Consider the following 54,389-nt stretch of genomic DNA (forward strand, 5'->3'; position numbering starts at 1 on the left):
AAGATCGGCGATGTGCTGGGCATGATCTCGGACATCGCAGGCCAGACCAACCTGCTGGCCCTGAACGCCACCATCGAGGCCGCGCGTGCCGGTGAAGCCGGCAAGGGCTTCGCGGTCGTGGCCACGGAAGTGAAGGCCCTGGCGGAACAGACGTCCCGTGCCACGCAGGAAATCTCGGGCCAGATCGCCGAGATCCAGGCCGCGACCAATGCCTCGGTGGATGCGATCGGGAATGTCGGGGAAACCATTGCCACGCTGAACAGCATCGCCGCGACGATTGCCGCTGCCGTGGAGGAGCAGAACGCAGCCACCTCGGAAATCGCCCGCAACGTGCAGCAGGCCTCGGCTGGCACGGTGGAAGTCTCCTCCAACATCACTGGCGTCAGCCGTGCCGCGGAGGAAACGGGCGCGGCCGCCTCGCAGGTTCTGGGCTCGGCCAGCGGCCTTGCCCGCGACGCAGAGACGCTGAAGACGGAAGTGGCCCGCTTCATCGCACAGGTACGGGCTGCGTAACCCTCAGCAGATCACGTCAAACAGCAAAGGCCGGGCAGCAATGCCCGGCCTTCGTTTTTTCAGCCTTCCGCTTCCTCGCGCAGCATTTCCAGCTCCAGCCACTGCTCCTCGGCCGCATCCCTTTCGCCAGTGAGGCGGGTGATTTCGGCAGAGAGTTTGGCGAAGCGGTCAGGGCTTTTTGCATAGAGGTTCGGATCGGCCATCTCGGCCTGCAGCTTTTCGAGCTTTTTCGTCAGGTTCTCGACTGTCTCCGGCAGGGTCTTGAGGAGATGGAGCTGGGTGAAGGAGAGCTTCACCTTTGAGGATGATCTGGCTTCGGTGGTGGCCGGAGCGGGAGCTTTCTCTGCCTTGGCCGCTTTCTCCGCCTTGCGGGCGGTCACACCATCGCCGCGCTGTGCAACCATGTCGGAATAGCCGCCAGCATATTCCTGCCACTTGCCATTGCCTTCCGAGACGATGACGGACGTGGCAACGCGGTCGAGGAAGTCACGGTCGTGCGAGACGAGGAGTACGGTGCCCTCGTAGTCGCTGAGCAGTTCCTGCAGGAGATCCAGCGTCTCAAGGTCCAGATCGTTGGTTGGCTCGTCGAGCACCATCAGGTTGGACGGGCTGGCAAGCGCACGGGCGAGCATGGCGCGGGCGCGCTCGCCGCCGGACAGAACGCCGACCGGGGTCCGGGCCTGTTCGGGGGCGAAGAGGAAGTCCTTCATGTAGGACATGACGTGCTTCGTCTCGGTGCCCAAAATGACCGTGTCGCCGCGCCCGCCGGTGAGGACGGTGGCGAGGGTGTCGAGCGGATTGAGGTTCTCGCGCTTCTGATCAAGGGTGACCATCTGCAGGTTGGTGCCAAGGCGCACGGTGCCGCTGTCCGGCTCTAGCTCCCCGGTCAGCATCTTGAGAAGCGTGGTCTTGCCGGCGCCATTCGCGCCGATGAGGCCAATGCGGTCTCCACGCTGGATGCGGCTGGAGAAATTCGAGACGATGGAGCGCTCGCCATATCCCTTGGAGATGGCCTTGGCTTCGATGACCAGCTTGCCGGAGGTCTCTCCTTCGGTGGCTGCAAGCTTGGCGGTGCCCTGCGGGCCGCGGTGGCTGCGTGCCTTGTCGCGCAGATCTGCCAGCTCACGCACGCGGCGCATATTGCGCTTGCGCCGGGCGGTGACGCCGTAACGCATCCAGTGCTCTTCGCGTTTGATCTGCTGGGCAAGCTTCTGCTGATCGCGTTCTTCCTGATCGAAGACCTCGTCGCGCCAGGCTTCGAAATGCTCAAAGCCCCGCTCCATCCGGCGCGATGTGCCCCGGTCGATCCAGACAGTGGCGCGGGAGAGGTTCTCGAGGAAACGACGGTCGTGCGAGATGAGCACGATGGCGGACTTGAGGCTCTTCAGCTCGGTTTCCAGCCATTCGATGGCCGGAAGGTCAAGATGGTTGGTCGGCTCGTCGAGGAGAAGAATGTCCGGCTCCGGCGCCAGCGTGCGGGCGAGCGCGGCGCGGCGTGCTTCACCGCCGGACAGGCTCTTCGGATCTTCCTTGCCGGTGAGGCCAAGGACTTCCAGCAGATAGGGCGCGCGGTACGGATCATCGCCGGGCGCAAGGCCTGCGGTCACGTAGTCGAGCACCGTTTCATAGGCAGACAGATCCGGCTCCTGCGGCAGGTAGCGGATGGTGCGGCCGGGCTGGACGAAAATCTCGCCCTTGTCAGCCTCGATCATGCCGGCGGCAATCTTCAGCAGGGTCGATTTGCCCGAGCCATTGCGCCCGACAAGGCAAAGCCGGTCGCCTTCCGAAACGCTGAGTTCGGCTCCGGTCAGAAGCGGTGTAGCGCCAAAGGTGAGATGAATGTCACGCAGGATGAGAAGCGGAGGGGCCATGTGGTCCTGTCAAACGTCGTGTGCATGAAACGCCGCCGGTTGAGGGCAGCGTGAAAATCTGGCGCAGAGGAACGCCATCTTGGCCCGGCATGCAAGAGGGAAACGGTGAAGGGGGCGATTCTCTGTCTTAAACCCAAGGTGTACCGTGAAAGGGTGCTTAAACGGCAGAAAACTGCCGGAAATGGACTGCTTTGAATGTAGGCGTGGTGATTGTTTGAGCGGAGTGCATAAATTTTCAGAGGGGGGAAAATTTTTCGGATGACTGGCGCTGCCGAAAAGAATCCGTTTTTTTCCCCTCCTGCAACCCTGGTTCTCCTGTGGCAGGGTTGAACAGGGTGGGGCTGCATGGGAACGTGCCACCGCACCGGCACCAGGTGCTCTTCAAGTGTTGAAGAGGGGAGACTAAAATGTTCAAGTCCGCAAGGATGACTGCGCTCGCCGCCGCGCTTCTGGCTGCAACATCCTTCTCTGCCATGGCGGAGATGGTCTATCACCGTGGCAATTCTGCCGATCCTGAGACGCTGGACCAGCATAAGACCTCGACGGTCTATGAAGGCAACATCATGCGTGACCTTTATGAGGGTCTTGTTGCCTACAGCGCAGCCGGAAAGATCATTCCGGGCGTTGCAGAGAGCTGGACCCAGTCTGAAGACGGCAAGACCTTCACCTTCAAGCTGCGCGACAACGCAAAGTGGTCGAACGGTGACCCGGTGACGGCCGGCGATTTCGTGTTCTCACTCCGCCGCATCATGAACCCGGAAACGGGCGCGAAATACGCGACCATCCTCTATCCGATCCTGAATGCCGAGGCGATCAACAAGGGCGAGAAGAAGGCTGAGGAGCTTGGCGTCAAGGCAATCGACGACCACACGCTCGAAATCACCCTTGGCCAGCCGACGCCATATTTCGTCGATCTGCTGGCCCACCAGACCGGCCTGCCGGTGCATCCGGCCAGCGTCGAAAAGTTCGGCACCGACTTCGTGAAGGCGGGCAACATGGTGTCGAATGGCGCCTACATGCTGGCCGAGTTCACGCCGAATGCCCAGATCAAGATGGTGAAGAACCCGAACTTCCACGATGCCGCCAATGTGGCCATCGACACGGTGTTCTACTACCCGACGGAAGACCGTGGTGCGGCACTGCGCCGGTTCCAGGCGGGTGAACTGCATTCCAACGACGACGTGCCGACCGAGCAGATGGCCTTCATCAAGAAGGAACTGGCTGACCAGTTCAAACCGGCTCCCTATCTCGGTACCTACTATTATGCCCTCAACATGAATGATGAGGCGCTGGCCAAGCCAGAAGTTCGTCAGGCTCTTTCCATGGCACTCGACCGCGAGTTCCTGGCTGACGAAATCTGGGGCGGCACGATGATTGCCGGCTACTCGCTGGTTCCTCCCGGCATCAACAACTACGGTGAGCCGGCCTATGCGGACTACAAGGATCTGCCGCAGATCGACCGCGAAGAGAAAGCCATCGAGCTGATGAAGCAGGCGGGCTATGGCCCGGACAAGCCGCTGAAGCTGACGATCAACTACAACACCTCCGAGAACCACAAGAACACGGCAGTTGCCATTGCCGACATGTGGAAGCCGCTCGGTGTGGATGTGTCGCTGGTGAATACCGATACCAAGACCCACTACGCGATGCTGCGCGACAAGCAGGACTTTGATGTCGCCCGCGCAGGCTGGATCGGCGACTATTCCGACCCGCAGAACTTCCTGTTCCTGGTGGAGTCTGACAATGCCGGCTTCAACTACGCGAACTACAACAACCCGGACTATGACAAGCTGATGGACGAGGCCGCCGCCACGACGGACCTCGAGAAGCGCGCAGCCATCCTAAAGGAGGCAGAGACCATCTTCATGCGCGATCTGCCTTTCATCCCGATGATGTATTACGCCTCCAAGAACCTCGTTTCGCCGAAGCTCAAGGGCTTCGAGACGAACCTCATGGACGTGCATCCGACCCGCTGGATGAGCATTTCCGAGTAAGACAGGACACGGCTGGCTGCAGCTTCCGCAAGGAGGCTGCAGCTGGCCGCTTTGCGTCATGACGGGCGCCACCCTGCGGCTTCAGGCTGCCAGGCGGCGTTTCCCGCTGGCGAAGGAAAGGTCTGGGCATGTTGCGCTACGTGCTTGAACGGCTGTTGGGAGCCATCCCGACACTCTTCTTTATTGTCACCATCTCCTTCTTCCTGATCCGCATTGCGCCGGGCGGGCCCTTCGATCTGGAGCGGCCGCTGGAGGCAAAGGTGATGGAGAACCTCAACCGGATCTACCATCTGGATGAACCGCTCTGGAACCAGTACCTGATCTATCTGAAGAGCATTGCGGTTCTGGATTTCGGTCCGAGCTTCTATTTCCGTGATTTCTCCATCAACGAGCTGTTTGCCGCCAGCCTGCCGATCTCGATGCAGCTGGGACTGAGCGCACTTGCGCTGGCGCTGATCGTGGGTGGTGTGCTGGGTGTTGTGGCTGCTCTGCGGCAGAACCACGGCCTCGACTATTCCGTGATGGCTGCGGCAACCCTTGGCGTGACCATACCGAATTTCGTGGTGGCACCGGTGCTGCAGCTGCTTCTGGGCGTGCATTTCGGCTGGCTGCCAGTCGGCGGCTGGACGGCGGGCTCCTATGTGGATGCCATCCTGCCTGTCGTCACTCTTGCCCTGCCACAGATTGCGGTGGTGGCCCGCCTGACGCGTGGCTCGATGATCGAGGCGCTGCGCTCTAATCATGTGCGCACGGCGCGGGCCTATGGCCTGTCGGCCTATACGGTCATCGTTGTGCATGCGCTCCGCGGGGCGCTGCTGCCGGTGGTTTCCTATCTCGGGCCCGCGGCGGCTGCGCTGTTGACCGGTTCGGTGGTGGTGGAGACGATCTTCGGCATTCCCGGCATTGGCCGCTACTTCGTGCAAGGGGCGCTCAACCGCGACTACACGCTCGTCATGGGCACGGTGGTCGTAGTTGCCTGCTTCGTCATCCTTTTCAATCTCGTCGTGGATCTGCTCTATGCGCTGCTTGATCCGCGCGTGCGTTTCGACTGAGGACCAGCCATGAGCCTGACTTCCTCTGCTAACGGACCGCAGCCGGTCAAAGGCCGTTCCCTCTGGGATGACGCGCGTGACCGGCTGAAGGCCAACCGGGCGGCGGTTGCGAGCATGATCGTGCTGGCAATCGTCACCGTCGTCTCCGTCATCGGCCCCTATCTGTCGCCGCATGGCTTCGATCAGGTTTACCGTGATTTCGTGAAAGTGCCGGCGAGCCTCCAGTCCTATCCGTTGCCGGAGCAGGTCGAGCCGGGGCTGATGAGCGTGCTGCGCCGTGCCCGTCTCCAGGCTGAGAACTATCAGCGCGACGGGGATACAGTCAGCGTTCGCCTGACGTCCTCGCGGGAGATTGATCCGCGCTCGGTGCAATATGTGGACCGCAGCGACTTCTTCCAGAATGCCCGTCTTGAGGACATGGCAGCCGACGGCAAGTCGGTGACGCTGAAGGCAGACGTGCGCAAGCTGCATTTCTACTTCGGCACGGACGCCAATGGCCGTGACCTGATGACCCGCACGATGATCGCTGGCCGCGTGTCGCTGACCATCGGTCTGCTGGCAACGGTAGTGGCCATCTCCATCGGCGTCATTTATGGCGCGGCGTCCGGCTATCTCGGGGGCCGGGTGGATCAGGTGATGATGCGCATCGTCGATGTGCTTTATTCACTGCCGTTCATCTTCTTCGTCATCATGCTGGTGGTGTTCTTCGGCCGGAACTTCGTGCTGATGTTCATCGCCGTGGGCGCGGTGGAGTGGCTGGACATGGCCCGCATCGTGCGCGGGCAGACGCTGACCATCAAGCGGCAGGAATATGTGCAGGCAGCCGAAGCCATGGGTGTTGGTAATGCGGGCATCCTGCGCCGCCATGTCATCCCCAACACGCTGGGGCAGGTGGTGGTCTACATGACGCTGCTGGTGCCGAAGGTGATCCTGCTGGAGAGTTTCCTCTCCTTCCTTGGCCTTGGTGTTCAGGAACCCATGACGAGCTGGGGTGTGCTGATCTCGGAAGGCGCGCGCAACCTGCAAGGCGGCGTGTGGCTGCTGGTGTTCCCCTCGATCTTCCTGACCTCGACGCTGTTCGCGCTGAATTTCATCGGCGATGGCCTGCGCGATGCGCTTGATCCGAAGGACCGCTGACATGACGGCACCTCAGAACCAGAATGAAGCCGTGCTGAAGATCGAAGGCCTGACGGTCAACTTCCGCACGAACGCCGGGATGGTCGAGGCCGTGCGCGGCGTCGATATCCACGTCAACCGCGGCGAGACAGTCGCTGTCGTGGGTGAAAGCGGCTCGGGCAAGAGCCAGACCATGATGGCGGCCATGGGGCTGCTGGCTTCCAACGGCATCACCGGCGGGCGCGTGCTCTACCGGGACCGGAACATCCTCGGCCTGAAGACGGGCGAGCTGAACCAGGTGCGCGGCAAGAAGATCACCATGATCTTCCAGGAGCCGATGACCTCGCTTGATCCGCTCTACACCATCTCCCGGCAGCTGTGCGAGCCGATGGTGGAGAATGGCGGCCTGAGCTGGGCCAAGGCGAAGGCACGGGCGCTGGAGCTTCTGAAGCTCGTCAACATCCCCGAGCCGGAGCGCAAGCTGAAGTCCTATCCCTATGAGCTGTCCGGCGGCCAGCGTCAGCGCGTGATGATCGCCATGGCGCTGGCCAACGATCCGGACGTGCTGATTGCCGACGAGCCGACGACGGCTCTGGATGTGACGACGCAGGCGCAGATCCTCGATCTTCTGGCGGACCTGCAGAAGCGGCTGGGCATGGCGGTGGTCTTCATCACCCATGACCTTGGCATCGTGCGCCGGATTGCGGACCGCGTTTATGTGATGCGCAAGGGCGAGGTGGTGGAAGAGGGGGCAACGGCGAAGATCTTTGACACGCCCGCCCACGACTACACACGCATGCTGCTGGACGCAGAACCGGAAGGCACCAAAGCACCGGTGGATGCTTCGGCGCCGGTGGTGATCGAGGGGCAGAAGGTGTCTGTGGAGTTCGTCCTCGGCGGCGGGCTTCTGACGAAGCCTTTCATCCTGAAGGCGGTGAACGACATTTCGCTGACCGTGCGCAAGGGGCAGACGCTTGGCATCGTGGGCGAAAGCGGCTCTGGCAAATCGACGCTGGGCCGGGCGCTGCTGGGGCTGATGCCTGCACAAGGGCGCGTTTTCTTCAACGGCACGCGCATCTCGGACAAGAGCAAGGCGGAGCTGCGCCCGCTGCGCAAGCATATGCAGCTCGTGTTCCAGGACCCGTTCGGCTCGCTCAGCCCGCGCATGACCGTGGGCCAGATCATCACCGAAGGGCTGCTGGTGCATGAGCCGGGCCTCAGCGCTGCCGAGCGTGACCGCCGCGCCTGCCAGGCGCTGGAGGAGGTGTCGCTCGATCCCGTGATGCGCAACCGCTATCCGCACGAGTTCTCCGGCGGCCAGCGCCAGCGTATTGCGATTGCCCGTGCCATGGTGCTGAAACCGGACCTCATGGTACTGGACGAGCCGACATCGGCGCTGGACCGCACGATCCAGAAGCAGATCGTGACGCTGCTGCGCGACCTGCAGAGCGCCCATGGGCTGACCTATCTTTTCATCAGCCATGATCTCGCCGTGGTGCGGGCCATGTCTGACACGGTGATGGTGATGCAGCACGGCAAGATCGTCGAGGCGGGGCCTGCGGCGGATGTGTTCGAGGCGCCGCGCGAGGAGTACACGCGCCGTTTGATCGAAGCAGCCATGCTGCCCACGGCGCATGCGGCTGTATGATTGTTAAAGACAAGACCGCTCCCGGTGATTGCCGGGAGCGGTCCGAGGTCGTTGACAAAGCAAGAGCTCTCCTCTTTCGTCATGGTCGGGCTTGTCCCGACCATCTGCAAGCCATTGATTTGGTTAGATCCTCGGCACAAGGCCGAGGATGACGATGGATAGGCCGAAGGTTTGTCAGCAGTCTGAGACCACTCCCGGTGATTGCCGGGAGCGGTCCTGCAGGGTGAAGAGCTGTTGGGGGTTAACCCTTCACGGCTTCGGCAACCATGACGGACAGCGGCGTCGTGGGACGGCCTGTCAGGCTGGAGAGGGTCTTGCTGTTGTCTTCCAGATCGCCCTTGGCGGTGCAGGTGTCGCAGTCAGCCAGGATTGCGGCAAAGCCTTCCGGCAAGCCCACCTGAACGAGAACATCCTTGTAGGCCGCTTCCGGGAGATTGGTATAGGTCACCGGCTTGCCCGAGGCGCGGGACAGTTCAGCTGCATAGTCTGCTTTGCTGAAGGATGTGTCGCCGGCGAGTTCGTAGACGGTGCCGGAAGAGGCGCCCTTGCGCAGGACCTCTGCTGCGGCGGCGGCATAATCGGCGCGGGCTGCAGCGGAGATGCGGCCTTCTCCCGAGGCGCCAACGACGCCATGGGCGATTTCTGCCTGCACAGCCGAGAGGTAGTTTTCAATGTACCAGCCATTGCGCAGCAGGACGTAGTTGAGGCCAGAGGCCGCGAGCATGTCTTCGGTGGCCTTGTGCTCACCGGCAAGGATCATGCTGGACTGCTGCGCGCGCAGTACGCTGGTGTAAAGGACAAGGCCCACTCCGGCAGCCTTAGCGGCATCGATGACGGCCTTGTGCTGCGGGATGCGCTGACCGACTTCGCTGCCGGAAATGAGCAGGAGGCGGTCAACACCGGAGAGCGCGGGGGTGAGGGTTTCCGGCTTTGCATAGTCGAAGGCCACCACTTTCACGCCGCGGGCGGCCAGATCAGCAACCTTTTCCGGTGACCGGACAAGCAGGCGCAGGGTGGCTGCGGGTTCTGTGGCAAGCAGGTTTTCCACGACGAGGCGGCCAAGCTGGCCGGAGGCCCCGGTGATTGCGAGTTTCATATGCGGCTCCATCTGCTGCTTTGCTCCGGCGGGCCGCCGGAGCAGTGCGATGAGGCAGATATGCGCTATGTACTTTCTTTTGGAAAGTACATACAATTTGGTTAGTTAGAGGAGAGGTAACTCAACTGGATGTGCCTTTCGGGAGAAAAGATATGGAAAACAGCACCTTGGATAGGGATGAAAAAATCTCTGGCGACGCTGGAAATGTGGAGGGAAGCCCGGATCTGGTTTCAGGCCAGCCACTTTCGGAGCTGATGCGCCGGGGCGCGCTGTTTAGCGTAGCCTGTCCTTCGCGGGAAATTCTCAATCACCTGACGAGCCGCTGGGGCGTGCTGATCCTGCTGGCGCTGCTGGAGGGTACACACCGGTTCAGCGAGCTGCGCCGCAAGGTGGGTGGAGTGAGCGAGAAGATGCTGGCTCAGACGCTGCAGCAGCTGGAGGGAGATTGCATGATCGACCGGGTGTCGCTGCCTGTGGTGCCGCCGCATGTGGAGTACAGCCTGACGCCGCTGGGGCGCGAGGCAGCTGAACGGGTAAAGACCCTTGCGGACTGGCTCGAGGTGAACACGCCAGACATCATGGCGGCCAAGGCGGAGCGAACGAGCCGCTGAATCAGGTTGCTTCAGTGAAGAGGCAGGGGCCGGCACTTTTCGGGTCTTTTCCCGCCTCGATGCCTCTGTGCACTAAGCTTAGCGGCTTCAAGCTGCTTCACGTTCGTTGCGTGGGTTTGGAGCAGCGGTTCTTCCGGTAGCCGCCGTCATCAGGAGGGAAACATATGTCCGTAGCAACTGCCAGCTCTCAGCCCGGCGAGATCGAGACTGCACGCAAGGAGGTTGAGGCTGCTCTTGTGCAAAAGGCCCTGGAGGACGCGGACTTCCGGGGGCGCCTCGTTCGTGACCCGCAAAGCGCGCTGAAAGAGCTGCTAGGGTTCAACCCCATTCCGAACTACACCATCCGGGTTATTGAAGAGCAGCCTGGTGAAGTCGTGCTTGTGCTGCCGCGTCCGCTGGAAATTGACGAGTTGCCCGATGAACTGCTCGATCTGGCGGCGGGCGGAACGACTACTGCATTGATAGCAACTCTCTATTCAGGAACCATATTGTTGGGTGCCAGGGTCGCGAGTGTTGCAAAGAAGTGTGAGCGCTGAGGGCTGAAAGTCAGCTGCCGCGCGGTGCCCGCCAGCCCGCAGCAATGGCTTCGGCTTCCGAACAGAACCAGCGCTCGCCTGTGCTTTCGGTGATGCTGGTGCGGGCGTAGGAGGCGGACCAGGGCATGTGATAGATGCGCCCGTTCTTCGAGATGTTCCCCTTGATCGGGCATTCCTTTTGCGCGTCTGCTGAGGCCTGTACGTGCCGCTCAGCGCTGGCATTCTGCCACTTGGCGGCCCTGAAATCCCAGGGGGCTTCGGCTGTGCCTGCAAATATGCCCGCCTTGCCAGCGCGCGCGCGGGTCTCTTCGGCAACGTAGCTAGAGGAATAGCGGACGAATGCGAAGGCGTGTCCGCTTTCCACCATGGCGGCGTTCACGTTGAGCGCGCCGGAATAGCAGGTACCCAAACGTCGGCCGTAGTCATCAAGCGTGGCGCCCCTGCAAACCACCGGCCCGTTTGCAAGGAACGTCCTGAGGGCATCTGCCGCTTCCTTGCCACAACGGTACTCTTTGCCCGTTGGCGTCAGGCAGCGTTGTGCCAGCTCCGGCGCATCAATCCCCTCCAGGCGGATCTTTTCACCGTTGAGCACAATCGTGTCGCCATCGGTGACCTTCAGTGCCTGAAGCGTGAGAGGGGCTGCGCCACCGGCGATGCACGCGGCTATAACCGGCGCGCAAAGCAGAAGGGAGCTCCGGAGGAAATGCCGGATTGCGTTTGTTTTCAAAGCGGTAATCCCGGAATCAGGCGAGGTCTATGTGGCTGTGAGCGAAGTTTGGGGAGCAGGGGTTAACGGGCTGTTAAGAACTTGCTTCCCGTTTTAAGGACGCACGGATTTCGCCCTTGTGAGTGCGGGGAAGCGCGCAACGCTGCGCGCCTGAAATGGTTCCAGCTAATAAACCAAGAAATATATTTTTTTATTTGCCTGCACGCATTGCTCACGAGCGAGAAGACGCCTATTTTGCATCCCGGCGCGAGCTGCTTCCCCGCAGCTCCGAAAGGGCCGGGCCAGCATGATTGAATGCAGCCGGGCCGCACCACAGCTTTCCTGAAGGAGGATTTGCCATGTCTTTCGAACTTCCCGAACTGCCGTATGCCTATGACGCTCTTGGCCCCTACATGTCCAAGGAGACGCTTGAGTATCACCACGACAAGCACCATCAGGCCTATGTGACCAACGGCAACAACCTGCTGAAGGACAGCGGCCTCGAAGGCAAGACGCTGGAAGAGATCGTCAAGGAGAGCTTCGGCAAGAACGCCGGCCTCTTCAACAACGCTGGCCAGCACTACAACCATATCCATTTCTGGAAGTGGATGAAGCCGAATGGCGGCGGCAAGTCCATCCCGGGCGCTCTGGCCAAGGCCATCGACAGCGATCTGGGCGGCTATGACAAGTTCCGCGCCGACTTCATCGCTGCCGGCACCACCCAGTTCGGTTCCGGCTGGGCCTGGGTTGCCGTCAAGGATGGCAAGCTGATCATCTCCAAGACCGCCAACGGCGAAAGCCCGCTGGTGCAGGGCGCGTCCCCGATCCTCGGCGTCGACGTGTGGGAGCACTCCTACTACATCGACTACCGCAACGCTCGTCCGAAGTATCTCGAGGCCTTCGTCGACAACCTGATCAACTGGGACTATGTCCTGGAAATGTACGAAGCCGCTACCAAGTAAGCTTCAGTTTCGTTGAAAGGCCCGGCCTCGCGCCGGGCCTTTTGGCATTGAAGGGGAGGCAGAGAGCATGACCATCCGGCTTCGCGGACATCATCTGCTGTGCATGCTGACCTTCGTTGGGGAGGGCTATTCCCCTCGCTTTGTTGCCAACTATGCGAAGATCATCCGGCGGATGAGGGCGGGTGAGCCGGTGTTGATCGTGCAAGGGCCCGACGACATCTGTGCGCCGCTTCTGGCCGCAGACGCTCCCCATTGTCACCGCGACAGCGTTCTGGAGCGTGACCGGCTTGCTCTCGAAAGTGCCGGTGCCTTGCTTGGGCGCCAGCTGGAGGCTGGCAGCGTGGTGGTTATTGACGAGCACCTGCTGAACCGGATGCAGCATGGATTTGCTTCGGGCGAACTCCGGGCGGCTTGCAGTGGCTGCGAATGGTCGGGCCTGTGCGACAAGGTTGCCAAGGCAGGATTTGAGGGGACACGGTTGATGGACGGGCAGGGGGCTGACCCGGCAAGTGTTTGATTCGCCCCTTTTCCGTGCAGACGGAGTTCTGGTTGTGCGGTGCAAGATAAAAACTCCGCTCATGTAGCACCTGCAGCCAAAAAGGCTCTGCTCAGCGCTTTTTCATTCCGCAGTGCCGCAAAGCAAGGGCGCGCAAACTTGCGATTATGGCGAAAAGTGGTCTCCGCTCCCTTGTGCAGAGCCCGGACAGAGCCTAACTCGATCAAAAATCTTAACTCTCGGCCGCTACTCTGAGAGTCCCGATCTGCATGTATTGGCAATTTGCCCTAGCCGAAGAGTGAGCATGACACCCGCCGCACTCGACACGACCATCCTCGCCGTGCTTGCGCCCTTCGCGGCTGCAATCATCGCACCAATCGCCACCAAAGCGCTGAAGCACAATGCGGCCTGGCTGCTTGCCATTGTGCCGCTTCTGATCTTCCTGCACTTCACCCGCTTCGTGCCGGGTGTGTCTGAAGGCGAAGTCTACACTATTGCGAAGGAATGGGTGCCCGCCTATGGCGTCACCCTTTCTTTTTATCTGGACGGGCTCTCGACACTGTTTGCGATGCTGATCTCCGGGATCGGCACCTTCATCATTCTGTATGCAGGAGGCTACCTGAAGGGGCATCCGCAGCAGGGCCGGTTTTTCTCGTTCCTGTTCATGTTCATGGGGGCGATGCTGGGGCTGGTGACGAGCGACAACCTGTTGTCGCTGTTTATCTTCTGGGAACTGACCTCGATCACGTCCTTCCTGCTGATCGGGTTTGATCACCTCAGGGCCGCCTCCCGCCGTGCTGCGTTGCAGGCGCTGCTGGTGACCGGGGGCGGCGGACTGGCGCTGCTGGCTGGCTTCCTGCTGATCATGCAGGTGACCGGCATGTCGCAGATGTCGCAGGTGCTGGCGGGCGGCGATGTGCTGCGCAACAGCGGCCTCTATCTGCCGATCCTCATCCTCGTTCTGGGCGGCGCCTTCACCAAATCGGCGCAGTTCCCGTTCCACTTCTGGCTTCCCAACGCCATGGAAGCTCCGACCCCGGTGTCGGCATTCCTGCACTCGGCCACGATGGTGAAGGCTGGCGTCTATCTGCTGATGCGTATGCATCCCGCCCTTGGTGGCACCGAAGTCTGGATGACCGTTCTGCCGCTGTTCGGCGGGATCACACTGCTGGTGGGGACGATCCTGGCTGTTCGCCAGACCGACCTGAAGCTGATGCTGGCCTATACGACGGTCGCCTCGCTCGGCCTTCTGGTCATGCTCACCGGCACCAGTTCGCAGAAGGCGCTGGAAGGGGCTGTGCTCTATCTGCTGGCGCACTCCCTGTTCAAGGGCGCTCTGTTCATGGTTGCCGGTATCATCGACCATGAGACGGGTACGCGCGATGTGACGAAGCTGGGCGGTTTGCGCAAGGCGATGCCGATCACCTTTGCGGCTGCTGCGCTTGCCGGGCTTTCCATGGCGGGTCTGCCGCCGTTCATCGGCTTCATCGCAAAGGAAGTGCTGTATTACGGCACCTGGGGCCTTTCCAGCGGTGCGCTGCTTGTCACGGCGGTCGCTGTGGTGGGCAATGCGCTGATGCTGGTGATTGCGGCCGCTGTTGCGATCAAGCCGTTCTTTGGGCCTGAGGTGCATACGCCCAAGCATGCCCATGAAGGCCCTGTGCTGCTGTGGGCCGGACCTGTGGTCCTGTCGCTGACCGGCCTTGCCGCCGCGCTGCTGGCTCATTCAACGGGTGAGCTGTTCATCGGGCCGATGCTGTCCTCGCTGGTGGGTGCGCAGACGGCTGTGGAGCTGCACCTCATCCCTGGCTACATCTCCGCGCCGCTGATCCTCTCTATCATTACCGTGGCGCTGGGGATCGGGCTGTTCCTGATGCTTGGCCGCTTGCGTGCGGCTGTGGCCGGTGTGCTGAAGGCCATCGGCTGGGGACCCGACAAGGGCTTCGACCAGTTTGTGGCTGCCATTGTAAAGCTCTCCACCGGCGTCACCCGCCTGCTGCAGGGCGGCTCGATGCAGACCTATATGGCCGTTGTCTTCCTCGCCACGGGCGCTGCGCTGCTGTTGCCTGCAGTCTTTGCCAATGGCATGCCGCAGGTTCCTGAGTGGCCGGATTTCCGCTTCTATGAGTGGGCTGTGATCCTGATCGCAGTGGCCGGTCTTGGTGCGGTTCTTGTGGCAAACACACGGCTGACAGCGATCGTGACGCTTGGCATTCAGGGCTTTGCCGTGGCGCTGATCTTCATGCTGTTTGGCGCGCCGGACCTGAGCTTCACCCAGTTCATGGTGGAAACGCTGTCTGTGGTGATCCTCGCCCTTGTCATGACCCGGCTCAATCTGTCGCCGCGTGACCATCGCCCGATGGTGGCACGGATTGTCAGCGTGGCAATTGCGGCCGCTGTTGGCCTTGGCTTCACGCTGGTGCTTTTGGCAATCACGCAGCAGCCGTTCGATTCCCGCCTGTCTGACTTCTTCAGCCAGTACAGCCGCGTGATCGCGCACGGGCGTAACATCGTCAACGTGATCATCGTCGACTTCCGCGGCTTTGATACGCTGGGCGAAATCTCGGTGGTGGTGCTGACGGGTCTGTCCGTGCTGGCCCTGATCCGCATCCGCACCAAGCCGGATGCGTCAGCTCCGAAGGCCAGCAAGTCCCCGAAAGCCAAGACGGTGGAGGCACGCTGATGCGCACGATCATCTTCCGCACATTTGCGCCCTATATCGCGGCTCTGATGGTGCTGTTCTCCATCTTCGTGCTGTTGCGCGGCCATAATGAGCCGGGCGGCGGCTTCATCGGCGGCCTGATTGCGGCCTCTGCACTGGCGATCTACGGCATCGCCTGCGGTGTGGACGGTGTCCGCAGGGCCATCGGCGTGCATCCAATGAGCCTGGCAGCCTTCGGTTTGCTTCTGGCTGCGGTTGCCGGATTGCTGTCGGCCTTCATGGGGCAGGCTTACATGACCAGCCAGTGGGCTACGGTTCATGTCTTTGGCACGGCGGTGGACCTGTCCACCCCGATGTTCTTCGACATCGGAGTTTATCTTGTCGTGGTGGGTGCCATCGGCTCCATCGCGCTCGCGCTTGAGGAAAGGGAGAGCGACTGATGGAAGCTGGACTGTCCATCCTCATCGGCCTGTTCTTCACCGTGGCCGTTTATCTGATGCTGTCGCGCATGTTTGTGCGGATGCTGATCGGCGTCGTGATCCTCGGCAATGCGGTCAACATGCTGATCTTCGTCAATGGCCGGCTGACCCGCGAAGTGCCGCCGCTGATTCCTCTCGATCAGGCTACAGTGACGCAGGCAACCGCCAATCCGCTGCCGCAGGCCCTGGTGCTGACGGCCATCGTGATTTCTTTCTCCTTCTTCGCCTTCCTGCTGGTGCTGGCCTACCGCACCTATCAGGAACTGGGCACCGATGACGTGAACGACATGCGCATCGCCGAGCCCAAGGGTGAAGCCGGTCCTCCGCAGGGGTACTGATCCATGGCCGGAACTTCCTATTCGGTTGATATTTCGCAGGCGATGACCACCACGCCGGCAACGGCTGCGGACTGGCTCGTCATCGCGCCTTCGATCCTGACGATCATTGGCGGCTCGCTCTGCCTGGTGATGCGCAAGAACACGAGCTTCCAGCCGAAGCTGGCGCTGTTCTTCCTCGGTCTTCTGGTTCTGACGACCGGCGCGCTGCTGATGCATGTGCTGAAGACCGGTGTCGTGACCATGGTGATGGGCAACTGGCTGCCGCCCTTCGGCATCGCTTTCACGGCCGATCCGCTGGGGGCAACCCTTGCCTTCATTGCCTCGGTCGTCGCTTTGTGCGCGGGCATCTATGGGGCAGGGACCATTGACACCTCCGGGCGGCGCTACGGGTTCTATCCGTTCCTGCTGTTCCTCATGACCGGCGCCTGCGGCGCATTCCTGACCGGCGACATCTTCAACATGTATGTCTGGTTCGAGGTGCTGCTGATTTCGTCCTATGGTCTTCTCGTGCTGGGCAACAGCAGGGCACAGCTGGACGGCGCCGTGAAATACGGTGTGCTGAACCTGATCGGCACGAACCTTTTTCTGATTGCCACCGGCCTGCTTTACGGACATCTGGGCACGCTGAACATGGCCGATATCAGCATGAAGCTGGCAGATGCTGAGCCTTCCGGTCCGGTGATGACCATTGGTGCCCTGTATTTTCTGGCCTTTGCCATGAAGGCAGCTGCCTTCCCGGTAAACGCCTGGCTGCCTGCCTCCTACCATACCCCCAGTGTCGCGGTTTCGGCGATATTCGCCGGTCTTCTGACCAAGGTCGGCGTTTATGCGCTGCTGCGCGTCATGGTGATGCTGATGCCGGTGGCCCGCGCCGAAATGAGTGAGGTGATCGCCTGGGTGGCGGCCCTGACCATGCTGATAGGCATCATCGGCGCGCTGGCGCAATCCGACCTTCGGCGTCTGCTCGGCTATCTGGTCATTTCCGGCATTGGCTCGATGCTTGCGGGTCTCGCCATGGGAACACCCGCGGCAATCTCCGGTGCCATCTTCTATGCAGTGCATTCGATCATCGTCATGACGGCACTCTATCTGGCCGCCGGTGTGATGGCGTCGATCTGCGGCAGCAATGATCTGCGCAAGCTGGGTGGCCTTTACGGCGAGAGCCCGGCCCTCGCGGCTGTGTTCCTGATCCTTGCCTTTGCCGTTGCAGGCCTGCCGCCCTTCTCAGGCTTCTGGCCGAAGCTGATCCTGGTTGATGCAGCACTTGAGACCGGCTGGTCCTGGCTGGCGGCTGCCATCCTTGTCACCGGCTTCCTGACCTCGATGGCCGTGGGCAGGGTCTGGATCTATGCTTTCTGGCGTGGCGGGCCTGAGGGAACAGCTGACGGCACCCGGATAGCACTCAACAGCGGCGGGACTGCCGTGGTCACCGGGCAGGCGTCAGGCCTTGCGTCTCCGGCTATCTGGATTCCAATCGGTGTGCTTACGGCGCTCGTCATCCTGTTCGGACTTGCGCCGGAGTGGCTGATGAATATCGCCATGCGCGGCGCCGGTGGCTTGATTGATCCGGCCGGTTACTTCCTCTCTGTCTTCGGAGGTGCAGCATGAGCGGCCTGTTCCTCGTCAATATCCTGCTGGCTGCCGCATGGGGTGCGGTGACTGGTTCCTTCTCGGTGGTCAATCTCGCCTTCGGCTACGTGCTGGGATTGGGGGCGTTGTATCTGATCCGGGAACAGGTCAACACGGGCGGATACTTCCGCCGGGCCTCTCGCGTCATAGGGCTGATCCTGCTGTTCCTCTATGAGCTGGTCATTTCGGCCTGGCGCGTGGCAAGAATTGTCGTGCGCCCGAAACTGGAGCTCAATCCGGGCTTCATTGCGTTTCCCCTGACTGTCGAAAGCGACTTCGAGATTGCGCTCCTGGCCAATCTGATCACTCTGACGCCGGGCACGCTGTCCGTGGATGTCTCTGAAGACCGGAAGGTGCTCTACATCCACTGTATCGACGTGCCTGACCCGGAAGGAACCATTGCGGACATCCGCAACGGTTTTGAACGCAAGATCATGGAGGCCTTCCGTTGAGCCCGCTTGACCTTTTCGCCGAAAACTTCCTGGCGGTCTGCATCCAGATCTCTCTGGTGCTGCTGGTCTTCACCTTCGCCGTGACCGTCGTGCGGACCGTCCTTGGCCCGAGCCTTCCGGACAGGGTCGTAGCCCTCGATATGCTGGTTGCGACAGCTATCGGTTTCATTGCCGTGATTGGCATCGCAACCGAATTTTACCTCTACGTGGACATTGCCATTACGCTTGGCCTTGTCGGTTTCCTCAGCACAGTGGCGCTGGCGCGCTTCATCCTGAACCGGGGGCAGGTCGGTGATCCCACCATCTCCGCGGAAGTGAAGGAAAATCTTGCCCGCAGAAAGGCCGGAAAATGAACGCTGCAATCGAAATCGCAAGTGGTCTTCTCATTGTTGCAGGGGCACTCTTTGCGGCGGCGGCTGCACTCGGCCTGATCCGCTTTCCCGACGTGTTCTCGCGTATGCATGCTGCGTCAAAGGCCGGGACCCTGGGGTCCGGGCTGATGCTGATCGCGCTGGCCCTGCACGCCGGGGAACTGGATGTGATTACCAGGGCGATTGCAGGTGTGGTTTTCTTTCTGCTGACCGCCCCGATTTCTGCGCATCTGGTCGCAAAGGCGGCTCTTGCAGCCGGATACCGCCCCTGCGCGATAACAAAAATGGATGTCCTTGCGCCGCTTCTGGATCAGAGAAAGAAGCAACAGAAAACCTGACGAGTTTGCCAGCCTGTCAGGAGTGGCAAGTGCTCGTTGCAAGGCCTGGTGTTATGCGCCGGGCCTTACTTTTGTCTGGGCAAGTGTCAGCCTGCTTAAAACTAGCAGAACCGGGTATGATGCAGCCAAAGGCTGAGCCTGCCTAGAATGCGGGAATGCCGCCACTGGACGGCACTACTGCGGGTTTTTACCACAATATGGACAAATTTGGACTACAGATAACGGAGCTGTTTCGTTGAAAACAAGCCGTTTTACTTTTTTCTTGTTTGTTAGGGCTTGTCCAATGAATGAAGCATCTATATAAGCACGAATACGTTGCATCTGCATAAGAATCAAATTTTTCCCGTCGCGCTTCCCAAGTAAGCTTGTGCTGCTAAGCGTCGATTTGTGAAGACCTTGGGTTTGTGCAGGAATGCGAACACGCGACAAATTTACGAGATGGGTGAGAAATGACTGACACGCCGGTAGATGCAAACCTGATCGACCTGACCGCTGAGATTGTTTCCGCTTACGTGAGCAATAATACTGTAGCGGCAACTGAGCTCCCCAGCCTGATCAATGAAGTTTACGGTGCATTGCAGCGCACGTCGGGCGCCCAGGTCGAGCCGGAGCCGGAGCCGCTGAAGCCGGCCGTTCCGGTCAAGAAGTCGGTCATGCCGGACTACATCATCTGTCTGGAAGACGGCAAGAAGTTCAAGTCGCTGAAGCGTCACCTGCGCACGCACTACGACATGACCCCGGAAGAGTACCGCGAGAAGTGGGATCTGCCGGCCGATTACCCGATGGTTGCCCCGAACTACGCAGCTGCACGTTCTGAACTGGCCAAGAAGATGGGTCTGGGTCAGCAGCGCAAGCGCGTCAAGTAACTGGCAGCCCTGCTCTGCAGGCATGATTTCGAGGCCGCTGCGGGAAACCGCAGCGGCCTTTTGCTTTTGCGGCTGATGCTTCCATAGGCAAAGCCGGTGCCCGCCCAGCCGGAATTACCAGAATTGAGCCGCAAATAGAGCAAGCTCACCGGTGGCGGCATGTGTGGCGCAGAGACCATAACATCCGGAAGGATGCGCGCAGCCCGGCGAGGCGGTTGAGATCGCCTGTCCAGTGCCCTTGCCTGCAGCGTGCCCGCTCCGCCCGCATGGCGCTTACAAGGCTGCGGAGCAGGGGTGTGACACCGTGGAGTGCTCCATTTTGCTCAGGCAATCCTGATCCAAGCCCAAGACGCGCAAGGCGCATCCAGAACAAGCTGTCTGGCACGGGTGGTTTGGGCATCAGGGCTCCCTTCACGTCTGCTGCAGCCAGGCAAGGGTTTCGATGCTGACGTGCCGCGCCTCGAAGATGCTCAGGCTCTGGTGTCCTGCCTGCAGTGGCAGTCAGGAATTTATCCATCATCGCTGAACGGGCAGGGGCGGGGAGAAATGGCGGATATCTGCGCTCTCTTAATGGTTGCTAGGAAACTTATCCCTCACCCCGGATTGCTGACGTAGTATGTAGGAATATAAGCCTAACGGGGAAGCCCACGGGGAGATTGGTGATGGAGTGCGTAGCGAGGACTTCTATCCGGCAGCAGCGTCAGGGTGGTGACGGGGGACAGATGGGAGAGGTGAGGAATAGAACCGTCATGGCCCGGCTTTTGATGATCGAGGGGTTGGTCGCGGAGGTTTATGGCATCAGCCCGCCGGAGCTGCTCAGTCAGCGCCGTGGCGTCCGGCTGATTGCCGATGCCCGGCAGCTGGTGATGTATCTGGCCCATGTCGCCCTTGGCCTCTCCTGCGCCGAGGTCGGCGACTACTATGGCCGGGACCGTTCCACTGTGGCCTACGCCTGCCGCAAATGGGAGGACCGGCGCGATGATCCTCATGTGGACGGCGTTCTCCTGAAAATCGAGCAACTGATTGCCGGTGGCATGACGGTTTACGGACTGGCCCGGTGGGAGGGATTCCGATGAGCAGAGTGTTGACAGAGGAAGGGCGCAAGGTTCTCAAGTTTCTGGCTGCAACAGGGGCTGTCATCGTGTCCGGCAGCGGTCAGGAGGAAGCTCCGGTACGGCTCGAGGGGCGCCTGGAGACGGGCGGAAAACGGCGGCAGATGATCGTGACAGTGCGGGTGCTCCACGAGCTGCGGCATCTGGGTCTGACGCGCGAGGCGCCGGATGGCGCATTGAGGCTTTCGACTGAAGGCCGACTGTATGTGCGGAGACTGTTGAGCGGTGGCCAGGACGGCTTTCAGCAGCAGCACCAGGTCCGTGAGCAGGTGACGCTGCAGGCAGAGGCTGGCGGTCCGATCCGGGTGACCGTCAACCTGTCGGAAAGCCCTCTTGCCTGGCTGGCGCGGAGAAAGGATGGCAAGGGCCGGGCGATGCTGACGCCATCTCAGTTTGAGGCAGGTGAACGCTTGCGGGAAGACTATACATTTGCAGCGATGATGCCGAACCTGTCCGGCGGCTGGCGAATGGAGGCCGGAGCCGGGCGCAATACGGGGCGTGGTCCCTCGGGACCGGAAATGACCGACAATGTCATGGCTGCGCGGCTCCGGGTGGAGCGGGCTCTGGATGCTGTTGGCCTAGGTCTTGGCGGCGTGCTTGTGGATGTCTGCTGCCTGCTCAAGGGGCTGGAGACAGTCGAGCGGGAACGGGGCTGGCCGGTCCGCTCGGCAAAGGTGGTGCTTGGAATTGGCCTGTCCGCTCTGGCGTCCCACTACGGCATGGCGGAAGCAAAAAGAGCGCGCCGGAAATGCGCCAGCCCGGCGCTCACACCTCAGTCAGAGCCGCGGCCGCGTCGTCCTTGATGCGCTGGACCATGGACTTCAGGCCGTTGGAGCGCTGTGGCGTGAGATGATCCTTGAGGCCGATGCGGGCAAAGATCGCGTCAACATCGGTGGCAAGAATCTCCTTGGCCGAATGGCCCGAGAAGGCGGCAAGAACGATGGCGACAAGACCCTGCACGATCAGGGCGTCGCTGTCGCCAAGGAAGGTAAGAATGGCACTGCCATCCTCGCCGCGCGTGACCTGGGTCACCAGCCAGACCTGGGACACGCAGCCGCGCACCTTGTTGTCTTCCGTGCGCTGGTCATCAGGAAAGGCGGGCAGGGCGCGGCCCAGTTCGATGACATATTTGTAGCGGTCTTCCCAGTCATCGATGAATTCAAAGTTTTCGAGGATTTCGTCAAGACTGGCGGTCATGTGCCGGGGTTCCGCTTTCTGGAGCACGTCAGGTCGGCAGATATAGACGTTGCGGCCCATCAGGCAAGGGTGCCCATCGTGGCGGCGGGAAAAAAGACGCCGCAAGTGGAAGGGGCAGCAATCCACTTGCGGCGCGGCGGCATGGCCACCGAGTTTTTCCGTCTCTCCAGTCCGGCCCCGGGTCAGGACGGGGGACCGGTCCGGTCATGCGGGCGCAAACCACCGCGGTCCGGAATGACAGGCCCGGTGCCGCAGCAGGGTCGGTCAGACCCGGGGGACTGACCTGGGATTGGGCCGTGGCACCGGCCCAAAGGAGGCCTCCGGAACGGAGGAATTCTGCTGTGCGATCTCCGGCGCAGGCAGATGCCACGACGGGATGCTGAGTTCACCGCCGGATGTGCCATCCGGGGCTGGAATGGAGCTGGTCACGTCACCGTGGGCAGGGTGCGCTGCCAGCGCAGGATCGTCTGTTCCACTTCCTGCCTCTGCGGCGTCGAAATACTGGTAGACCAGCTTCGCACCGTCGCGGGCATTGGCGCCGATGGCCGCAAGGGCCTCGCCACCGGTTTCGCAGGCTTGCGGATTGCGGCCGCAGAAGCCTGTGAGATCGCTTACGGTTGCCTGAGCGGCCATGAAAGCCGCCACAGGGTCGACGTTGAAGCCGCCCGCCTGCTCCTTGCCGGCGAAGAACGGCACCATCGCCAGCACCAAGACAAGCCAGAAGGCTTTCCTGACGAGGAAGAACATTGCGCTACCCTTCAGTTTTCCGGTTCCGCCAGTCTCCGTGCCATGGGCTGACGGTTTTGTTATGGCACGACAATAACCGGTACATCCAAAAGCGGCGTTTCTCTCCGGGAGGCGATTTTCTTCAAAGAAAACAGAATGTTGAATATATTTTTCGGCTACTTTGATTCAAATTTGAACGGGATTGAGCCAAGGGGCTGTGCGGAAATGGTGTTTTTTTGCCCGGCCTTTTGAGGAGTTTCCATCCGCCTTCAACGTTCCTTAAGTGATCCGCGCGAAAAATCAGGTAACGAGAAACTGGAGGTACCGGGCTTACCGGTCCCGTGGTGAGTGTGTTGCGTAGCGTATCCAGGTTCCTAACCATCTATGGCCAGCCCATAGCCCGTTTTGTCGAGGGACTGGTTCATCCGTCCGTCGAAGGGGATGAGCTGCGCGCGCCGCGCCACAAGGCCTTCATCACGGCCAATCTGGTCACAGGCTCGGCCGCATTGCTTCTGTTTCCGCTGCATCTCGCTGTCGCCGGCCCGGCCTCGCTGCCCCTGACGCTGATTCTCGGCTGGGCTCTGGCTCAATGGCCGCTGGCGCTGTTCCTGTCGCGCACGGGCAATCTCACGGTGGCACAGGCCGCGTCTGCCGCGGTCTTTGCGCTGTTCATTGGTGGAATTGCCGCCATAACGGGCGGAATTGCCTCCTTCGCGCTGATCTGGCTCATCCTGGCACCTGTCGAGGCAGCCTTGACGTCCGACCGGCGGGCGATTCTCTATGTGACAGCGCTTTGCATTGCCGAGGTGGGGCTTCTGGCTCTGCTGGGAGCCGTTGCGCCTGTCTATGCTCTGGCAGGCAGCCCGGAAGCTGCACTTGCCGTTTCCTCTGGCGGCGCTCTTGCCTATGCCATGATGATGGGCGTCAAGATTGCGCGCGAACAGCAGCGCGGCGAGGGCTTGTTCCGCCATCTTGAGAGCCGCCTGAAGATGGTCAATGACGAGGCCAGCGGCATGGTGGCGCTGCTGGGTGAAGGCGGGGACGTGATCTCCATTGGCGGCTCCTGCGAGACGTTGCTTGGCGCCAGCGCGCGGCAGGTTCAGCGGGAGGGGCTGTTCCAGCGGCTGCATGTGGCGGACCGGCCTGGCTTCCTGAAGATGGTGTCCGATGTGGAGCGGGACCGCTGTTCCATGAGCCTTGAGGTGCGGCTGCGGCAAGGCCGGAACCGTCCAGGTGAGGCGGGAACGGCCGACTACCGCAGCGTCCTGATCGAATGCCGCCCGGCCTCGCGCAGTGACGCAAGAGACAGGTCGGGCCGTGTGCTTGCAGTGCTGCGGGAAGCGGCAGGCAACAGCAATGCGGGATCTGCCGAAGAGCACCTGTCGCGCACTGTTGCTGAAGCCGGGCATGAATTGCGTGCGCCGCTGACTGCGATAGCTGGCTTTTCCGAAGTGTTGCGGGAGCGGCCGGACAGTCTGAGCGACGCTGCCCGCAGGCGCGACTATGCTGACCTCATCCATGCTTCGAGCACACATCTGCTCGGTGTGGTGGACGGGATGATTTCCGGGCAGCAAAAGCCGGCGGTTCCTCTCAAGCCCGGCAGCAGGGCTGAAGCGGATCTTGTCGCCTGCCTTCAGGACTGTGTGCGGATGGCAGCAGATGAGGCGCGGCTGCGCAATGCTGCGCTGGTCAGCGAAATCGATCCGGCGCTTGGGAGCTTTGCAGCAGATGAGGTGGCTTGCCGCCAGATCGTGATCAATCTTCTTTCAAATGCCGTGAAGTCGGCGCAGTCCGGAGGACGGGTCGAGCTTCTGGCCCGGCATCTTGGAAATGGTGCGGAATTCCGTGTAACGGCAACCGGAACGCTGCCAGATGCAGGTGCGGCTTCGCGGCGCGGGCAGCCAGAACCGCTACCCGGTGAGCAACTTGGCCTTTCCCTGGTGAGAGGTCTCGCCGAGCTGCACGGGGGAACCTTCCGCGTAGATGCGACACGGGGCAATGGAACAAGCATGACGGTTCTTCTGCCGCCCTGCGCGGCAGGGGCAAAAACAAACACACCACGCAAGGCAGCTCATCTGCCGGTGCGAACGGTGGCCTGAGGCCGGAAAGCGGAGAGCGGACTGGAGCGCATGGCACGCAAGCGAGTTGACCCTGAACCGCCACCCCGCGAGGGGCTGGTTGCCCGCATGGGCACGGCCGCGATGGACAATCCCGTCGCGGCTGGCGGTTCAATCGTCATGGCGCTGACCGGATGCCTGATCATTGCCAATGCAGTTGGCCTGCAGCCGGGCCGCCACCCGGCGCCGCTGGTCGTAACGCGCGAGCGCCAGAGTGAGGCGGTGCCGCAGGAGAACCGTGTGGTGATGCCGCAGGCGGTTTCGACGCTGGTTCTGGACGTACAGACCGAATTGCGCCGTCTCGGCCTCTATGAGGGGCTTCTGGACGGCATGGTGGGGCCTGCAACTGAACGCTCTGTCAGGCGCTACGAAATTCTTGCAGGACTTCCCGAGACTGGCGAGGTGAGCAGCGCCCTGCTGGCACGGCTGCTGATGGAAACCGAGGACCTGGTGGAACGGGCTGCTGCCGGCGGCGGAGGCGGTTCTGTGCCCCTGCCAAGGCCATCCCCCTTCGCCAGCGCCGCACACCGCAGCAGCGCCGCCTTGACGGGGCCAGCACCGGCCGCCGCCCCGGCAACGATTGCGGCCCTTGTGGAACAGGCGCAACCGGTGCGCAATGTGCCGCTTCCGGCGGCAACAGGCACTGTGCCCGTGCCCCCCCGTGAGGTGAGCAGTGCAGCGCAGGTTGCAGATAGTGGCGGCGGGCAGCTTGCGAAGGTGCAGAGGCTTCTGTCGGAACTTGGTTATGGCCCCTTGCGGGCAGACGGCATGATGAGCGACAACACCGCCAATGCGATTCAGCGCTTCGAGCTGGACCGGGGGCTCGCCATCACCGGACAGGTGTCCCCCTCGCTTATTCGTGAGCTCGAAGAATTCACAGGGATTCCGTTCGAGGGATAACCGGGCCTGCCTTGCGGGCCAGCCCGCAGGAAGGACATGCGCATGCCGCGGCTTACATCCAGGTTTTTCGTCAGCGCGCTGGTGCGGCAGGTGTTCACGGCCGGAGGCTTTGCCGCGACCACCCGCAAGGGCGCAGAGGAAGCCGGGGTTGTCTTCGTGCTGGTGGACCGGATGGACGGCACGGTCGATCTCTATGGTCCGGCGCCGCAGGCCTTCATGGATACGGCGGCCGATGACCGGGCTTTCGAACTGCTGATCTCACAAGGAACGCGCGAGGACGCACAGGCGCGCCTTGAGAGCGAAAAGCGTATGGACCCGGATTTCTGGGTCGTCGAAATCGAAAGCAAGGGCGGTACGGACCTGTTGCAGGTGGTGGATACGGGCGCCTGACCTCAAGGCTGCGGGGAGAGAGACAGACGCCCGCCGCCGTCACGCCACGGCTCTCGCCGGACGCAGGCTGACCTTCGTGAACATCACCAGATTGCCGAGACCGGTCAGCGCAAGACCGGCGATGGCCTCAGGCGTCCACTGATAGCCTTCAAACAGGCTGGATGCAGCAAGGGCGATGACTGGAAACAGCACCGTGGCATAGCCAGCCTTGGCAGAGCCGATGCGTGCCACAAGCATCAGATAGGCTGTGAAACCTGCCACGGAGCCGAAGACTGCGAGGTACCCGGCGGCAAGCCAATAGGTCGAAGAGAGTGGGGTTACCAGCGTGTTGCCGGTGGCATAGATGATCACCATCAAGGCAATGGCGCCAATGCTCATGCCCCACGCATTGGCCGTGACCGGCGTAACGCCCTCTGCCGTGTTGCGCCGGGAGGCCATGTTCCCCAGCGAGAAGAAGCAGGTGCCGAGCGCCGCCCAGCCGATACCCTTCAGCACGGAGATGTCGAAGTCGACCGTCAAATCGTGCCAGAACAGAAGCAGCAGCCCGCAGGCACCGAGCGCTGCGGCAAGCAGGGTGCGCGGCGTGATCCTGTCGCCGAAGAAGATCCGCGCATTCACCGCATTGAAGAGCGAGGCCAGCGAGAAGATCACAGAAACGAGGCCGGAAGGGATGAGCGTCGTTGCCGTATAAAGCGCGATGAAGTTGCAGCAGAACAGGCAAAGCGCCTGCGCGAACACAAAACGCCAGACACGGGGGCGGCGCAGGCGGCCCATCAGCGCCAGTCCTGCCACCATGACGAGGGCAGCCAGCGCAAAGCGGTGAAAGATCGAGACGAAGACAGGGACGGGCGCAGCATCAATCTGGAAGGCAATGGCGATCCAGGTGGTTCCCCAGAGCAAGACGGTAGAGGCGAAAAGCAGAATGTTGGTCATGGACAGGCTCCTTGCCTGCCCGTGTTACGCCTCAAACAGGAACCCGGCTTGCACGATCTTGCGGTATTCTCCATCCAGCCTCTGCCTTACAGGCCGCCGATGATGTAAGCAGTGTTCATGCGCCCAACCGTTCACGATTTCCTCAGCCAATCCGCCACCGCGCTTGCGGCCGCCCATCTGTGCATGGGGGCTGAGCGCTCGGTGACGGTCTGGGAGAACCATGACGACGAAGTGTCCTATGAGGCGCCGGAGCGGCACACGTTCAGCCTTTATCTGCAGGGCGGAACGGGCACGTCACGGCTCGACAAGGGCGCTTTGCCCGGCTGGCAGGGGGCAGTCTGCGTGATGCCGGAAGGGGAGGCATCAGACTGGAAGATCACAGAGCCTTTCCGCTTCGTGCATCTCTACGTCAGCGACAAGGCCTTGAGAGCAGCCTTTGCACAAGTGCATGACTGCGACGCCCGGCGGCTGGACCTGAGGGATGAAACCTTTGTTGCAGCGCCTTCCATCGCGGCGCCGCTGCTGCATATGGCCGGGGCAGCCTTGGCAAAAGATACGCTGAAGGCTGATGAAGCCTTTGCCGCAATGGTGGCGCATCTTACGCGTGGCGCACCTGTGCTGAAGGGCGGGCTTAGCCCGCATCAGCTGCGGCGGGTGGATGAATGGGTGCGGGCCCACATGGACAGTGTGATCCATCTGGAAGACCTTGCCGCGCTGACGGGCCTTTCCGTGTTTCATTTCCACCGCATGTTCAAGCTGGCGCGCGGCATGGCACCCAGTGAGTGGGTGATGATGCAGCGGATCCATCTGGCCAAGCAGCTGCTGCGGGCAGGGGAAACGGCGGCAGGGGTTTCCGCTGCCTGCGGCTTCGCCAACCAGAGCCATATGACGCGGGCCTTCCGGAAGCAAACGGGCATGACACCGGGCCGCTATGGCGAACTCACTGCCGGGGCGGTGAACTACGGGCGTTGACCCTGCTTTCCTTGTCAGTTGCCGGTGATGCGGCGCGTCGAAGGCACGGAGCGCGGTGCGGGCCGGTGGGTTGGCAGAGGACGTTCGCCAGGGCGGGCAACATCCTGAGGGCGCTGGCCTGCGCGGGCGCCCCCCGGCTGGAGAAGCCGTGCAGCTGCGGACTGCTGAATTTCTCCCTCGATGATTTCGCTCCTGTGGCGCCAGCTGGTCAGCAGGCAATCTGCCGCATCAAGGGACATGTTCTCGAACAGGTGCTGAAGCTTGCGCAGGCGTGCAAGATCAAGCGTGGTACCGCCAAGGCGCACCAGCATTGCAGTTGCGCTTTCACTGTCGAAGCCGAGAACCTTCAGACAGACCGTCAGGGCCTCCCCCTGTTCGTCGGTTGCCAGATACAGGGCGAATTCGGTGTCGAGTCCCAGCGCATAGGCAACCCCTTCGGCGAACGCTTCATGGCCACCAGACAGGGCAGTCTCACGCAGCCGTTGCAGCAAGGCGGGCTTGAAAGCCGGACGTGGCGGGCGCTTGCCGCCTTGCCGGGTCAGGTTGCCAAGGGCGCGCAGTTCGGCAGCACCAATGGCAAGCAGGCGGTTTGCATGATCCAGGAACGGAAAATTGGCGAGCAGAAGCGTGGTCGGCAGCAGGGCTCGAGCGGCAAGATCCGGGCCGATCACAGCCATGACATCGGCGCGTTCGCTGAGAGCTGCTAGGATTTCTGAGCGGGTTGCAAGATCAATGCGGGGCAGAAGCTGCTGAAGCGACTGAGCATCCGCGTTGCGGGCGAGCACGGTTTGTGCTGCGGGGACGAGATCCTCACGGCGGATCAAGGCGCGGCGCAGACTCTCCGGTCCCCGTTCTGCAATGAGAAGCTGCGCCTGTGTGCTGATCATCGCCGCATGGAGAACAATCGGATAAGCGACGAGCGCGTCTGCATCGCGGGCGAGAAGATCGAGAAACTCAGCCGGAATATCATTGGCTCGGGCAGCAAGGCAGGCGATGCGGCGCCGGTCTGCCACATCGGTTCCCTCATAAAGATTGACCGCAAGCTCGCCGAAGGCGCGGATTTCCTGCCGGTCGTGCCGCTCGCGGGCCACAAACAGCTCGGTAGCTGCCAGTAACAAGCGTTCGCGCCGGGTGAGATCCGGATTGCTGCTCAGGAAATTGGGACCGCGACCAGGCGGAACTGATGACATGATACGCGCCGCTACAGCCAGATACTCAATACAAGGACGGACAGGCTACTCCCGATCCAGTGGCTAAAATTAGACGTAAACCGTTAGCAGTCTGTTAACCCTGACCGGGCGTTACTTTGAAAACCAGCATATGTGTCCACAGTCCTGAAACCGCCCGCGCCTTTCGCCGGTGCTATGTTGATGGAGGAAGCGATGGGGTACGTGCTTGATTTCCGCATGGCACCACGGCGGCCGCTGCGCAAGACGGCGGGCGTGCAAGTGCCTGTTTCACAGGAAGACGTTGTCGTGATGTTCCCGGGCGTGCGTATCGAGCGGGAAGCGCTTGATCTTGCCGCCCGAATCGGGACCATCGGAGTACCAGCCGGACAGGCTGCGCCCGAGGCGGAGTAACGCGCGGGGCGTGCCTGCCGCCGCCCATGGCCAGGGAACGCCAGCATGACCAATACCAGGGCAAACCGTGCCCGGCCGCCCTGCGTTGAGATCCGGTCCCTATGGACGCGCTGGAGCGCTCTGCGTTCTGCTGTTCTGCCGTTGATGTGCTGCGCCATGCTGACGGCAGGGTGCAGCAGGCCGACCGGAGATTTCGGCAGGGCACAGCCTTCCGTCATCCATGACACGCTCATGCCTGAAGCGGGAAAGCTGGCAGCGCGGGTGCGCGGCGAACCGGTGTCGGAGTTTATTCTCACGGACGATGAAAAGCTGTTGCGGGACCTTGGCTGGGGGCTGATCCGTCCGCCCTGGGCAAGGGACTGGATCGGCGGCACCAAGGTGGAACTGTCTCGTACACGGTTGCTGCCGGAAAAGGACGGCAAGGTGCCGGTGACGCTTTATTCGGTGTTCCTCGGGTCAGAAAGGTTCAATTCCAGCGAGGCGCGGTTTGACCGCATTGCCGCAGATGCGCGCGGTGACGCGAAACTGGTGCCGCCGTTCTGCGAGGTGGCAACGCGCGTGGAGGCTGCCGACCGGGAGCGCCTGGCTGCGGTGTCGCGGCGCGATATCCTGACACAGGACACGTTCGAGGGGGCCAATGCCCGAGTGTGGGAAAACCGGGCCTACACCGGCTGGGTGGCACAGGCGCTGCGTTTCCGCATTCAAGCCTATCAGACGGCGGCAGACCATTTCGAGATCGAGACACCATCCGGTTCACGTCTCTGGGACACAAACAGGGCGATCAAGGAACTGGAAGGGGTGGTGCGGCTGGCGGAAAGCGGCTGCACGGCGGAGAACCGCTTCGATACACCTGAAGATCTGAAGCGTTCGCGCATCTACAAGAACTGGGGACTGGAGCGCCCCGCAGATCAAAAGTAAGCCTGCTCCTGCGCAATTGAAGTCACTTCTCAGGCGTTGAGAAGTCTACGCATTTCGCAGCGCCCAGCTCATCTGCAAGGACCGGCTCTGCAGCCGCGTCCGGCACGAAGGCGCGCAGGAGGGCGAAGCCTTCGTTCTGATCGGTCTCGATCACGATCATCTCATCCAGGTTTTCCGGCGGGTTCTCACGCAGGATCGACAGCTGGCTTGACGTGAGAACCAGCATGGCAAGTGCGCCTGAGCCAGACGTCCTGTTGTTGAGGCTGTAGACCACTTCTCCGCGCCCGTTAAACAGAGCCATGGACCAGAAGGGTGAGTCCACATTGGCCGCAAGAGACAGGGGGCCGTCCTCCAGGCGGAACCAGCAAACGGCATGGCGCATGGCCGGGTCCAGCATTGGCGCCAGTTCCGCGCCGCCGGTAATGGGCGGCAGGACGTGGAAAACGCGGTCCGGGCCAAGCTGACGCAACTCGGCAAATGCCTTTGCACGCACATGGCCGGGAACAGTCAGAACGACAAAAATATGGATGATGCCGCCAATCAGCAGCATCGCCAGCAGCCAAAGAAAGAACCGGGGCAGGGCCGCCCGGACGCGCCCGGATCCGAAGCCAAAGAGGCGTGTCAAACTGCGAGGTCCGGAGATGACGCTGCTCATGGGCAGGAGACCTCTGTGATTGCTGGCATGGTCAGGCCGGCGAGGGACGAACCCGTGGTGATTGGGGCATCATAGAGGCGCAGGATGAAGGAAAGCCCCTCGCCATTGCCAGTCGGCAGCCAGTTTCCGGGCGCCGGGCGAGCAGAAGCGGTGATGTCGAAGGAGCCGTCCGGTTTGCGCAGGATCTGGTTGCTGTCGAGGTAGAGCCGGTCCATCGGCACTGGGACAAGACGCGCCTCACCATCAGCTGACGTCAGCGTCCACAGGCGTGCAGATGGCGTGAGGCCTGAAATCAGATAGGTGCATCCCGGGCGGAGAGGACGGCCCCCGGATGTTTCCCTTGCGATGAAGGCGACACCTTCACCTGAGGCCAGGGGAACACGCCCCAGCCGGGCAAAAATGGCTGCGGAATAGGGATCGGCATCCGGCGTCCCGGCAAGCGGATGCGCGCCCCAGACACCGATGCGCACGCTTTGGAAAAAATCTTCCCGGCTGAGGGCGAGATAGGCTGAGCCAACGCCGATGATGAGCGCACCGGCGAACAGCAGCGTGATGGTGAAGGCCCGCCAGAGCGGGTGTGGTTTGCGGCGTGACAGGACGGCTGGTGTTTCCACCTCTTTCCAGTTCAAATCCGGTCCTGCTTCGAAACGGGCGTTCATGGCTGGCCCGTCCCGTCGCTTCCGATACCACCTGCACTGGCTGTCTGGCCAATGGCTGCAAGTGCGTCGCCGATTTGTGTGATCACAGCCAGCGAGCGGCTGTTGAGAATACGCGGCTGGCTGCTGGTGCCGGCCACCTCCGGTCTGGCAGCCAGCTGCTTGGCCGGCTTGATCTTGGCGGCATCGACGCCGGGTATGGGCTGGATTTCGATGCCTTCATGGGCATAGGCCATGAAGCGCTGCCAGATCATGGCCGGAAGCGTGCCGCCGGTAACGTTGTTTGTGCCGGAGAAATCGTCATTACCCACCCAGACGGCAGCGGTGAAGTTGCCGGTGTAGCCGACAAACCAGGCATCGCGGTAGGCCGAGGTGGTGCCGGTCTTGCCCGCTGCCACAACGCCGTCCAGCAGGGCGCGCCTTCCGGTGCCGCGCTCCACCACGTTGACGAGAATGTCATTCATTTCGAAGACCTTCTCCTCCGGCAGAATGCGCTGGGGCGCGGGCTCATGACGGGAGCGGTCATAAAGAACAGTGCCCTCAGAGTTGCGCACGTCCAGAATAGTGTAGGGCGTTGCCTTATAGCCGCCGTTGGCGAACACCGAATAGCCTGCCGCCATGTCGATGACAGAGACATCCGAAGAGCCGAGCGCCAGCGATGTTGAATTCTGCAGCTCATGACTGATGCCCATCAGATAGGACATCTCGATGATCTTAGGGCGGCCGATGGCAATGGAGAGGCGGACCGGAATGGTGTTGATCGACCGGGTGAGGGCTTCCTTCAGCGTGATCGGGCCGGCGTAACCGCGTGAATAGTTGCGCGGGCTCCAGTTTCCGATGGAAACAGGGGCATCCGGAACGATGCTGTCCTTGGAATAGCCATTCATGAAGGCTGTCATGTAGACGAAAGGCTTGAAAGAGGAGCCAGGCTGGCGAAGAGCGTCCACGGCGCGGTTGAACTGGCTGGCACCATAGTCCCTGCCGCCAACCATGGCCCGAACGGCTCCGTCGGGCACCAAGGCGACAATGGCTGCCTCGCGGGCGCGGCGTTCTTCCGAGAATTGGCGCATGATCGCATCGACGGACTGCTCAGCCTCCCTTTGCAGCGCCGGGTCGAGCGTGGTGCGGACGGTGACGATTCGGTCTCTCGCCAGCGCTGGATGGCGGCGCGCAAGGCGCTTGACCTCGTTGAAGGCCCAGTCAAGGTAGAAGTCAGGCGCCTGATCCTGCGACCGGTCTACGGCAACAGCAGGATTGCGGCGCGCGCCGATGACCTGGCCCTCGGTCATGAAGCCCGCCTGCACCATGTTGCTCAGCACCTCGTTGGCGCGGGCGCGGGCAGCGGGCAGGTTGATGTGCGGGGCATATTTTGTCGGGGCCTTGTAAAGGCCTGCCAGCATGGCGGCCTCGGCAAGCGTCAGCTCCCGGACATTCTTGCGGAAATAGAACTCGGAGGCCGCCGTGACGCCAAACACACCGCCACCCATGTAGGCGCGGTCCAGGTAAAGTTTCAAGATTTCGCGCTTGGAGAGGTTGGCTTCAAGCCAGAAGGCGAGGAAGGCCTCCTTGATCTTGCGCTCCAGGGTCCGCTCGTTTGAGAGGAAGAGGTTTTTCGCAAGCTGCTGGGTGAGCGAGGAACCGCCCTGCACGACGGTGCGGGCACGCAGATTCTCCACCATGGCGCGGGAGGTGCCCAGCACATCAATACCGAAATGCTCGAAGAACCGGCGGTCCTCGGTCGCAAGTGTCGCCTTGATCAGGATATCCGGGATCTCATCGAGAGGGACCGTGTCATTGAGAACGATGCCGCGCCGGCCCACTTCCTTGCCGAAGCGGTCGAGGAAGGTGACGGCGAAGTCGTCCGTCGTGCGCCAGTCCGCCACGCGTGTCGCCTCAAAGGCAGGCTGGGCGAAGGTGAGCAGGATGATGAAGCCGAGAAGGCCGAAAGTGAAACCATCCGACCCGAGTTCTGCCATACCGCGCCAGAGGCCGCGAGCCCGGAAACGGCGCAGAAACCTCGAATAGGCATCCCAGCTATCCGTGATGATCTGCCAGCTGCGCCACAGAGCTGTATCCAGCCAGGCGTCAAGGGACATGAGAATGGCGGGCAGAGACCGGTATGGCCGGGTCGCGAAAGGCTGCCTGGGGGGCTCTTCAGGAGGCGATTGGACCGCAGGCGGGACGGTTTCTGACGGTGCGTGTATTCCAGCGGCCGCCGCATCCTGCTGGCCAGCCTCCGCCGCTGCAGCCTCAGAAGAGCTGCTTACTTCCGGTTCGCTGCCGTTCTCCGGCGGGCTTCCGTTGCCGTTGTGCTGGTCCGACGTCACCGCAAGCTACCTGTGCCCTGCAGATGGTGATAAGGAGACTATCGAGTGACATACCCTGTCCCGCAAGGGAAGCCGAAAGCGAACATGAAATCAATGACCGAAGCGGAAAACCCCGGAAATGCGCCCTTCTGGAAAACAAAAACTCTGGAGGAAATGACGCAGACCGAATGGGAATCGCTGTGCGACGGCTGTGCCCGCTGCTGCCTCAACAAGCTGGAGGACTGGGATACAGGCGCAATTGTCTGGACAGATGTGGCTTGCGAGCTTCTGGACGGCACGACCTGCCGCTGCCGCGACTATGCGAACCGGACGGACACCGTGCCTGATTGCATCCAGCTGACCCCGGCTGAAGTGCGGACGCTGACATGGCTGCCGCCAACCTGCGCCTATCGCCTGGTGCGGGACGGAGAGGATCTTGCCTGGTGGCACCCGCTGGTCTCCGGCACACCGGAGACCGTGCATCTTGCGGGCATCTCGGTTTCCGGCCGTACGGTGACGGAAGTGGGGATCGAGATCGAGGATTACGAGAACCATGTGGTTAGCTGGCCGGAGGAATGGCCAGAAGAGGCGCTGGAAAAGCCCTCACAAGAAGCCTGAGGGATGCTGCCGGGCGGCGCGTTGATACGCCGTCCGGCAAGTCTTGTCAGAGATGAGTGCCTGCGAAGGTGGCAAGCGCCTGGACTTCGCCCTGACGCAGCTCGTGGCCGCCATCGTGCCACACCAGTTCCACAGCTGCCCTCTGGTCCGTGAACCAGTCTGCCAGCGACTGGGTGAGAGGCGCGGGGCAGATGGGGTCATGGCGGCCAGCGGTGATCAAGACCGGCAGGCCGGAGAGGGCTGCGTTTTCCTTCGGGGTGAAGGGAATGAGCGGATGCAGCAGCGCGATGGCGCTGAACAGATCCGGCCGCAGGAATGCAACGCTCGCCAGAATGTTGGCGCCGTTGGAATAGCCATAAGCAAAGACTTTCGACGGTGCGAGACGCGCCGTCTGATCCGCGATGAAGGCTGCCATCTGGTCCGTGCGGGCTGCGAGGTCCGCCATGTCGTAGACGCCTTCGCCGGTGCGGCGGAAGAAGCGCAGGGCGCCGCCTTCCGAGACATCGCCTCTGGGGTTGAGGAGGGCCGCCTCAGGGAAAAGCTCCGCCGAAAGCCCGGCAAACTGGTGCTCATCCCCGCCCGTGCCATGAAAGGCGAGGACGAGGGGGGCAGGCGCCCCGCCGGGGGCGAGGCGCTCATAGGTGGTGAACGACGGCTTGGTCATGTCAGCCCTCCAGTGAAACCAGGTGCTTCTCCAGATAGGGGCGCAGATGCGCATGCTGGCTGGGAAGTTTGAGTGCTTCGCCCAGATGGGCGGTGTCCTCATCCCGGTTGAAGCCCGGCTCGTTGGTGGCGATCTCGAACAGTACGCCGCCAGGCGTGCGGAAGTAGATGGCATAGAAGTAGTCGCGGTCGATCACTGGCGTGACCTGATAGCCTGTGTCCATGAGAGCCTTGCGGACCTCGAGCTGGGCAGCCCGGTCTTCCACCGCGAAGGCGATGTGGTGGACGGAGCCCGCACCGGACACGGCCGGCGCAATCGAGGGCATGGTTTCCACGTCAATGACATGGGCACCATTGCCGCCCGGCACCACGAAGCGCTTTACGCCATCACCGGCTTCTGCCAGCTCATAGCCCATGAATCCAAGCAGCTCCGCCGTGGCGCCATCATCGCGAAGGCGCAGGCTGGTGGAGTGGAAGCCGCGGATGGCCGCATCTTCCGGGACGCCGCCTGCAGTCCAGGGCGCGCGGATGTCTCCGTCCACTTCAACGAGCGCGAAGGCGTCGTTGTCGGGGCCAAAGAAATGCAGCCGCTTCTGGCCGAAGGCGCTGTCTTCCAGCAGTCCGGCCGCCCCGGCGCCGGAAAGCCGCTCCTGCCAGAAACCGAGCGAACCCTTCGGGACAGAGAAGAGCGTGGTCCCGACCTCGCCCGTGCCGGGACGGCCCTGACGGGCATCCGGGAAGGGGAAGTAGGTCATCACCGTGCCGGCGGAACCGGTCTCGTCACCGTAGTAGAGGTGATAGACATCGGGGGCGTCGAAGTTGACAGTCTTCTTCACGCGGCGCAGGCCGAGCACGCGGGTGAAGAACGCATTGTTAGCCACGGCATCGTCAGCGATGGATGTGACATGGTGCAGGCCCTTGATCTGCGTGATCATTTTTTATCTCCTGATCTGGCGCGGCGAAGCGGCGCCTTCGTTCTGGAGTGAAGATAGGCTTGCACGGACAATCTGATTAGCCAGCCCAGACTTCGACTTATGTTCACGATATGTGAACAGACTGGGCAATCCGGCTTTACTTTGTGAATGTCAGATCGACAGTTCCGACGGTGATCCCATATTTCATGACCGTTGCGGTGTTGCGGACGGTGCGCGGGCCGGTCTGCGTGAGGGTGTCGTAGAAGCGCAGAGCGACGCTGCCGTCCTTCAAGGGCACGTCGACCGGATAGGTGAAGACGAGGCTGTCGCCCTGGTAGCCGATATTGACCGGTGTCAGCACATCGGAACGCTGCCCGATGTAGCGGTCTTCGGCGACTTTCTGGAAAAACCAGATCTTGGTGTCCTTTTCACCGTCGTCGTAAACGAAGTCCTCACGCAGGCGGAGGGTGAAAGTCTTTGGATCCCAGGTGCCAGTCAGTTTCACCGAGAACTCACGCCGGACGCCTGCAATCTTGCTTTCAAAGACGCCGCGGGCGGAGGTTGCTCCGCGGAAGTAATCCTCAAGAACGAGCCTTTGACTTGCGGTTGCGTAATTAGAGAATGTTAATGTCAAAGATAATAGTGTAAAAATCATTATGAATGAATGGTATAATGATTTGGAACGTTCTGAGCTCAGACTTGTTTTCATTGGTGGTCCTCCTGCTATCCTGCTTTACGTTCGGACTTAGCCCTTGGATCGCGAAATTTTGGGTTTTTTTGGAGGTAAAGTAGTTCTACTAACGTCATTGTGTATGCTGTTCAGGGGTTCGTTAAGTTTTTAGGAGGAATTTCGCATCACACACCCGCTTCTGCAACTGGTCCGGGAGCTGCAGTTGATTGACAGTCTATTAAGGTGCTCGTGATGCTCAGGCATATCTCGCTTTCCAAGTCCAAGCTTGACGCGATCAGTCGTTCGCAAGCGATTATCGAGTTTGACCCTGAGGGGCGGATCGTGTCGGCAAACCAGAATTTTCTGGATGTCATGGGATATAAGTTGTCTGAGATCATTGGGAAGCACCACAGCCTGTTCGTTCCTGCTGAGGAGGTGAGTACGGCTTCCTATAGAGAGTTCTGGCGGGATCTAGCGGCTGGAAAATGGTCGTCGCGGGAATTCCGGCGCATTGCAAAGGGCGGCCGCGATGTTTGGATCCAAGCCTCTTATAATCCCATTGTCAGGCGTGGTGGCCGCGTGACCGGTATCATCAAACTGGCGACAGACATCACTGCAGCGAAACGTGCATCGCTTGAGGTGAAAAGCAAGATTGCTGCTATTGATTTGTCTAGTGCGATAATAGATTTCGATCCAGACGGAAATATCATTCACGCTAACGAGAATTTCTTGAAGACTGTTGGATATAGGCTTGAAGAGATCAAGGGGCGGCATCACAGTATGTTTATGCCAGCTGATGCGGTTGCTAGTCGTGACTATCAGGAATTCTGGATGAATTTGCGGCGCGGTCAGTACCAAACTGGTGATTTTCATCGCATTGGAAAAGGGGGGCAAGATGTCTTTATCTCCGCCAGCTATAATCCAATCCTAGATGATCGAGGGCGCGTCGTTAAGATTATCAAGTTTGCCATGGATCAGACGGCCCTCGTTCTTCAGAGAAGGGCGCGCGCAGAGCTGCAACAGAAAATTGCTGATCGAATGATCAGTGTCTCTGGGGACGTGAATGCTGCCGATAGGCAGATACAACAGGCTAATGCCGCATTGGCGACGACATTAGAAAAGTCTGAGATAGTCTCTGCTGCTTCGGCAGAACTTGTTGGGTCTATCTCCCAAATTAGTCACGAAGTGAACATGGCCAGTGGGATCTCCGCCAAAGCGGCTGAAGAGGCGGCACATTCACGGCAGATCATGGAAGAACTAAATGCCAATTCGCAGAAGATCGGCGAGGTGCTGGAACTGATCGAAGCGATTGCCGGTCAGACCAACCTTCTCGCTCTCAACGCCACTATTGAGGCGGCGCGCGCTGGCGAGGCAGGCAAGGGCTTCGCGGTGGTGGCCTCGGAAGTGAAGAACCTCGCGTCCCAGACCAGCAAGGCGACGGAGGATATTGCAGCGCAGATTGCCTCGGTGCAAAGCTCCGCAGACCGTGCGGGGCAAACGATCGGCTCCATTCTAGAAACGATCGAGAGCATACGTGCGATTTCCTCCACAATAGCTGCGGCCGTGGAAGAGCAGACGTCGGTGACCCGGGACATCTCGCACAACATGCAGGCGGCCTCGACGGGCGTGCAATCGATCTCATCCAGCATGGCTGATATCAGTAATGCTTCGAGCCGGATCGCAAAGGCGACGTCCGAAGTGCAGGAAATGTCGCGCCGGATTGCCTGAGGCGGAGCGGCTGGAAACCGGCCCGAATCTGGGCCGGTTTCTTGTTGCAGAAAAATAGGAAAATAATCCTTGACACCCGCACGGTGTTTGGGTATGGTTTTGTCATGATCCGAAAAGTGCGGCTGCGGCGCGCATCTGGTTCCGGCGACAGTTTATGCTGATACGGACCGGTGAGGGAAAGAATTCGGATGACGATTTTGGCGGGCGCCAGCGAGGGCTGGTTGGCCCGCTTTTTGTTTGAGCTGGAATGAACCCAGGCAGGCGATGGCCTGCGCCGGCTGGCGAGACTGGCGCAGGCGGTTTGCCTGTGAGCGCTGCGCGCGCGTTTTGAACACTCCGGAGACGGCGGGATGACAGGGGATGCAACGGCGGATGGGCCGGGCAGGGACGGGAAACGTGTGCCTGCAGCGCGCAAGGCTACACGCAGCCGCAAGGCGGCAGTTTCTGCAGCTGAGGCAGGTGGAGAAGCCCTGAAAGCCGAGGCGGTGCCCAAAGCGCCGGTGCGGCGCAGGCGGACGGCGAAGGGCGCGGCGGAGACTGCGGTGCCTTCGCTGGATGCGGCGGCTTTTGCGGCGGCGGGGCCTGAGGCGCGCGGCTTGATGGTGGTCCGGCTCTACCGGGCCTTCGAGGCGCAGGTGGCGCAACTGGAAGAGCGGCTGGCGGGACTGGCCAAGGGCGAGCTGAAGCTGACCGAGATGGATCAGGGGGCCAAGACACTGGCGAGCCTGGCCCGGACGCTCGACACGCTGCTGGAATTGCACAGGGACCAGAGCGGGGAAGCGGATGAAACAGGCGATCCCGAACAGATGCGCGAGGAACTTGCGCGCCGCCTTGGCAGCTTGCTGGACGGCAGGGCAGACCGGCACGGCGCTGGACAGCCTGACACCGGCGGAGATGGCGTTTCTACTGCATGACTGGCCGACCTTCGCCCATGAGCATCAGCTGCCGCCCGAAGGGGACTGGGGCATCTGGCTGATGATGGGTGGGCGTGGGGCAGGCAAGACGCGGGCGGGGGCCGAATGGGTGCGGGCCATGGCGCTGGGCCACCGCTGGTGCGCGCCGCACGGACCTGCGGGCCGGGTCGCGCTGGTGGGGGAAACCTATGGCGACGTGCGGGAGGTGATGATCGAGGGGGTCTCGGGCCTTCTCGCCATCCATCCCAAGGCGGAACGGCCGCAGTGGAACGCCAGCCGCAGGCGGCTGGAGTGGCCCAATGGCTCCATTGCTCAGGCCTTTTCATCTGAAGATCCGGAAGCCTTGCGCGGGCCGCAGTTCGACATCGCCTGGGCCGATGAACTGGCCAAGTGGCGCCACGGCGAGGAGACGTTCGACATGCTGCAATTCGGATTGAGGCTGGGGCTCCGGCCCCGGCAGCTTGTGACCACGACGCCGCGCGCGGTGCCGCTGCTAAAGCGCATCATGGAAATGCCCGCAACGGTGCTGAGCCGGGCGGGAACGCGGGACAATGCGCTGTTTCTGGCTCCGGGCTTTCTGGAGCAGGTGGTGGCCCGCTATGCGGGCACACGGCTGGGACGGCAGGAGCTGGATGGCGAATTGATCGAGGACCGGCCCGGCGCCCTGTGGCGGCGGGATCTGCTGGAGGCTTGCCGGGTGAGCAGGGCGCCTGAAAGATTCGCCCGCATCGTCATCGCCATTGATCCGCCTGCCAGCGCCACCAAGCGCTCTGATGCCTGCGGACTTGTGGCGGCGGGTATCACGGAGGCCGGGCAGGCCTATGTGCTGGGGGACCACAGCATGGCACAGGCACGCCCCTCGGACTGGGCGGCGAAGGCGGTTGCGCTGTGGCATCACCATGAAGCGGATTGTCTGGTCGCGGAGGTGAACCAGGGCGGTGACATGGTGCGGGAGGTGATCCATGCGGCTGATCCCACCGTGCCGGTGAAGTCCGTGCGGGCGAGCCGGGGCAAGTTTGCCCGTGCCGAGCCGGTGGCGCTTTTCTACGAGCAGGGCCGGGTGCATCACGTTGGAACCATGCCGGAACTGGAAGATGAGATGGCCGACTTCGGGCCCTCGGGCCTGTCGAGCGGGCGTTCGCCAGACCGGATGGATGCGCTTGTCTGGGCGCTGACGGAGCTGCTGATGGGAGGGCGGGCAGAGCCGCGCCTGCGGCAGCTTTGACTTCCTGCGTGAACTGCAGCCGACTGAATCACAGTCTCAAGACGCTGACTCACCACGTGAAGACGGCGCAAAAAGGAGTCTGAAATCATGAACTTGGGACGGCTTCTGGATTCATTTCGCAAGACGCCTGCGGTTGAAGAAAAAGCTTCAAGGACGGCGCCGGTGATTGCCTGGCAGACAGCGGGGCGGCCGGTTTGGAGCCCGCGTGATTATGGCGCCCTGTCCCGCGAGGGCTATTGCCGGAACCCGGTTGTCTACCGGGTGATCCGCATGGTGAGCGAGGCGGCGGCGAGTGTGCCGCTGCTGTTGTTCGAGGGGGATGAGGAGCTGGTGCGCCACCCGCTGCTGGCGCTGCTGGCGCGGCCCAATCCCGGGCAGAGCGGGCCAGACTTCCTGGAGCAGGTTTATGGCCATCTGCTGACGGCGGGTAATGCCTATGTGGAGCAGGTGCCGCTGGACGGAAGCCCCCGGGAGCTGCATGCGCTGCGGCCTGACCGGGTGAAGGTGGTGCCGGGAGCTGACGGATGGCCGGCGGCCTTTGACTATAGCAGCGGGGCCAAGACGGTGCGGTTGTCCGGGGACAGCGGGGGCGCGGGAGAGCCGGCGCAGGTGCGGCAGCTTAAGCTGTTTCATCCCCTTTCCGATCACTACGGCTTTGCGCCCATCGAGGCGGCGCAGGTGAGCCTCGACATCCACAATGCGGCATCCGGCTGGAACAAGGCGCTTCTGGACAATGCGGCACGGCCCTCCGGTGCGCTGGTCTATGGGGCGGGAGAGGGCGTGAACCTTTCGGCGGACCAGTTTGACCGGCTGAAGGCGGAGCTTGAGGCGGGCTATCAGGGGGCGCGCAACGCTGGGCGGCCGCTGCTTCTGGAAGGCGGGCTGGACTGGCGGCCCATGGGACTGACGCCGAAGGACATGGACTTCATTGAAGCCAAGCGCGAGGCGGCGCGGGAGATCGCACTGGCCTTCGGGGTGCCGCCGATGCTGATCGGCATCCCGGGCGACAATACTTTTTCGAACTACCAGGAAGCCAACCGGGCCTTCTGGCGGCAGAGCGTGCTGCCGATGGTGCGCAGGACGGCGCTGAGCCTTTCCGCCTGGCTGGCACCCGCCTTCGGAGAAGGGCTGCGGCTGGAGCCGGATGTGGATGCCATCGAGGCCCTGTCTACCGAGCGCGAGGCGCTGTGGCGACGGGTGGGGGAGGCGGACTTCCTGAGCCGGGACGAGAAGCGGCAGGCGGTAGGCTATGGCACGGAAGGCGATGAGGCCGGGGCATGAGCGGTGTGACGCAGGCCGTCATCGAGCGGGGCGACCTGGCGCATCTGGCACTGTTCCTGTGGGCCGCTTCCGCTTCAGCGCTGGCCGTCGCACTGCTGAAGGAGCTGGCGGCCTGCAACCGGCGCTTCGGCGACTTCGTGGATGAGATCGACCGCTTGAATCAGATCTTCAACGACCGTGATGCGGGTTGAGGGGATGCAGGCAGAGCGTTGGAATGACTTATGAAACGGGCTTCATTCTGACGCTAGGTGAAAGTGGCTGATGCGGCATTCTGGATTCAGGATGTGAAGCCTCTGACGTCACGTCAGAAAAGCCTCGTCCGGAATCAGACCGGACAAAAGAGGGAAGAACCTCATGATATTGCTAGGACTTTTGCGAGGGCGGGCGCCGGATGCCCGCCGCGAGGGCTCAAGCTTGCCCAAACATACGGCCAACCGCTGCCATCGTTTTGTTTTTGCAGCCTTTGTCTGCCGTCTGGCGCAGCTGGCAGGTGCCGGGGAGCGTACCGGTGACGGGAGGGCCTCATGAAGGCTGGCGTCAAGCGCCTGGCGGCCGCTACTGCCGGTGAGCCCGCCTTGCGGATCGCGGGCTATGCCAGCCTGTTCAACCTGAGTGATGGCGGCGGCGATGTGGTGGCCAAGGGGGCGTTCCGGAGCGCGCTGGGCCGCCGGGGTGCCTCCGGCGTCCGCATGCTTTGGCAGCACGACCCCTCGCGCCCCATCGGCATCTGGGACCGGATCGAGGAAGACCAGCTGGGCCTTTATGTGGCCGGTCGGCTGCTGACCGGGCTGGAGCTTGGGCGGGAGGCTGCGCTGCTGATTACCGCGGGAGCTCTGGACGGCCTCTCCATCGGGTTCCGGGCGATCAAGGCTCAGAAAATGGCAGGCGGCGCGCTCCGGCGGCTGGCCGAGATCGATCTTTGGGAAGTGTCGCTGGTGACCTTTCCGCTGCTGGATGCGGCGCGGCTGAAGCCCGTGCCGTCTCTGTCCTCTTCTGCAACTGGAGACGCATGATGGATTGCGAGATGAACGGCATGACGGTGGATCACGGCCTTGAGACCAAGAGCCTGCCGCCCTACGAGACCAAGGCGGGCGCTGCTCCGTCCGTTTCCGGCGAGCATCCGCTGAACGAGATGTATGCGGCCTTCGCGGCCTACCGCGAGGCCAATGAGGAGCGGCTTTCGGATATCGAGCGGCGCGGTTCTGCCGATGTGCTGACGCTGGAGCGGCTGGACCGGCTGGATACGGCGCTGGATGCCACCCGCCGCCGCCTTGACGAGCTGTCGCTGAAGAGCCGCCGCCCGGAACTGAGCCACAAGAGCCTTGAAGGCAATGCGCAGGTGCTGGAGCACAAGTCGGCCTTTGAGGGCTACATGCGCTCCGGCCGCGAGGAGGGGCTGCGGCCGCTGGAGGTGAAGGCCATGTCCATCGGCTCGGATCCCGATGGCGGCTATCTGGTGCCGGAAGAGACAGAAGCGGGCATCCTGAGCCGCCTTGCGGCTGTCTCTCCGATCCGTGCCATTGCAGGCAACCGGCAGGTCTCGTCGAGTGTGTTCAAGAAGCCATTCGCCATCTCCGGCCCGCAGACCGGCTGGGTGGGCGAAACCGCAGCACGGCCGCAGACGGCCGCTCCGGCGCTGGCAGAACTGACCTTCCCGGCGATGGAGCTTTACGCCATGCCGGCGGCCACCGCTTCGCTGCTGGAAGATGCGGCGGTGAATGTGGATGAGTGGCTTGCCGAGGAGGTGGAAACTGCCTTCGCCGAACAGGAGGGGGCGGCCTTTGTCAATGGCGACGGCGTGAACAAGCCGGTTGGCTTCCTGTCGGTGCCGCGACTTGCGGACAATGCCTGGGCCTGGGGCTCGCTCGGAACGCTCAACACGGGCGTCAACGCCGCCTTTGCCGCCACCAACCCGGCGGACAAACTGATCGACCTCGTCTATGCGCTGAAGAGCGGCTACCGCCAGAACGGGCGCTTCGTCATGAACCGGCGCACGCAGGCGGCGGTGCGCAAGATGAAGGATGGTGAGGGCAATTATCTCTGGCAGCCGCCGGTAAGTTCCGATGCGCCGGCGACCCTGCTGAACTTCCCGGTCAGCGAGGCGGAGGCGATGCCGGATATTGCCACGGGTGCTGCGGCAATTGCCTTTGGTGACTTCCGCCGCGGCTATTTGGTGGTGGACCGCACGGGCGTGCGCATCCTGCGTGATCCCTACTCGGCCAAGCCCTATGTGCTGTTCTACACGACCAAGCGCGTCGGTGGCGGCGTGCAGGACTTCGCCGCCATCAAGCTGCTGGTGTTCTCCGCCTGAGGGCTGGCTGAGCCGATGAGATGAGAATAGGCCGTCCCGGCTGACCGGGGCGGCCTTTTTTTCTGCCCGTCTTTTTCTGGCCGCGCGGGTGGCGTGATTTTCCGAGGACAAGATGACCCATATGGTGACGAGCCCGCCGGCGGTGGAGCCGGTGAGCGTGGCCGAACTGCGGGCGCAGGTGCGCCTTGTGCACATGCAGGAAGATGCCCTGCTTGAACATTACATCAAGGCGGCGCGCCAGCATGTGGAGGGCCTGACGCGGCGGGCGCTGATCACCCAGACGCTCCGCGTAATCCTCGATGCCTGGCCTGCTGGCCGGGCGGTGCGCCTGCCGGTGGGACCGGTGCAGGACGTGCTGGCGGTGAACCTGGTGGACGGGGACGGGATGCCGCAGCCTCTGCCTTCTTCTGCCTGGCGGTTCTACAGGGGCTCGGAGCCGGGAAGCCTCAGGGCGGTGCCGGGATTGGGGCCGGTTGAGCCGGTAAACGGGATCCAGATCGAGTTCATTGCCGGATACGGGCCAAATGGTTCGTCGGTGCCTGAACCGCTGAGGCAGGCAATCCTGCTGCTGGCGGCGCACTGGTACGAAAACCGGGAGGCCTCTGTCGAATTCGGCAATGGCACCATGCCGCAGGCTCTGGACCGGCTGCTTTCCACATATCGTCTGGTGCTGCTGTGAGCGGGGCGGGGGATCTGCGCCGTCTGGTGCGGCTGTGGAAGCCGGAGCGGACGGCGGATGCCGGGGGCGCGGCGGAGACAACCTTTGAGGATATGGGCACCGACCATGCGGCGGTGCGGCTGCGCAGCCAGGCGGAGCGGGCCAGTGATGCCCGGGCCGACGGCGTGGCAACGCATGAAATCCGCTTGCGGCACCGCGAAGACATTGCGGGCGGGTGGCGGATTGCAGACGGGGCGAAGAGCTACCGGGTGCTGGCGGCGGCGGACCCGGACGGGCGGCGGCGCTGGACCCAATGCCTGTGTGAGGAGGAAGAGGCATGACCGGCGAAATGGCCCTGCGGGACGCGCTGATTGCACGGCTTTCCACTGACGCTGACCTGACGCTGATCATCGGCCCCGGGCGTGTGCATGACGGGGCACCGCGCAGTGCGGCGCACCCCTATCTGACGCTGGAGAGTATCACATCCCGGCCTCTGGCCGGTGAGCCGGACGAGGGCATGGAGCATCAGCTGGTGCTGGCGCTCTACTCCCGTGCCGACAGCCGCGATGAGGCGGTGAAGGGCGTTATGGCGGCGGCAGCGGCGCTCTTCGGTTCCGGCCTCAGCCTGAACGGCTGGCATCTGGCCGATCTGCGGGCCGTCGAGACTTCCAGCGAACGGCTGAGGGACGGGCGGAGCTGGCGGGCAGCATTGCGCCTGCGCGCCGTGACCGGCCCGGAAGACTGACTGCAACACATCAAACGGCAAGGAGCGCGCAATGGCGGCGCAGCGTGGACGTGACCTTTTGCTGAAGCTCGGCACGGGCAGCGGCAATTCCTTTGTGACATTGGCGGGGCTTCGGGCCCGCAGGATCGCGCTCAATGCGGCGGCGGTGGACATCACCAATGCGGACAGCGCCGGCCGCTGGCGGGAACTGCTGGCAGGGGCTGGCACCCGAAGTGCCAGCATCTCGGGCTCCGGCCTTTTCCGTGATGCCAGTGCGGACGAGACGGCGCGGGCGCTGTTTTTCAGCGGCGAGATCCGGGCCTTTCAGGTGGTGATCCCGGATTTCGGCACGCTTCAGGGGCCATTCCAGATCACGGCGCTGGAATATGCCGGGCAGCACGACGGGGAGGTGACCTATGAGATCGCCCTCGAGTCGGCGGGCGAACTGGCCTTTACGGCGCTTTGAGGGGAGCGGCGGCGATGACGAACCGGCTGAGAGGCGAAATCAGCGCCATGCTAGATGGGCGGGAATGGACGCTAGTGCTGACGCTCGGCGCGCTGGCGGAGCTGGAGAGTGCCTTTGCCTGCGAGGATCTGCAGGGGCTGGTGGAGCGCTTTGCCAGCGGGCGGCTGGCTGCGCGTGACATCATCCGGGTGCTGGGGGCTGGATTGCGCGGGGCAGGCAACAGCGTTTCCGACGAGCAGGTGGCGATGATGCGGGCGCCCGGCGGCGTTGCGGGATTTGCCGCGATTGCGGCTGACCTGCTGCGGATCACCTTCGGCAGCGCCGATGAGACGGTGGAGGCAGCGGGGGCATCCATGCACCCTTGAGAGGCGGCGCGGGGCAAGAGGTCAAAGCGGATGTAACAGGGGCTTTTCCATGGGATGCGGCGCTTCATGCCGCCATGGGACGGCTTGGCTGGACGCCCGCGGAAACCTGGGCTGCGACGCCGCGTGAACTTGCCTTTGCGCTGGGCCTTCGCCGGGGAGCGGGCGCTCTTAACCGCAGGGGGCTGGATGCGCTTATGGAGCGTTTTCCGGATGAAGGAGAGACAGGATGGCAGATGACAGCCTGATTGGCGCAGGGAGCGTGGAGCTCGACCGCATGGCGCAGCAGATGCAGGACATGCAGAAGACAGCGGGCGACTTCTCCCGCGTGCTGAATGCCGGGCTTCGAACGGCGGTGGTCAGCGGCAAATCGCTGGACAGCGTGATGAAGTCGATGGTGCTGAGCCTGTCGTCGCGGACGCTTTCCAGTGCGCTGGCGCCGCTGACAAACCTGGCGGGCAGCGCGGTGAGCAGCCTGCTGGGTTCGGCAGCATCAAGCGTTGCAAGCGGTGTGTCCGGGCTGTTCAGCTCCGGCGTGTCGCTGTTTGCCGATGGAGGCGTGGTGTCCTCACCGACCTTTTTCGGCCATGGCAGCGGGCTGGGGCTGATGGGAGAGGCAGGGGCGGAAGCTATTTTGCCCCTGCAGCGCGGCGCAGACGGGCGACTGGGGGTGGCTGGACCTAGCGGCAATGGCGGGGGAACGGTGGTCGTCAACGTGACCACTCCGGATGCGCCCAGTTTCCGCAGGTCGGAAGCGCAGGTCTCGGCAATGGTGGCCCGCGCCGTCGGACGGGGACGGCGCGGGCTCTAACACCGGCTTGAAGAGGAGGGGCTCAATGGCCGGTGTTCCCGGGAAGCGCTGACCGGCTGAGTGAAATCACGTCAGCCGGTCAGTAGCTTGCATTTCGATGTTTCAGGCAGCCAGCATGGCCGCAATTTGGTCCTTCAGGTGAAGCCGCTTCTTCTTCAGCTCTTCCGTGGCTTCATCGGAAGCCGGGTTTACGCCAGATTCAATGCGGTGAATCTCGCGGTTCACCTCGTGATACTCGTCCGCGAGCTTGGCGAAATGGGCATTGGACAGCTTCAGGGAATGAAGCGTCTCGGCAGCCTGCGGAAATTCTTCGTGAAGCTCGTGTGCAACGTGACTCATGCAGTTCCTCCTTGATGGGCAGACCATGGCGGGGCTGCTTCCGGCAGTCCTTGAGCAAGATCAAAAAACAGCAAGAACACGGGAGAGCATGCCGTGACAGGATTCCTCGACGAGAGTTTTCCGCTGCCAGTGGCCTTTGGCGCCAGAGGGGGGCCGGAGCGGCGGACCGAAGTGGTGCAGCTGGCCAGCGGCCAGGAAGCACGTAATGCACGTTGGGCTGACAGCCGCAGGCGCTATGATGCGGGTTCGGGTGTGCGGTCGCTGAAGGATCTGCGGGCGGTGGCCGGGCTGTTCGAGCGGGCACGGGGGCGGCTCTACGGGTTCCGGTTCCGTGATCCCTTTGACAACAGTTCTGCCCAGGCCGGTGGAGCACCCGGGGCAGGAGATTGTCTGCTGGGACAGGGGGATGGATCGCGGACCCGGTTTGCGCTGGTGAAGATCTACGGGACAGGCAATCTTTCCTATACGCGCAGCATCACGCTGCCGGTGGCCGGAAGCCTGCAGGTCAGCGTGGAAGGGGCAGAGCTGGCTCCTGCGGCGTTCAGCTTTGATGCCGGAACGGGCGAGGTGGTGCTGGCCGCCGCGCCTGCAAACGGGGCGAGGGTGCGGGCGGGGTTCCTGTTTGATGTGCCGGTGCGGTTTGACACCGATGTGCTGGATTTCAGCTTGACGCACTTTGAGGCCGGCGAGGCGCCAGCCATTCCGCTGGTGGAAGTCCGGCTCTAGGAATTTTTGCCGCAAGCCGCGGAAAACGTCCGCACTGCGAAGCAGGAAAATCATCCATGAAAACAATCGACGAGGCACTGGCCGCCCATCTGGCGGGCCGGATCACGACGCTGTGCGCCTGCTGGCTGGTGACGCGCAGTGATGGAGTGACGCTTGGCTTCACCGACCACGACCGGGCGCTGACCGTGCAGGGCGTGATGTGCCACCCGGCCAACGGGCTGGAGCGCAGCGCGGTGACGGAAGGGCCGGGACTAGCCGTGGGTGGCGGCGAGGTGAGTGGCAGCCTGACGAGCGAGGGCCTGAGCGACGCCGAACTGGAGGCGGGGCTGTGGGATGGAGCCGGGGTTCGGGCCTATCTCGTCAACTGGGCTGATCCCTCGCAGGTGCTCCTGGAGCGGCGGGCCACGATCGGCGAGGTGACACGGGCAGGGCTTGTGTTCCGGGCCGAGCTGCGCGGCCTTTCGCAGGCGCTGGAGGCGCGGCGGGGGCGGGTGTTCTCCGGCCAGTGCGACGCGGATCTGGGGGATGCGCGCTGCGGTGTGGATCTGGCCTCTGTCAGCTTTCGGGGGACGGGAACGGTGCTCCTCTCGCATGACACAAGGCGGCTGCGCGTATCAGGACTTCATTCCTACACCAGCGGCTGGTTCGACGGCGGGCGGCTGCAGGTGACGACTGGTGCGCTGGCGGGCTTTGCCTGCGAGGTGGCCCGGCACGACCGGACGGACGAAGGGGCGGAACTGGTGCTGTGGCTGGCGGCGCCGCAGATGCTGGCGTCCGGTACCGGCATCACGGTGACGGCGGGCTGCGACAAGCGCTTTGCCACCTGTCAGACAAAGTTCGCCAATGCGCTGAACTTTCAGGGCTTTCCGCATATGCCGGGAACGGACTTCGTCCTCTCCTATCCGAACCGCAACTCGGGCCAGAACGATGGAGGGGCAATTGTCTCCTGACGGGATTTCGCGGGTGGAGTTGCTGGCTGGATCGCGCAGCTGGATCGGCACGCCCTACCGGCATCAGGCTTCGCTGAAGGGCGTGGGGTGTGACTGTCTAGGACTTGTCCGGGGGCTCTGGCGCCAGTTCGTGGGACCGGAGCCTGTGCCGCTGCCTGCCTATTCGCCGCAATGGGCGGAGGCAGGCAGCGGCGGTGAGAGCCTGCTGCAGGCGGCCGCGACCTGGCTTGTGCCGGTGGCAGGTACAGGTGCGCCGGGCGATGTGGTGCTGTTCCGCTGGCGTGACGGAGCACCGGTGAAACATGCAGGTCTTCTGAGTGAAACGGGCGGCCTGATCCACGCCTATGAGCGGGCTGGTGTGATTGAAAGCCCGCTGGTGCCAGCTTGGTCGCGGCGCATTTCGCATGTGTTTTCCTTTCCCGGAGTTTTGCCATGGCAACCCTGATCCTTGCGGCGGCCGGACAGGCCCTTGGCAACATGGCTGGAATTGGAGCTATCGGCGGTATTCTGGGGCGCGCGGCGGGCGCTGTGGCCGGGAGCCTGATCGATAATTCCATGTTCGGCAGCAGCCGGACGGTGGAGTCCGGCCGGCTGGCCGATCTTTCGGTCCAGTCCTCTGCTGAGGGGGCCTCCCTGCCACTGATCTATGGCCGGGTGCGGCTGGCGGGGCAGGTGATCTGGGCGACACGTTTCGAGGAAGAAGTCAGCGAAGAGAGCGCAGGCGGGAAAGCGGGCGGCGGCTCCAGTACGACTGTGCGCAGCTACAGCTATTACGGCAATTTTGCCGTGGCTCTGTGTGAAGGTCCGGTGGCGCGGATCGGGCGCGTGTGGGCCGATGGCAAGCTGCTGGATCTCACCGGCATCAATCACCGCATTTACCCCGGCACGCGGATGCAAGGGCCGGATCCCTTGATTATGGCCGTGCAGGGTGTGGCCCCGGCCTATCGCGGGACGGCCTATGTGGTGTTCGAGCGGCTGCCGCTGGAGAGCTTCGGCAATCGTCTGCCACAGCTGTCCTTCGAGGTGGTGCGGGTGGTGGAGCGGCTGGAGCCGATGGTGAAGGCCGTGACGCTGATCCCCGGTGCGGGAGAGTTTGTCTATGCTCCCACCAAGGTCACGGACGAGCCCTCCACCGGCACAACGGTGGTGGTGAACCGGCACACGTCCATCGCTGCCAGCGACTGGCACGCGGCAATGGACGAATTGCAGGCGCTATGTCCGGCGCTGGAGAGTGTAGCGCTCGTGGTGGCCTGGTTCGGGGATGATCTGCGGGCCGGACAGTGCTCCATCCGGCCAAAGGTTGAGACAGCTAGCCGCAACACCTCTGGCATGACCTGGCAGGTGGGTCCGGTGACGCGGGAGGGCGCGCAGCTTGTTTCGCAGATTGACGGACGCCCGGCCTTTGGCGGCACGCCTTGTGATGCCAGCGTGATCGCGGCCATCCGCGACCTGAAGGCACGGGGGCTGAGGGTGGTGCTTTACCCCTTCATCCTGATGGATATCCCGGCAGGCAACAGCTTGCCTGCGCCTGAGGGCGGGATGTCGCAGCCGGTCTATCCCTGGCGCGGGCGGATCGTGCCCTCGGGGAGTGTTGCGGCAGATGTGGCCGCCTTCATGGGAAGCGCGATGCCGGCCCATTTCAGTGTGAGCGGGGAGGCAATCGGGTTCGGCGGCAATGCGGAGGACTGGGGTTACCGGCGCTTCATCCTGCATCTGGCGCATCTGGCGGAAGCGGCGGGCGGTGTTGATGCCTTCCTGACCGGATCGGAAATGCGCGGGCTGACCAGGGCAAGCGCTGGAGGTGGCAGCTACCCCTTCGTGACGGCACTGAGAGCACTGACAACAGATGTGCGCGCCGTGCTGAGAACCGGGACGAAGATTTCCTATGCTGCGGACTGGTCCGAATATGGCGCGCATCAGCCGCAGGAGGGGGAGGTGCGGTTTCCGCTGGATCCGCTGTGGGCCGACCCGGCGGTGGATTTCGTCGGCATCGACAATTATCTGCCGCTGACGGACCTGAAGGGTGCAGACGATGAGACACCCTACGATCTTGAAGCCTTGCGGGCCGGAGTGGCGGGCGGGGAGTATTTCGACTGGCATTACCGCTCGGATGCGGAGCGGCGGGCGGGACAGCGCACGCCGATAACCGATGGGGCCTATGGCAAGCCGTTCGTCTACCGGGCCAAGGATATCCGGGGCTGGTGGGAAAACCCGCATGTGGAGCGGGTGGGCGGAGTTGAACTGGCGGCTGCGACACCCTGGGTGCCCATGTCCAAGCCTATCTGGTTTACCGAGCTGGGCATGCCGGCGATTGACCGGGGGGCAAACCAGCCGAATGTGTTTGTCGATCCAAAATCGTCGGAATCCACCCCGCCGCATTTTTCCAGCGGCTCCCGCGATGACGCCATGCAGCGGATGGGGCTGGAGGCGGTGCTGAGCTACTGGGGCGGCAGTCATCCGGAGCTGGCACGCGGGGACAATCCGGTTTCCTCCGTCTATGGCGGGCGGATGGTGGATGAGGCTAACCTGCATCTGTGGACCTATGACGCGCGGCCTTTTCCGGCCTTTCCGGTCTATGGGGACGTCTGGTCGGACGGGGGCAACTGGGAGGTTGGGCACTGGCTGAACGGCCGGCTTGGTTCCGTGAGCATTGCGGGCCTGATCCGGCAGATGCTTGAGGATTTCGGCATCGGCGGCGAAGCCTGCGACGTGCTTGGGCCAGCCGCAGTTGTTGAGGGGATGACACTGGCGGGGCCGGTTTCATTGCGTGATGCCATCGATCCCCTTCTGGAGGCCTTTGGCGGGCAGGCACTGGATCTGGGGGACCGGCTGCGCTTTGCCATTGCTGGAGCAGGACGGGTGCATCCGCTGGACGGGCACCTGCTGGCAGAAGAGGCGGAAGACCAGCCGCTGCTGAGCCGCGTGCGGGCGCAGAATACCGAGCTGACGAGCGAGATCCGGTTGTCAGGCGAGGACCCGCAGCAGGATTTCCGCCGTCAGGTGGTGGCCAGCCGCCGCCTGGAAGGGGGAAGCCGGACGGTGAGTTCGCAGGATCTGGCCATGACCGCCAATCCGGTGGTGCTGATGCAGGCGGCGGATGCGCGCTTGCAGCGGGTTTGGGCGGAGCGGGAGCGGGTGGAATTCTCCCTGCCGCCAACAGACGCCAGATTTGAGGTGGGCGATCTGGTTGAGATTGCGGAAACACCGGATCAGGTGTTCTCGCCTGCGCTGCGTCTGCGGATCGAGCGGATCGAGACTGCGCAGACGCGGAAGATCGAAGCAGTGCGCAGCGCGCCGGTGCTGGCGGTGGCCCGTACGCCACAGAGCCGGGCGTCTGTTTGGCAGGATACGGAAGCGGGGCCGCCGCATGTGGTGATGATGAACCTGCCGCTCCTGCAGGACACGGATGGTGCCTTCTCGCCCGTGATTGCGGCCTTTGCCCGGCCCTGGCCGGGGGAACTGGCGGTGCTGCGCGGCCGGACGGGCGACAGATTCGAGGACGTGGCGCGGCTGGAGCGGCCGGCCACGGCGGGCTCGCTGACGGCTGATCTGCCGCCGGGGCCGGTGTGGCGGTGGGATGAGGCCTCCGTCTGCGAGGTGGAGATCCACGGTGGAGTGATGCAAAGCCGCAGTGCGGAGGCGGTGCTTTCCGGTGCCAATGCGCTGGCTGTGCTGAGCCGGACAGGTGGATATGAACTGCTGCAGTTCCGTAATGCGGAGCTGACGGGCACGCGGCGGTACCGCCTGACGGGGCTGCTGCGCGGGCAAAAGGGCAGCGAGGCAGAAGCAGCAGCTGGAGCTGAAGCCGGGGCGGCCATCGTTCTGCTGGATGGCAGCCATGCGGTCCTCCCGCTGGAGGCGGATCTGCTGGGGCGTTCCCTGGCCTATCGAATCCTGCCCGCCGGTGCGGCTCTGGACACGGCAGCCCGCAGGGATGTGGCCTTTGCGGCGAGCGGCCGGGCGGCCTTGCCGCTGGCGCCGGTGCATCTGAGGGCATCGCGGGAGAGCGGAGGCATCCGCCTGTCTTGGATCCGGCGGACCCGAAAGGGCGGCGATAGCTGGGACCTTGCGGAGGTGCCGCTGGGCGAGACGGCGGAAGTCTATCGTGTGGACATTCTGTCCGCCCCGGGCGGGAACGCTCTGCGGTCGCTGACCAGCACTGCCACCAGTGTTGTTTATCCGGCAGCGGATGAGGCTGCCGACTTCAGCGGGCCGGTGGCGAGCCTTGCGGTGCGGGTCTGCCAGATTTCGCCCGAGGCAGGGCCGGGCGCTTTTCTGAAAGAGGTGTTGAATGTCTGAGACAGCAAGGCTGGGCCTGCCGCTGATTGCGGCAGCTCAAGCGCAGAAACACGTGACCCACAACGAGGCGCTGGCGCGGCTGGATACGCTGGCGCACCTGCGGCTGATCGAGGAGCGGCAGGTGCCGCCTGCCACTGCCGGAGAAGGCGACACCTTTCTGGTCGCCTCCGGTGCCTGGGGCGCTTTTGCCGGGCACGAGGGAAAGGCGGCGCATTTCAGCGGCGGTGCCTGGGTGTTCTATCCCGGCTTTGAGGGGCTGCGGGCCTTCCTCGCGTCCGAGGGCAGGCTGCTGGTGTTTGCTGGCGGGAGCTGGCGTGACTATGCCGCGCTGCTCGGGCCGCAGATGATGCTGGCCCGCAGCAGCGGCGGTGCGACGGCGGGTCTCTCCGTGCTGGAGGCGACGCTTGAGGAGATGAGCGGAACCTATGTGGAGGCGGAAGGGCTGATCCCGGACCGGGCGGTGGTCTTCGCTGTTTCTTGCCGGACACTCACAACAATCACAGGTGCCGCGTCCTACGACTGCGGACTTTCT

59 protein-coding genes (1 of these 59 running past the window's edge) are annotated in these 54,389 nt (G+C 62.6%); 45 read left to right on the forward strand and 14 right to left on the reverse strand.

Translation table 11 applies throughout. The features are described 5' to 3' along the window. A partial coding sequence (locus V6L75_RS09370; protein ID WP_334251253.1) for a methyl-accepting chemotaxis protein occupies positions 1–513 on the forward strand: 513 nt, incomplete at its 5' end. 59 nt (positions 514–572) lie between these two features. Here the strand turns inward: V6L75_RS09370 and V6L75_RS09375 are convergent. After that, positions 573–2,384, reverse strand: a complete 1,812-nt coding sequence (locus V6L75_RS09375) for an ABC-F family ATP-binding cassette domain-containing protein (protein WP_334251254.1) — start codon at positions 2,382–2,384, stop codon at positions 573–575. 407 nt (positions 2,385–2,791) lie between these two features. On the opposite strand from V6L75_RS09375, the gene V6L75_RS09380 reads away from it, so the two are divergent. The 4 genes from V6L75_RS09380 (at position 2,792) to V6L75_RS09395 (ending at position 8,194) form a co-directional block, all read left to right on the forward strand. Beyond that, positions 2,792–4,378, forward strand: coding sequence for a peptide ABC transporter substrate-binding protein (locus V6L75_RS09380; RefSeq protein ID WP_334251255.1), 1,587 nt, complete (start codon positions 2,792–2,794; stop codon positions 4,376–4,378). 128 nt (positions 4,379–4,506) lie between these two features. Beyond that, positions 4,507–5,430: an oligopeptide ABC transporter permease OppB gene (gene oppB, locus V6L75_RS09385; protein ID WP_334251256.1), complete on the forward strand. Its 924-nt coding sequence runs from the start codon at positions 4,507–4,509 to the stop codon at positions 5,428–5,430. Between the two features lie 9 nt (positions 5,431–5,439). Beyond that, a complete protein-coding gene (locus tag V6L75_RS09390) occupies positions 5,440–6,567 on the forward strand; it encodes an ABC transporter permease subunit (RefSeq protein WP_334251257.1) in 1,128 nt (375 codons plus the stop codon). A 1-nt stretch (position 6,568) separates the two neighbouring features. Beyond that, the gene (locus tag V6L75_RS09395; protein ID WP_334251258.1) at positions 6,569–8,194 is read left to right on the forward strand and encodes an ABC transporter ATP-binding protein; all 1,626 of its coding nucleotides are present in this window, start codon (positions 6,569–6,571) and stop codon (positions 8,192–8,194) included. Positions 8,195–8,435: 241 nt separating this feature from the next. Here V6L75_RS09395 and V6L75_RS09400 read toward each other — a convergent pair whose 3' ends face one another. Further along, positions 8,436–9,290, reverse strand: a complete 855-nt coding sequence (locus V6L75_RS09400) for an SDR family oxidoreductase (RefSeq protein ID WP_334251259.1) — start codon at positions 9,288–9,290, stop codon at positions 8,436–8,438. A 254-nt stretch (positions 9,291–9,544) separates the two neighbouring features. Here V6L75_RS09400 and V6L75_RS09405 point away from each other — a divergent pair, with 254 nt between their 5' ends. Together V6L75_RS09405 and V6L75_RS09410 are read left to right on the forward strand one after the other, a co-directional pair. Next, a complete protein-coding gene (locus V6L75_RS09405) occupies positions 9,545–9,901 on the forward strand; it encodes a winged helix-turn-helix transcriptional regulator (RefSeq protein ID WP_334251507.1) in 357 nt (118 codons plus the stop codon). Between the two features lie 164 nt (positions 9,902–10,065). Then, positions 10,066–10,437 (forward strand): NHLP leader peptide family RiPP precursor, encoded by a 372-nt coding sequence (locus V6L75_RS09410; protein ID WP_334251260.1) that lies wholly within the window; start codon positions 10,066–10,068, stop codon positions 10,435–10,437. A gap of 10 nt (positions 10,438–10,447) precedes the next feature. On the opposite strand, the gene V6L75_RS09415 is transcribed toward V6L75_RS09410, so the two are convergent. Then, on the reverse strand, positions 10,448–11,164 hold the full coding sequence (locus tag V6L75_RS09415; protein ID WP_334251261.1) for a thermonuclease family protein: 717 nt from the start codon (positions 11,162–11,164) through the stop codon (positions 10,448–10,450). Positions 11,165–11,502: 338 nt separating this feature from the next. Between V6L75_RS09415 and V6L75_RS09420 the strand changes: the two genes are divergently transcribed. The 12 genes from V6L75_RS09420 to V6L75_RS09475 all read left to right on the forward strand — a co-directional run bounded on the left by V6L75_RS09420 (position 11,503) and on the right by V6L75_RS09475 (position 21,651). Beyond that, positions 11,503–12,105, forward strand: a complete 603-nt coding sequence (locus V6L75_RS09420; protein ID WP_019962779.1) for a superoxide dismutase — start codon at positions 11,503–11,505, stop codon at positions 12,103–12,105. Positions 12,106–12,172: 67 nt separating this feature from the next. Then, complete coding sequence (locus V6L75_RS09425; RefSeq protein ID WP_334251262.1) at positions 12,173–12,622, forward strand: DUF1284 domain-containing protein; 450 nt, start codon at positions 12,173–12,175, stop codon at positions 12,620–12,622. A 283-nt stretch (positions 12,623–12,905) separates the two neighbouring features. After that, positions 12,906–15,284, forward strand: a complete 2,379-nt coding sequence (locus V6L75_RS09430; RefSeq protein WP_334251263.1) for a putative monovalent cation/H+ antiporter subunit A — start codon at positions 12,906–12,908, stop codon at positions 15,282–15,284. Beyond that, a complete protein-coding gene (locus V6L75_RS09435; RefSeq protein WP_334251264.1) occupies positions 15,284–15,703 on the forward strand; it encodes a Na+/H+ antiporter subunit B in 420 nt (139 codons plus the stop codon). Before V6L75_RS09430 ends, V6L75_RS09435 begins: the two co-directional genes overlap by 1 nt. Continuing rightward, on the forward strand, positions 15,703–16,080 hold the full coding sequence (locus V6L75_RS09440; RefSeq protein ID WP_050471095.1) for a Na+/H+ antiporter subunit C: 378 nt from the start codon (positions 15,703–15,705) through the stop codon (positions 16,078–16,080). Before V6L75_RS09435 ends, V6L75_RS09440 begins: the two co-directional genes overlap by 1 nt. A 3-nt stretch (positions 16,081–16,083) precedes the next feature. Then, positions 16,084–17,688, forward strand: a complete 1,605-nt coding sequence (locus tag V6L75_RS09445) for a Na+/H+ antiporter subunit D (protein WP_334251265.1) — start codon at positions 16,084–16,086, stop codon at positions 17,686–17,688. Next, positions 17,685–18,161, forward strand: a complete 477-nt coding sequence (locus V6L75_RS09450) for a Na+/H+ antiporter subunit E (RefSeq protein ID WP_334251266.1) — start codon at positions 17,685–17,687, stop codon at positions 18,159–18,161. Before V6L75_RS09445 ends, V6L75_RS09450 begins: the two co-directional genes overlap by 4 nt. Then, positions 18,158–18,514, forward strand: a complete 357-nt coding sequence (locus tag V6L75_RS09455) for a cation:proton antiporter (protein WP_334251267.1) — start codon at positions 18,158–18,160, stop codon at positions 18,512–18,514. Before V6L75_RS09450 ends, V6L75_RS09455 begins: the two co-directional genes overlap by 4 nt. Then, the gene (gene mnhG, locus V6L75_RS09460) at positions 18,511–18,870 is read left to right on the forward strand and encodes a monovalent cation/H(+) antiporter subunit G (RefSeq protein WP_334251268.1); all 360 of its coding nucleotides are present in this window, start codon (positions 18,511–18,513) and stop codon (positions 18,868–18,870) included. Before V6L75_RS09455 ends, mnhG begins: the two co-directional genes overlap by 4 nt. Before the next feature lie 449 nt (positions 18,871–19,319). After that, positions 19,320–19,736, forward strand: a complete 417-nt coding sequence (locus V6L75_RS09465) for a Ros/MucR family transcriptional regulator (protein ID WP_019962770.1) — start codon at positions 19,320–19,322, stop codon at positions 19,734–19,736. A gap of 749 nt (positions 19,737–20,485) precedes the next feature. After that, positions 20,486–20,812: a helix-turn-helix domain-containing protein gene (locus V6L75_RS09470; RefSeq protein ID WP_334251269.1), complete on the forward strand. Its 327-nt coding sequence runs from the start codon at positions 20,486–20,488 to the stop codon at positions 20,810–20,812. Further along, positions 20,809–21,651 carry a DUF6456 domain-containing protein gene (locus V6L75_RS09475; RefSeq protein ID WP_334251270.1) on the forward strand — a complete coding sequence of 281 codons (843 nt, stop codon included), beginning with the start codon at positions 20,809–20,811 and terminating at the stop codon, positions 21,649–21,651. Before V6L75_RS09470 ends, V6L75_RS09475 begins: the two co-directional genes overlap by 4 nt. On the opposite strand, the gene V6L75_RS09480 is transcribed toward V6L75_RS09475, so the two are convergent. Together V6L75_RS09480 and V6L75_RS09485 are read right to left on the reverse strand one after the other, a co-directional pair. Next, a complete protein-coding gene (locus V6L75_RS09480; RefSeq protein WP_334251271.1) occupies positions 21,614–22,045 on the reverse strand; it encodes a SufE family protein in 432 nt (143 codons plus the stop codon). The two genes, V6L75_RS09475 and V6L75_RS09480, sit on opposite strands and share 38 nt — an antisense overlap. 264 nt (positions 22,046–22,309) lie before the next feature. Further along, the gene (locus V6L75_RS09485) at positions 22,310–22,792 is read right to left on the reverse strand and encodes a DUF5330 domain-containing protein (RefSeq protein WP_334251272.1); all 483 of its coding nucleotides are present in this window, start codon (positions 22,790–22,792) and stop codon (positions 22,310–22,312) included. A gap of 332 nt (positions 22,793–23,124) precedes the next feature. Between V6L75_RS09485 and V6L75_RS09490 the strand changes: the two genes are divergently transcribed. From V6L75_RS09490 to V6L75_RS09500, 3 genes are read left to right on the forward strand one after another with little or no spacing between them, the layout of a single operon-like run. Continuing rightward, entirely contained in the window at positions 23,125–24,870 is a 1,746-nt protein-coding gene (locus V6L75_RS09490; RefSeq protein ID WP_334251273.1) for a sensor histidine kinase, read from the forward strand. Positions 24,871–24,900: 30 nt separating this feature from the next. Further along, entirely contained in the window at positions 24,901–25,788 is an 888-nt protein-coding gene (locus tag V6L75_RS09495) for a peptidoglycan-binding domain-containing protein (RefSeq protein ID WP_334251274.1), read from the forward strand. A 42-nt stretch (positions 25,789–25,830) separates the two neighbouring features. Beyond that, positions 25,831–26,178 carry a DUF1491 family protein gene (locus tag V6L75_RS09500; RefSeq protein ID WP_334251275.1) on the forward strand — a complete coding sequence of 116 codons (348 nt, stop codon included), beginning with the start codon at positions 25,831–25,833 and terminating at the stop codon, positions 26,176–26,178. 39 nt (positions 26,179–26,217) lie between these two features. Here the strand turns inward: V6L75_RS09500 and V6L75_RS09505 are convergent, their stop codons facing one another. Next, complete coding sequence (locus V6L75_RS09505; RefSeq protein WP_334251276.1) at positions 26,218–27,111, reverse strand: DMT family transporter; 894 nt, start codon at positions 27,109–27,111, stop codon at positions 26,218–26,220. Between the two features lie 117 nt (positions 27,112–27,228). On the opposite strand from V6L75_RS09505, the gene V6L75_RS09510 reads away from it, so the two are divergent. After that, a complete protein-coding gene (locus V6L75_RS09510; RefSeq protein WP_334251277.1) occupies positions 27,229–28,083 on the forward strand; it encodes an AraC family transcriptional regulator in 855 nt (284 codons plus the stop codon). A gap of 14 nt (positions 28,084–28,097) precedes the next feature. Here the strand turns inward: V6L75_RS09510 and V6L75_RS09515 are convergent, their stop codons facing one another. After that, positions 28,098–29,273, reverse strand: a complete 1,176-nt coding sequence (locus V6L75_RS09515; RefSeq protein ID WP_334251278.1) for a hypothetical protein — start codon at positions 29,271–29,273, stop codon at positions 28,098–28,100. A gap of 192 nt (positions 29,274–29,465) precedes the next feature. Here V6L75_RS09515 and V6L75_RS09520 point away from each other — a divergent pair, with 192 nt between their 5' ends. Both V6L75_RS09520 and V6L75_RS09525 read left to right on the forward strand, forming a co-directional pair. Beyond that, positions 29,466–29,663, forward strand: a complete 198-nt coding sequence (locus tag V6L75_RS09520) for a hypothetical protein (protein WP_334251279.1) — start codon at positions 29,466–29,468, stop codon at positions 29,661–29,663. 231 nt (positions 29,664–29,894) lie between these two features. After that, entirely contained in the window at positions 29,895–30,581 is a 687-nt protein-coding gene (locus V6L75_RS09525) for a hypothetical protein (protein WP_334251280.1), read from the forward strand. 22 nt (positions 30,582–30,603) lie between these two features. Here the strand turns inward: V6L75_RS09525 and V6L75_RS09530 are convergent, their stop codons facing one another. The 3 genes from V6L75_RS09530 to V6L75_RS09540 are packed head-to-tail and all read right to left on the reverse strand — an operon-like array spanning position 30,604 to position 33,988. Then, positions 30,604–31,206 carry a DUF1254 domain-containing protein gene (locus V6L75_RS09530; protein WP_334251281.1) on the reverse strand — a complete coding sequence of 201 codons (603 nt, stop codon included), beginning with the start codon at positions 31,204–31,206 and terminating at the stop codon, positions 30,604–30,606. A 26-nt stretch (positions 31,207–31,232) separates the two neighbouring features. Next, entirely contained in the window at positions 31,233–31,895 is a 663-nt protein-coding gene (locus V6L75_RS09535; RefSeq protein ID WP_334251282.1) for a DUF1214 domain-containing protein, read from the reverse strand. Then, on the reverse strand, positions 31,892–33,988 hold the full coding sequence (locus V6L75_RS09540; RefSeq protein WP_334251283.1) for a transglycosylase domain-containing protein: 2,097 nt from the start codon (positions 33,986–33,988) through the stop codon (positions 31,892–31,894). The genes V6L75_RS09535 and V6L75_RS09540 overlap by 4 nt, the downstream gene beginning before the upstream one ends. A gap of 324 nt (positions 33,989–34,312) precedes the next feature. Here V6L75_RS09540 and V6L75_RS09545 point away from each other — a divergent pair, with 324 nt between their 5' ends. Then, on the forward strand, positions 34,313–34,816 hold the full coding sequence (locus tag V6L75_RS09545; protein ID WP_334251508.1) for a YcgN family cysteine cluster protein: 504 nt from the start codon (positions 34,313–34,315) through the stop codon (positions 34,814–34,816). Positions 34,817–34,862: 46 nt separating this feature from the next. Here V6L75_RS09545 and V6L75_RS09550 read toward each other — a convergent pair whose 3' ends face one another. The 3 genes from V6L75_RS09550 to V6L75_RS09560 all read right to left on the reverse strand — a co-directional run bounded on the left by V6L75_RS09550 (position 34,863) and on the right by V6L75_RS09560 (position 37,102). Continuing rightward, positions 34,863–35,480 (reverse strand): alpha/beta hydrolase, encoded by a 618-nt coding sequence (locus tag V6L75_RS09550; RefSeq protein WP_334251284.1) that lies wholly within the window; start codon positions 35,478–35,480, stop codon positions 34,863–34,865. 1 nt (position 35,481) lies between these two features. Further along, positions 35,482–36,414 (reverse strand): VOC family protein, encoded by a 933-nt coding sequence (locus V6L75_RS09555; RefSeq protein WP_334251285.1) that lies wholly within the window; start codon positions 36,412–36,414, stop codon positions 35,482–35,484. 136 nt (positions 36,415–36,550) lie between these two features. Continuing rightward, positions 36,551–37,102, reverse strand: a complete 552-nt coding sequence (locus tag V6L75_RS09560) for a DUF3833 family protein (RefSeq protein WP_334251286.1) — start codon at positions 37,100–37,102, stop codon at positions 36,551–36,553. A 213-nt stretch (positions 37,103–37,315) separates the two neighbouring features. Between V6L75_RS09560 and V6L75_RS09565 the strand changes: the two genes are divergently transcribed. From V6L75_RS09565 to V6L75_RS09630, 14 genes are all read left to right on the forward strand, one after another. Then, positions 37,316–38,791 carry a methyl-accepting chemotaxis protein gene (locus V6L75_RS09565; protein WP_334251287.1) on the forward strand — a complete coding sequence of 492 codons (1,476 nt, stop codon included), beginning with the start codon at positions 37,316–37,318 and terminating at the stop codon, positions 38,789–38,791. Between the two features lie 350 nt (positions 38,792–39,141). Further along, a complete protein-coding gene (locus V6L75_RS09570) occupies positions 39,142–39,705 on the forward strand; it encodes a hypothetical protein (RefSeq protein WP_334251288.1) in 564 nt (187 codons plus the stop codon). Beyond that, positions 39,686–40,930, forward strand: a complete 1,245-nt coding sequence (locus tag V6L75_RS09575; protein ID WP_334251509.1) for a DNA-packaging protein — start codon at positions 39,686–39,688, stop codon at positions 40,928–40,930. Before V6L75_RS09570 ends, V6L75_RS09575 begins: the two co-directional genes overlap by 20 nt. Positions 40,931–41,017: 87 nt before the next feature. Further along, complete coding sequence (locus V6L75_RS09580) at positions 41,018–42,211, forward strand: phage portal protein (protein ID WP_334251289.1); 1,194 nt, start codon at positions 41,018–41,020, stop codon at positions 42,209–42,211. Then, positions 42,208–42,402 (forward strand): hypothetical protein, encoded by a 195-nt coding sequence (locus V6L75_RS09585; RefSeq protein WP_019962746.1) that lies wholly within the window; start codon positions 42,208–42,210, stop codon positions 42,400–42,402. The genes V6L75_RS09580 and V6L75_RS09585 overlap by 4 nt, the downstream gene beginning before the upstream one ends. 333 nt (positions 42,403–42,735) lie before the next feature. After that, the gene (locus V6L75_RS09590) at positions 42,736–43,224 is read left to right on the forward strand and encodes an HK97 family phage prohead protease (RefSeq protein ID WP_334251290.1); all 489 of its coding nucleotides are present in this window, start codon (positions 42,736–42,738) and stop codon (positions 43,222–43,224) included. Next, positions 43,221–44,522 (forward strand): phage major capsid protein, encoded by a 1,302-nt coding sequence (locus V6L75_RS09595; protein ID WP_334251291.1) that lies wholly within the window; start codon positions 43,221–43,223, stop codon positions 44,520–44,522. Before V6L75_RS09590 ends, V6L75_RS09595 begins: the two co-directional genes overlap by 4 nt. A gap of 112 nt (positions 44,523–44,634) precedes the next feature. Further along, the gene (locus V6L75_RS09600; protein WP_334251292.1) at positions 44,635–45,201 is read left to right on the forward strand and encodes a head-tail connector protein; all 567 of its coding nucleotides are present in this window, start codon (positions 44,635–44,637) and stop codon (positions 45,199–45,201) included. Further along, the gene (locus tag V6L75_RS09605; protein WP_334251293.1) at positions 45,198–45,521 is read left to right on the forward strand and encodes a phage head closure protein; all 324 of its coding nucleotides are present in this window, start codon (positions 45,198–45,200) and stop codon (positions 45,519–45,521) included. Before V6L75_RS09600 ends, V6L75_RS09605 begins: the two co-directional genes overlap by 4 nt. Beyond that, on the forward strand, positions 45,518–45,925 hold the full coding sequence (locus V6L75_RS09610) for a DUF3168 domain-containing protein (protein ID WP_334251294.1): 408 nt from the start codon (positions 45,518–45,520) through the stop codon (positions 45,923–45,925). Before V6L75_RS09605 ends, V6L75_RS09610 begins: the two co-directional genes overlap by 4 nt. A 31-nt stretch (positions 45,926–45,956) precedes the next feature. Beyond that, positions 45,957–46,370: a phage major tail protein, TP901-1 family gene (locus tag V6L75_RS09615; RefSeq protein WP_058900356.1), complete on the forward strand. Its 414-nt coding sequence runs from the start codon at positions 45,957–45,959 to the stop codon at positions 46,368–46,370. Between the two features lie 14 nt (positions 46,371–46,384). Beyond that, positions 46,385–46,735, forward strand: coding sequence for a gene transfer agent family protein (locus tag V6L75_RS09620; protein ID WP_334251295.1), 351 nt, complete (start codon positions 46,385–46,387; stop codon positions 46,733–46,735). Beyond that, positions 46,732–46,980: a phage tail assembly chaperone gene (locus V6L75_RS09625; RefSeq protein ID WP_334251296.1), complete on the forward strand. Its 249-nt coding sequence runs from the start codon at positions 46,732–46,734 to the stop codon at positions 46,978–46,980. Before V6L75_RS09620 ends, V6L75_RS09625 begins: the two co-directional genes overlap by 4 nt. Then, a complete protein-coding gene (locus V6L75_RS09630) occupies positions 46,962–47,543 on the forward strand; it encodes a phage tail tape measure protein (protein WP_334251297.1) in 582 nt (193 codons plus the stop codon). Before V6L75_RS09625 ends, V6L75_RS09630 begins: the two co-directional genes overlap by 19 nt. 102 nt (positions 47,544–47,645) lie before the next feature. Here V6L75_RS09630 and V6L75_RS09635 read toward each other — a convergent pair whose 3' ends face one another. Continuing rightward, positions 47,646–47,882, reverse strand: a complete 237-nt coding sequence (locus V6L75_RS09635; protein WP_334251298.1) for an HP1242/YdcH family protein — start codon at positions 47,880–47,882, stop codon at positions 47,646–47,648. 93 nt (positions 47,883–47,975) lie between these two features. Between V6L75_RS09635 and V6L75_RS09640 the strand changes: the two genes are divergently transcribed. The 5 genes in view from V6L75_RS09640 to V6L75_RS09660 are tightly spaced (at most 56 nt apart) and all read left to right on the forward strand, a layout consistent with a single transcriptional unit that may run on beyond the window. Next, the gene (locus V6L75_RS09640) at positions 47,976–48,608 is read left to right on the forward strand and encodes a DUF2460 domain-containing protein (protein WP_334251299.1); all 633 of its coding nucleotides are present in this window, start codon (positions 47,976–47,978) and stop codon (positions 48,606–48,608) included. 56 nt (positions 48,609–48,664) lie between these two features. Then, positions 48,665–49,558 carry a DUF2163 domain-containing protein gene (locus tag V6L75_RS09645; RefSeq protein ID WP_334251300.1) on the forward strand — a complete coding sequence of 298 codons (894 nt, stop codon included), beginning with the start codon at positions 48,665–48,667 and terminating at the stop codon, positions 49,556–49,558. Next, positions 49,548–50,003 (forward strand): NlpC/P60 family protein, encoded by a 456-nt coding sequence (locus V6L75_RS09650; RefSeq protein ID WP_334251301.1) that lies wholly within the window; start codon positions 49,548–49,550, stop codon positions 50,001–50,003. Before V6L75_RS09645 ends, V6L75_RS09650 begins: the two co-directional genes overlap by 11 nt. Next, positions 49,991–53,857: a baseplate multidomain protein megatron gene (locus tag V6L75_RS09655; RefSeq protein WP_334251302.1), complete on the forward strand. Its 3,867-nt coding sequence runs from the start codon at positions 49,991–49,993 to the stop codon at positions 53,855–53,857. The genes V6L75_RS09650 and V6L75_RS09655 overlap by 13 nt, the downstream gene beginning before the upstream one ends. After that, positions 53,850–54,389 carry the 5' portion of a DUF2793 domain-containing protein gene (locus tag V6L75_RS09660; RefSeq protein ID WP_334251303.1) on the forward strand. 186 nt of this gene lie beyond the right edge of the window, so 540 of the gene's 726 nt are visible here — the first part of the coding sequence; the start codon lies at positions 53,850–53,852; its stop codon lies beyond the right edge, outside the window. The genes V6L75_RS09655 and V6L75_RS09660 overlap by 8 nt, the downstream gene beginning before the upstream one ends.

Origin of the sequence: Pannonibacter anstelovis, assembly GCF_036881715.1 — a bacterium.
Taxonomy (GTDB): domain Bacteria; phylum Pseudomonadota; class Alphaproteobacteria; order Rhizobiales; family Stappiaceae; genus Pannonibacter; species Pannonibacter anstelovis.

What these genes read in the sequence shown, in the direction of transcription:
- V6L75_RS09375 (WP_334251254.1), bottom strand. Translation starts at nt 2,384, where the DNA reads ATGGCCCCTCCGCTTCTCATCCTGCGTGACATTCATCTCACCTTTGGC.
- V6L75_RS09380 (WP_334251255.1), top strand. Translation starts at nt 2,792, where the DNA reads ATGTTCAAGTCCGCAAGGATGACTGCGCTCGCCGCCGCGCTTCTGGCT.
- oppB (WP_334251256.1), top strand. Translation starts at nt 4,507, where the DNA reads ATGTTGCGCTACGTGCTTGAACGGCTGTTGGGAGCCATCCCGACACTC.
- V6L75_RS09390 (WP_334251257.1), top strand. Translation starts at nt 5,440, where the DNA reads ATGAGCCTGACTTCCTCTGCTAACGGACCGCAGCCGGTCAAAGGCCGT.
- V6L75_RS09395 (WP_334251258.1), top strand. Translation starts at nt 6,569, where the DNA reads ATGACGGCACCTCAGAACCAGAATGAAGCCGTGCTGAAGATCGAAGGC.
- V6L75_RS09400 (WP_334251259.1), bottom strand. Translation starts at nt 9,290, where the DNA reads ATGAAACTCGCAATCACCGGGGCCTCCGGCCAGCTTGGCCGCCTCGTC.
- V6L75_RS09405 (WP_334251507.1), top strand. Translation starts at nt 9,545, where the DNA reads ATGCGCCGGGGCGCGCTGTTTAGCGTAGCCTGTCCTTCGCGGGAAATT.
- V6L75_RS09410 (WP_334251260.1), top strand. Translation starts at nt 10,066, where the DNA reads ATGTCCGTAGCAACTGCCAGCTCTCAGCCCGGCGAGATCGAGACTGCA.
- V6L75_RS09420 (WP_019962779.1), top strand. Translation starts at nt 11,503, where the DNA reads ATGTCTTTCGAACTTCCCGAACTGCCGTATGCCTATGACGCTCTTGGC.
- V6L75_RS09425 (WP_334251262.1), top strand. Translation starts at nt 12,173, where the DNA reads ATGACCATCCGGCTTCGCGGACATCATCTGCTGTGCATGCTGACCTTC.
- V6L75_RS09430 (WP_334251263.1), top strand. Translation starts at nt 12,906, where the DNA reads ATGACACCCGCCGCACTCGACACGACCATCCTCGCCGTGCTTGCGCCC.
- V6L75_RS09435 (WP_334251264.1), top strand. Translation starts at nt 15,284, where the DNA reads ATGCGCACGATCATCTTCCGCACATTTGCGCCCTATATCGCGGCTCTG.
- V6L75_RS09440 (WP_050471095.1), top strand. Translation starts at nt 15,703, where the DNA reads ATGGAAGCTGGACTGTCCATCCTCATCGGCCTGTTCTTCACCGTGGCC.
- V6L75_RS09445 (WP_334251265.1), top strand. Translation starts at nt 16,084, where the DNA reads ATGGCCGGAACTTCCTATTCGGTTGATATTTCGCAGGCGATGACCACC.
- V6L75_RS09450 (WP_334251266.1), top strand. Translation starts at nt 17,685, where the DNA reads ATGAGCGGCCTGTTCCTCGTCAATATCCTGCTGGCTGCCGCATGGGGT.
- mnhG (WP_334251268.1), top strand. Translation starts at nt 18,511, where the DNA reads ATGAACGCTGCAATCGAAATCGCAAGTGGTCTTCTCATTGTTGCAGGG.
- V6L75_RS09465 (WP_019962770.1), top strand. Translation starts at nt 19,320, where the DNA reads ATGACTGACACGCCGGTAGATGCAAACCTGATCGACCTGACCGCTGAG.
- V6L75_RS09470 (WP_334251269.1), top strand. Translation starts at nt 20,486, where the DNA reads ATGGCCCGGCTTTTGATGATCGAGGGGTTGGTCGCGGAGGTTTATGGC.
- V6L75_RS09475 (WP_334251270.1), top strand. Translation starts at nt 20,809, where the DNA reads ATGAGCAGAGTGTTGACAGAGGAAGGGCGCAAGGTTCTCAAGTTTCTG.
- V6L75_RS09480 (WP_334251271.1), bottom strand. Translation starts at nt 22,045, where the DNA reads ATGACCGCCAGTCTTGACGAAATCCTCGAAAACTTTGAATTCATCGAT.
- V6L75_RS09485 (WP_334251272.1), bottom strand. Translation starts at nt 22,792, where the DNA reads ATGTTCTTCCTCGTCAGGAAAGCCTTCTGGCTTGTCTTGGTGCTGGCG.
- V6L75_RS09495 (WP_334251274.1), top strand. Translation starts at nt 24,901, where the DNA reads ATGGCACGCAAGCGAGTTGACCCTGAACCGCCACCCCGCGAGGGGCTG.
- V6L75_RS09500 (WP_334251275.1), top strand. Translation starts at nt 25,831, where the DNA reads ATGCCGCGGCTTACATCCAGGTTTTTCGTCAGCGCGCTGGTGCGGCAG.
- V6L75_RS09505 (WP_334251276.1), bottom strand. Translation starts at nt 27,111, where the DNA reads ATGACCAACATTCTGCTTTTCGCCTCTACCGTCTTGCTCTGGGGAACC.
- V6L75_RS09510 (WP_334251277.1), top strand. Translation starts at nt 27,229, where the DNA reads ATGCGCCCAACCGTTCACGATTTCCTCAGCCAATCCGCCACCGCGCTT.
- V6L75_RS09515 (WP_334251278.1), bottom strand. Translation starts at nt 29,273, where the DNA reads ATGTCATCAGTTCCGCCTGGTCGCGGTCCCAATTTCCTGAGCAGCAAT.
- V6L75_RS09520 (WP_334251279.1), top strand. Translation starts at nt 29,466, where the DNA reads ATGGGGTACGTGCTTGATTTCCGCATGGCACCACGGCGGCCGCTGCGC.
- V6L75_RS09525 (WP_334251280.1), top strand. Translation starts at nt 29,895, where the DNA reads ATGCCTGAAGCGGGAAAGCTGGCAGCGCGGGTGCGCGGCGAACCGGTG.
- V6L75_RS09535 (WP_334251282.1), bottom strand. Translation starts at nt 31,895, where the DNA reads ATGAACGCCCGTTTCGAAGCAGGACCGGATTTGAACTGGAAAGAGGTG.
- V6L75_RS09540 (WP_334251283.1), bottom strand. Translation starts at nt 33,988, where the DNA reads ATGTCCCTTGACGCCTGGCTGGATACAGCTCTGTGGCGCAGCTGGCAG.
- V6L75_RS09545 (WP_334251508.1), top strand. Translation starts at nt 34,313, where the DNA reads ATGACCGAAGCGGAAAACCCCGGAAATGCGCCCTTCTGGAAAACAAAA.
- V6L75_RS09550 (WP_334251284.1), bottom strand. Translation starts at nt 35,480, where the DNA reads ATGACCAAGCCGTCGTTCACCACCTATGAGCGCCTCGCCCCCGGCGGG.
- V6L75_RS09555 (WP_334251285.1), bottom strand. Translation starts at nt 36,414, where the DNA reads ATGATCACGCAGATCAAGGGCCTGCACCATGTCACATCCATCGCTGAC.
- V6L75_RS09560 (WP_334251286.1), bottom strand. Translation starts at nt 37,102, where the DNA reads ATGAAAACAAGTCTGAGCTCAGAACGTTCCAAATCATTATACCATTCA.
- V6L75_RS09565 (WP_334251287.1), top strand. Translation starts at nt 37,316, where the DNA reads ATGCTCAGGCATATCTCGCTTTCCAAGTCCAAGCTTGACGCGATCAGT.
- V6L75_RS09570 (WP_334251288.1), top strand. Translation starts at nt 39,142, where the DNA reads ATGACAGGGGATGCAACGGCGGATGGGCCGGGCAGGGACGGGAAACGT.
- V6L75_RS09575 (WP_334251509.1), top strand. Translation starts at nt 39,686, where the DNA reads ATGGCGTTTCTACTGCATGACTGGCCGACCTTCGCCCATGAGCATCAG.
- V6L75_RS09580 (WP_334251289.1), top strand. Translation starts at nt 41,018, where the DNA reads ATGAACTTGGGACGGCTTCTGGATTCATTTCGCAAGACGCCTGCGGTT.
- V6L75_RS09585 (WP_019962746.1), top strand. Translation starts at nt 42,208, where the DNA reads ATGAGCGGTGTGACGCAGGCCGTCATCGAGCGGGGCGACCTGGCGCAT.
- V6L75_RS09590 (WP_334251290.1), top strand. Translation starts at nt 42,736, where the DNA reads ATGAAGGCTGGCGTCAAGCGCCTGGCGGCCGCTACTGCCGGTGAGCCC.
- V6L75_RS09595 (WP_334251291.1), top strand. Translation starts at nt 43,221, where the DNA reads ATGATGGATTGCGAGATGAACGGCATGACGGTGGATCACGGCCTTGAG.
- V6L75_RS09600 (WP_334251292.1), top strand. Translation starts at nt 44,635, where the DNA reads ATGACCCATATGGTGACGAGCCCGCCGGCGGTGGAGCCGGTGAGCGTG.
- V6L75_RS09610 (WP_334251294.1), top strand. Translation starts at nt 45,518, where the DNA reads ATGACCGGCGAAATGGCCCTGCGGGACGCGCTGATTGCACGGCTTTCC.
- V6L75_RS09615 (WP_058900356.1), top strand. Translation starts at nt 45,957, where the DNA reads ATGGCGGCGCAGCGTGGACGTGACCTTTTGCTGAAGCTCGGCACGGGC.
- V6L75_RS09620 (WP_334251295.1), top strand. Translation starts at nt 46,385, where the DNA reads ATGACGAACCGGCTGAGAGGCGAAATCAGCGCCATGCTAGATGGGCGG.
- V6L75_RS09630 (WP_334251297.1), top strand. Translation starts at nt 46,962, where the DNA reads ATGGCAGATGACAGCCTGATTGGCGCAGGGAGCGTGGAGCTCGACCGC.
- V6L75_RS09635 (WP_334251298.1), bottom strand. Translation starts at nt 47,882, where the DNA reads ATGAGTCACGTTGCACACGAGCTTCACGAAGAATTTCCGCAGGCTGCC.
- V6L75_RS09645 (WP_334251300.1), top strand. Translation starts at nt 48,665, where the DNA reads ATGAAAACAATCGACGAGGCACTGGCCGCCCATCTGGCGGGCCGGATC.
- V6L75_RS09655 (WP_334251302.1), top strand. Translation starts at nt 49,991, where the DNA reads ATGGCAACCCTGATCCTTGCGGCGGCCGGACAGGCCCTTGGCAACATG.